This is a genomic window from Collinsella sp. TF12-2AT, from assembly GCF_003436735.1.
Taxonomy (GTDB): domain Bacteria; phylum Actinomycetota; class Coriobacteriia; order Coriobacteriales; family Coriobacteriaceae; genus Collinsella.
This window is the reverse complement of sequence record NZ_QSQK01000001.1, coordinates 173,014-228,828: the sequence shown is the minus strand read 5'-3', so window position 1 is coordinate 228,828 and position 55,815 is coordinate 173,014. Positions and strand designations below refer to the sequence as shown.

At 58.4% G+C, this 55,815-nt stretch carries 51 protein-coding genes (1 of these 51 only partly in view); 23 read left to right on the top strand and 28 right to left on the bottom strand.

The window, feature by feature from the left end; translation table 11 throughout:
* Together DXD24_RS00955 and DXD24_RS00950 are read right to left on the bottom strand one after the other, a co-directional pair.
* Positions 1-274: the 5' portion of a dihydropteridine reductase gene (locus DXD24_RS00955; RefSeq protein WP_117645885.1), read on the bottom strand. Its footprint begins 80 nt before the window's first position; 274 of the gene's 354 nt are visible here — the first part of the coding sequence; it begins with the start codon at positions 272-274; its stop codon lies beyond the left edge, outside the window.
* An 826-nt stretch (positions 275-1,100) separates the two neighbouring features.
* A complete protein-coding gene (locus tag DXD24_RS00950; protein ID WP_370446224.1) occupies positions 1,101-1,478 on the bottom strand; it encodes a winged helix-turn-helix transcriptional regulator in 378 nt (125 codons plus the stop codon).
* Between the two features lie 137 nt (positions 1,479-1,615).
* Between DXD24_RS00950 and DXD24_RS00945 the strand changes: the two genes are divergently transcribed.
* Complete coding sequence (locus DXD24_RS00945; RefSeq protein WP_199407957.1) at positions 1,616-2,251, top strand: NAD(P)-dependent oxidoreductase; 636 nt, start codon at positions 1,616-1,618, stop codon at positions 2,249-2,251.
* 137 nt (positions 2,252-2,388) lie between these two features.
* Here the strand turns inward: DXD24_RS00945 and DXD24_RS00940 are convergent, their stop codons facing one another.
* The gene (locus DXD24_RS00940; RefSeq protein WP_117645881.1) at positions 2,389-2,829 is read right to left on the bottom strand and encodes a MerR family transcriptional regulator; all 441 of its coding nucleotides are present in this window, start codon (positions 2,827-2,829) and stop codon (positions 2,389-2,391) included.
* 152 nt (positions 2,830-2,981) lie between these two features.
* On the opposite strand from DXD24_RS00940, the gene DXD24_RS00935 reads away from it, so the two are divergent.
* Positions 2,982-3,746 carry a carboxymuconolactone decarboxylase family protein gene (locus DXD24_RS00935; protein WP_117645879.1) on the top strand — a complete coding sequence of 255 codons (765 nt, stop codon included), beginning with the start codon at positions 2,982-2,984 and terminating at the stop codon, positions 3,744-3,746.
* Positions 3,747-3,757: 11 nt separating this feature from the next.
* On the opposite strand, the gene DXD24_RS00930 is transcribed toward DXD24_RS00935, so the two are convergent.
* The 4 genes from DXD24_RS00930 to DXD24_RS00915 all read right to left on the bottom strand — a co-directional run bounded on the left by DXD24_RS00930 (position 3,758) and on the right by DXD24_RS00915 (position 6,447).
* Entirely contained in the window at positions 3,758-4,465 is a 708-nt protein-coding gene (locus DXD24_RS00930; protein ID WP_117645877.1) for an NAD-dependent protein deacetylase, SIR2 family, read from the bottom strand.
* A gap of 199 nt (positions 4,466-4,664) precedes the next feature.
* Positions 4,665-5,573, bottom strand: a complete 909-nt coding sequence (locus DXD24_RS00925) for a radical SAM mobile pair protein B (protein ID WP_117645875.1) — start codon at positions 5,571-5,573, stop codon at positions 4,665-4,667.
* Complete coding sequence (locus DXD24_RS00920) at positions 5,561-6,250, bottom strand: radical SAM mobile pair protein A (RefSeq protein WP_117645873.1); 690 nt, start codon at positions 6,248-6,250, stop codon at positions 5,561-5,563. Before DXD24_RS00920 ends, DXD24_RS00925 begins: the two co-directional genes overlap by 13 nt.
* Entirely contained in the window at positions 6,247-6,447 is a 201-nt protein-coding gene (locus tag DXD24_RS00915) for a hypothetical protein (protein ID WP_089572807.1), read from the bottom strand. Before DXD24_RS00915 ends, DXD24_RS00920 begins: the two co-directional genes overlap by 4 nt.
* Positions 6,448-6,590: 143 nt before the next feature.
* Between DXD24_RS00915 and DXD24_RS00910 the strand changes: the two genes are divergently transcribed.
* Positions 6,591-7,151, top strand: coding sequence for a TetR/AcrR family transcriptional regulator (locus DXD24_RS00910; protein ID WP_158550111.1), 561 nt, complete (start codon positions 6,591-6,593; stop codon positions 7,149-7,151).
* A gap of 83 nt (positions 7,152-7,234) precedes the next feature.
* Here DXD24_RS00910 and DXD24_RS00905 read toward each other — a convergent pair whose 3' ends face one another.
* Genes DXD24_RS00905 through DXD24_RS00895 form a run of 3 tightly spaced genes read right to left on the bottom strand, consistent with a single transcriptional unit; the run spans position 7,235 to position 9,750 of the window.
* Positions 7,235-8,083, bottom strand: coding sequence for an NAD-dependent protein deacetylase, SIR2 family (locus DXD24_RS00905; RefSeq protein WP_117645869.1), 849 nt, complete (start codon positions 8,081-8,083; stop codon positions 7,235-7,237).
* Positions 8,071-8,769: a hypothetical protein gene (locus tag DXD24_RS00900; protein WP_117645867.1), complete on the bottom strand. Its 699-nt coding sequence runs from the start codon at positions 8,767-8,769 to the stop codon at positions 8,071-8,073. Before DXD24_RS00900 ends, DXD24_RS00905 begins: the two co-directional genes overlap by 13 nt.
* Positions 8,770-8,772: 3 nt before the next feature.
* Entirely contained in the window at positions 8,773-9,750 is a 978-nt protein-coding gene (locus DXD24_RS00895; protein ID WP_199407956.1) for a Sir2 silent information regulator family NAD-dependent deacetylase, read from the bottom strand.
* Positions 9,751-9,893: 143 nt separating this feature from the next.
* On the opposite strand from DXD24_RS00895, the gene DXD24_RS00890 reads away from it, so the two are divergent.
* Positions 9,894-10,454: a TetR/AcrR family transcriptional regulator gene (locus tag DXD24_RS00890; RefSeq protein ID WP_117645865.1), complete on the top strand. Its 561-nt coding sequence runs from the start codon at positions 9,894-9,896 to the stop codon at positions 10,452-10,454.
* Between the two features lie 417 nt (positions 10,455-10,871).
* Positions 10,872-12,161: an ATP-binding protein gene (locus tag DXD24_RS00885; protein ID WP_117645863.1), complete on the top strand. Its 1,290-nt coding sequence runs from the start codon at positions 10,872-10,874 to the stop codon at positions 12,159-12,161.
* 98 nt (positions 12,162-12,259) lie between these two features.
* Here DXD24_RS00885 and DXD24_RS00880 read toward each other — a convergent pair whose 3' ends face one another.
* Together DXD24_RS00880 and DXD24_RS00875 are read right to left on the bottom strand one after the other, a co-directional pair.
* On the bottom strand, positions 12,260-14,500 hold the full coding sequence (locus tag DXD24_RS00880) for a DNA gyrase subunit A (RefSeq protein WP_117645861.1): 2,241 nt from the start codon (positions 14,498-14,500) through the stop codon (positions 12,260-12,262).
* 45 nt (positions 14,501-14,545) lie between these two features.
* A complete protein-coding gene (locus DXD24_RS00875; protein ID WP_055252409.1) occupies positions 14,546-16,543 on the bottom strand; it encodes a type IIA DNA topoisomerase subunit B in 1,998 nt (665 codons plus the stop codon).
* A 234-nt stretch (positions 16,544-16,777) separates the two neighbouring features.
* On the opposite strand from DXD24_RS00875, the gene DXD24_RS00870 reads away from it, so the two are divergent.
* The 3 genes from DXD24_RS00870 to DXD24_RS00860 all read left to right on the top strand — a co-directional run bounded on the left by DXD24_RS00870 (position 16,778) and on the right by DXD24_RS00860 (position 18,433).
* Positions 16,778-17,338: a sugar O-acetyltransferase gene (locus tag DXD24_RS00870; protein ID WP_055252408.1), complete on the top strand. Its 561-nt coding sequence runs from the start codon at positions 16,778-16,780 to the stop codon at positions 17,336-17,338.
* Positions 17,339-17,608: 270 nt separating this feature from the next.
* On the top strand, positions 17,609-17,839 hold the full coding sequence (locus tag DXD24_RS00865; RefSeq protein ID WP_055252407.1) for a helix-turn-helix transcriptional regulator: 231 nt from the start codon (positions 17,609-17,611) through the stop codon (positions 17,837-17,839).
* A gap of 9 nt (positions 17,840-17,848) precedes the next feature.
* The gene (locus DXD24_RS00860) at positions 17,849-18,433 is read left to right on the top strand and encodes a hypothetical protein (RefSeq protein WP_117645859.1); all 585 of its coding nucleotides are present in this window, start codon (positions 17,849-17,851) and stop codon (positions 18,431-18,433) included.
* Positions 18,434-18,523: 90 nt separating this feature from the next.
* Here DXD24_RS00860 and DXD24_RS00855 read toward each other — a convergent pair whose 3' ends face one another.
* Positions 18,524-22,891, bottom strand: a complete 4,368-nt coding sequence (locus DXD24_RS00855) for a carboxypeptidase-like regulatory domain-containing protein (protein ID WP_117645857.1) — start codon at positions 22,889-22,891, stop codon at positions 18,524-18,526.
* 155 nt (positions 22,892-23,046) lie between these two features.
* The gene (locus tag DXD24_RS10145) at positions 23,047-24,051 is read right to left on the bottom strand and encodes a helix-turn-helix transcriptional regulator (protein ID WP_199407955.1); all 1,005 of its coding nucleotides are present in this window, start codon (positions 24,049-24,051) and stop codon (positions 23,047-23,049) included.
* A 297-nt stretch (positions 24,052-24,348) separates the two neighbouring features.
* Between DXD24_RS10145 and guaA the strand changes: the two genes are divergently transcribed.
* Complete coding sequence (gene guaA, locus DXD24_RS00845) at positions 24,349-25,329, top strand: glutamine-hydrolyzing GMP synthase (RefSeq protein ID WP_082435590.1); 981 nt, start codon at positions 24,349-24,351, stop codon at positions 25,327-25,329.
* Between the two features lie 116 nt (positions 25,330-25,445).
* On the opposite strand, the gene DXD24_RS00840 is transcribed toward guaA, so the two are convergent.
* Positions 25,446-26,594 carry a cell wall metabolism sensor histidine kinase WalK gene (locus DXD24_RS00840; protein WP_117645855.1) on the bottom strand — a complete coding sequence of 383 codons (1,149 nt, stop codon included), beginning with the start codon at positions 26,592-26,594 and terminating at the stop codon, positions 25,446-25,448.
* The gene (locus DXD24_RS00835; protein ID WP_117645853.1) at positions 26,591-27,265 is read right to left on the bottom strand and encodes a response regulator transcription factor; all 675 of its coding nucleotides are present in this window, start codon (positions 27,263-27,265) and stop codon (positions 26,591-26,593) included. The genes DXD24_RS00840 and DXD24_RS00835 overlap by 4 nt, the downstream gene beginning before the upstream one ends.
* Positions 27,266-27,354: 89 nt before the next feature.
* Between DXD24_RS00835 and DXD24_RS00830 the strand changes: the two genes are divergently transcribed.
* The 5 genes from DXD24_RS00830 to DXD24_RS00810 all read left to right on the top strand — a co-directional run bounded on the left by DXD24_RS00830 (position 27,355) and on the right by DXD24_RS00810 (position 34,797).
* Positions 27,355-27,501 (top strand): CD1871A family CXXC motif-containing protein, encoded by a 147-nt coding sequence (locus DXD24_RS00830; protein WP_197032826.1) that lies wholly within the window; start codon positions 27,355-27,357, stop codon positions 27,499-27,501.
* A complete protein-coding gene (locus DXD24_RS00825) occupies positions 27,446-28,405 on the top strand; it encodes a 4Fe-4S binding protein (protein ID WP_199407861.1) in 960 nt (319 codons plus the stop codon). The genes DXD24_RS00830 and DXD24_RS00825 overlap by 56 nt, the downstream gene beginning before the upstream one ends.
* A 35-nt stretch (positions 28,406-28,440) precedes the next feature.
* On the top strand, positions 28,441-29,403 hold the full coding sequence (locus DXD24_RS00820) for a redoxin domain-containing protein (protein ID WP_117645851.1): 963 nt from the start codon (positions 28,441-28,443) through the stop codon (positions 29,401-29,403).
* 226 nt (positions 29,404-29,629) lie between these two features.
* Positions 29,630-31,321 carry an FAD-dependent oxidoreductase gene (locus DXD24_RS00815; protein ID WP_117645849.1) on the top strand — a complete coding sequence of 564 codons (1,692 nt, stop codon included), beginning with the start codon at positions 29,630-29,632 and terminating at the stop codon, positions 31,319-31,321.
* A gap of 221 nt (positions 31,322-31,542) precedes the next feature.
* Positions 31,543-34,797, top strand: a complete 3,255-nt coding sequence (locus DXD24_RS00810) for an ABC transporter ATP-binding protein/permease (RefSeq protein ID WP_117645847.1) — start codon at positions 31,543-31,545, stop codon at positions 34,795-34,797.
* Between the two features lie 37 nt (positions 34,798-34,834).
* Here DXD24_RS00810 and DXD24_RS00805 read toward each other — a convergent pair whose 3' ends face one another.
* Positions 34,835-35,968 carry a hypothetical protein gene (locus DXD24_RS00805; protein ID WP_117645845.1) on the bottom strand — a complete coding sequence of 378 codons (1,134 nt, stop codon included), beginning with the start codon at positions 35,966-35,968 and terminating at the stop codon, positions 34,835-34,837.
* Positions 35,969-36,031: 63 nt separating this feature from the next.
* A complete protein-coding gene (locus tag DXD24_RS00800) occupies positions 36,032-36,559 on the bottom strand; it encodes a DUF3592 domain-containing protein (protein WP_117645844.1) in 528 nt (175 codons plus the stop codon).
* Between the two features lie 538 nt (positions 36,560-37,097).
* Between DXD24_RS00800 and DXD24_RS00790 the strand changes: the two genes are divergently transcribed.
* Positions 37,098-38,051 (top strand): tRNA-dihydrouridine synthase, encoded by a 954-nt coding sequence (locus tag DXD24_RS00790; RefSeq protein ID WP_117645842.1) that lies wholly within the window; start codon positions 37,098-37,100, stop codon positions 38,049-38,051.
* 144 nt (positions 38,052-38,195) lie between these two features.
* On the opposite strand, the gene DXD24_RS00785 is transcribed toward DXD24_RS00790, so the two are convergent.
* From DXD24_RS00785 to DXD24_RS10060, 3 genes are all read right to left on the bottom strand, one after another.
* Complete coding sequence (locus DXD24_RS00785; RefSeq protein WP_117645840.1) at positions 38,196-38,462, bottom strand: ribbon-helix-helix protein, CopG family; 267 nt, start codon at positions 38,460-38,462, stop codon at positions 38,196-38,198.
* Positions 38,463-38,790: 328 nt separating this feature from the next.
* Positions 38,791-39,036: a glutaredoxin gene (locus tag DXD24_RS00780; protein ID WP_117645838.1), complete on the bottom strand. Its 246-nt coding sequence runs from the start codon at positions 39,034-39,036 to the stop codon at positions 38,791-38,793.
* A 51-nt stretch (positions 39,037-39,087) separates the two neighbouring features.
* Entirely contained in the window at positions 39,088-39,915 is an 828-nt protein-coding gene (locus DXD24_RS10060) for a TipAS antibiotic-recognition domain-containing protein (protein ID WP_158550109.1), read from the bottom strand.
* Between the two features lie 140 nt (positions 39,916-40,055).
* Here DXD24_RS10060 and DXD24_RS00770 point away from each other — a divergent pair, with 140 nt between their 5' ends.
* Positions 40,056-40,793 carry a tRNA (N6-threonylcarbamoyladenosine(37)-N6)-methyltransferase TrmO gene (locus DXD24_RS00770; protein WP_233502280.1) on the top strand — a complete coding sequence of 246 codons (738 nt, stop codon included), beginning with the start codon at positions 40,056-40,058 and terminating at the stop codon, positions 40,791-40,793.
* Positions 40,794-40,905: 112 nt separating this feature from the next.
* Positions 40,906-42,117, top strand: coding sequence for a MalY/PatB family protein (locus tag DXD24_RS00765; protein ID WP_117645834.1), 1,212 nt, complete (start codon positions 40,906-40,908; stop codon positions 42,115-42,117).
* 97 nt (positions 42,118-42,214) lie between these two features.
* Here DXD24_RS00765 and DXD24_RS00760 read toward each other — a convergent pair whose 3' ends face one another.
* Positions 42,215-42,694, bottom strand: coding sequence for a pyridoxamine 5'-phosphate oxidase family protein (locus DXD24_RS00760; RefSeq protein ID WP_117630053.1), 480 nt, complete (start codon positions 42,692-42,694; stop codon positions 42,215-42,217).
* 42 nt (positions 42,695-42,736) lie between these two features.
* Positions 42,737-45,541, bottom strand: coding sequence for a transporter substrate-binding domain-containing protein (locus DXD24_RS00755; RefSeq protein ID WP_117645832.1), 2,805 nt, complete (start codon positions 45,539-45,541; stop codon positions 42,737-42,739).
* A 213-nt stretch (positions 45,542-45,754) separates the two neighbouring features.
* Between DXD24_RS00755 and DXD24_RS00750 the strand changes: the two genes are divergently transcribed.
* From DXD24_RS00750 to DXD24_RS00740, 3 genes are all read left to right on the top strand, one after another.
* Positions 45,755-46,180 carry a potassium channel family protein gene (locus DXD24_RS00750; protein ID WP_055252221.1) on the top strand — a complete coding sequence of 142 codons (426 nt, stop codon included), beginning with the start codon at positions 45,755-45,757 and terminating at the stop codon, positions 46,178-46,180.
* 36 nt (positions 46,181-46,216) lie between these two features.
* Positions 46,217-46,750, top strand: a complete 534-nt coding sequence (locus tag DXD24_RS00745; RefSeq protein WP_117635830.1) for a TIGR00730 family Rossman fold protein — start codon at positions 46,217-46,219, stop codon at positions 46,748-46,750.
* 125 nt (positions 46,751-46,875) lie between these two features.
* Positions 46,876-48,174, top strand: a complete 1,299-nt coding sequence (locus tag DXD24_RS00740) for a chloride channel protein (protein WP_117645830.1) — start codon at positions 46,876-46,878, stop codon at positions 48,172-48,174.
* A gap of 82 nt (positions 48,175-48,256) precedes the next feature.
* On the opposite strand, the gene DXD24_RS00735 is transcribed toward DXD24_RS00740, so the two are convergent.
* The 4 genes from DXD24_RS00735 to DXD24_RS00720 form a co-directional block, all read right to left on the bottom strand.
* Entirely contained in the window at positions 48,257-48,994 is a 738-nt protein-coding gene (locus DXD24_RS00735; protein WP_117645828.1) for a cyclopropane-fatty-acyl-phospholipid synthase family protein, read from the bottom strand.
* Positions 48,995-49,273: 279 nt separating this feature from the next.
* Entirely contained in the window at positions 49,274-49,972 is a 699-nt protein-coding gene (locus DXD24_RS00730) for an ABC-2 transporter permease (RefSeq protein WP_117645826.1), read from the bottom strand.
* A complete protein-coding gene (locus tag DXD24_RS00725) occupies positions 49,969-50,850 on the bottom strand; it encodes an ABC transporter ATP-binding protein (RefSeq protein WP_117645824.1) in 882 nt (293 codons plus the stop codon). The genes DXD24_RS00730 and DXD24_RS00725 overlap by 4 nt, the downstream gene beginning before the upstream one ends.
* A gap of 23 nt (positions 50,851-50,873) precedes the next feature.
* Positions 50,874-51,254 carry a GntR family transcriptional regulator gene (locus DXD24_RS00720; protein WP_117645822.1) on the bottom strand — a complete coding sequence of 127 codons (381 nt, stop codon included), beginning with the start codon at positions 51,252-51,254 and terminating at the stop codon, positions 50,874-50,876.
* Between the two features lie 559 nt (positions 51,255-51,813).
* Here DXD24_RS00720 and DXD24_RS00715 point away from each other — a divergent pair.
* From DXD24_RS00715 to DXD24_RS00705, 3 genes are all read left to right on the top strand, one after another.
* Positions 51,814-53,427 carry a peptide chain release factor 3 gene (locus DXD24_RS00715; RefSeq protein ID WP_117645820.1) on the top strand — a complete coding sequence of 538 codons (1,614 nt, stop codon included), beginning with the start codon at positions 51,814-51,816 and terminating at the stop codon, positions 53,425-53,427.
* Positions 53,428-53,583: 156 nt separating this feature from the next.
* On the top strand, positions 53,584-54,306 hold the full coding sequence (locus DXD24_RS00710; protein ID WP_233502279.1) for a VUT family protein: 723 nt from the start codon (positions 53,584-53,586) through the stop codon (positions 54,304-54,306).
* A gap of 9 nt (positions 54,307-54,315) precedes the next feature.
* Positions 54,316-54,996, top strand: coding sequence for an SDR family NAD(P)-dependent oxidoreductase (locus tag DXD24_RS00705; protein WP_117645818.1), 681 nt, complete (start codon positions 54,316-54,318; stop codon positions 54,994-54,996).
* A 50-nt stretch (positions 54,997-55,046) separates the two neighbouring features.
* Here the strand turns inward: DXD24_RS00705 and DXD24_RS00700 are convergent, their stop codons facing one another.
* Positions 55,047-55,772 carry a uracil-DNA glycosylase gene (locus DXD24_RS00700; RefSeq protein WP_117645816.1) on the bottom strand — a complete coding sequence of 242 codons (726 nt, stop codon included), beginning with the start codon at positions 55,770-55,772 and terminating at the stop codon, positions 55,047-55,049.
* Positions 55,773-55,815 lie beyond the last annotated feature (43 nt).

Below are 55,815 nucleotides of genomic sequence, written 5' to 3'. Positions count from 1 at the left end.
TGTACAGCGGGTAGTTGACGGAGACCATCGCGATCCCCAGCAGCCCGATGACGATGCCTCCCGCCATCGCCGCGGTGCCCGAGGCGAGCACGCCCATGGCGAGGCACATACCCGTTCCCAAGACGAGCGAGCCCACAATGCCCAGACTGAATGCGGTCACAATGGCGGGGCGCTTCGCCATAGCATCGAGCTTCTTGAGGGAGGCAGCCTTCGACGTGTTCTTCAGAGTGTACTCGTTAATGAGGGACTCTGCGTAGATCTTGTCTGCGTTCATTTGGAAATTCTCCTTTCGGTGTTTTGTCCGTCCACTTTATTGAACGATGCGGGAAAGGGAATTTGAATGACACTCGAAGGCCCTTGTGTCCATTTCTGAACGCATGGAAGATGCCCTGAATTTGAAAATGTTATTGAAGTTGCCCCAGCTTTTGTCCCCGAAGCTGACGAAGCACGACAACGCCGCGGCTTTTAGAGTACGCTTACGTATACGTTTAACCTCCGTGGGCGACGGGGTGCCGCAAGGCGTAGAGTATCGCCCACCTGTAGGGGCCTTCCGCGATGCGGGCCCCACTCCGCCGTCGACATCGACCGCATCGTGGGTCTTTTGGAGGGCGAGAAGTAGGGTTTCTCGGCGTCATCCGCGTTCCCGACGTTCACGAGCCCCGTTGCCCCCACGTCGCCCGCGCCAGGGACAACGCCGCCTGCGTTCGCAATCGCGAGTAAACTTCTTAAACTGGCGATTCACAGGCAGCCAGCTATCCTCCGACGATTTTTACGCGCCCCTCTCTACGGGGCTTCGCCTGCGGGTATGGCCCCTCGCGGTATCCCAATGCAAGGAAAGCGCGGCAAATGTAATTGTCGGGGACGCTGAAGGCGAAATCCTTTTGGCAGAACGCGCCGACGGCAGTCGGCGCGCCATAGAAGCCGTTCTTGATGGAGGGGTCATCGATGACACATTTCACTTAATGGTGCATGCAAAAGCGAGTGCGTACTTATTTTAACTGCGTACCTTTTTGCGAAACCGGTGCGATCAAGGAGGAGGGTTTCCCGTGATGGCGATAGGACGGAGGGGTTTCTGTAGGCGTGTAACCAGTAGGAGCTACTTATCGAAGCCCGCCGCCGCGGAGCTGCTCCTTGTAGTTCTCGCCCCAAGCTCTCATTGCGTCAAGAACGGGTCTGAGTGTCTGTCCCAGGTCGGTGAGCGAGTACTCCACCCGTGGGGGCACCTCTGCGAACGCTTCACGATGAACGAGCCCCGTTTCCTCCATGGTTCGTAGGTTGCTGGTCAGAACTTTCTGCGAAATCTTGCCGATCGAGCGTTGCAGCTCCTTAAAGCGCATTGTGCCTTTGAGCGAGAGTTCGCGCAGGATGAGCACCTGCCACTTGTTGCCGATGAGCAAAAGCGTTGTCTCCACTGGGCAGGCAGGCAGGTTCTCCAAAGTCGGTGTTGTCATATTCGTGAAACCTCCGTCTGCAATCATGCACGTCATTTACATTAGTTTCCTTTTGGTGCTTACAGCACTTTTATGTGCCTACTTTCCATTATATACCTTTGACGCGTATCGTATGAGCTGCAAGGAAAGCGGCGGCGAGTGCCGCAGGTCGAAAGGAAAGTATGATGACCAAGAAAATCGCAGTTGTAGCAGCGAACGGCAGGGCCGGCAGCCTCATCGTTGAGGAGGCCGTGCGTCGCGGATTCGACGTGACCGCCATCGTACGCGGCGAGAATAGGACCGCCGCTCAGAACTCCGTCATCAAGGACGCACTCGAGCTCACGACGGAAGACCTCGAAGGATTCGATGCCGTGGTGGACGCCGTGGGTGGCTGGACGCCCGAAACCATCCCCGGTATCACCGACGCGGGCATCCACTTGGCTGATGTGCTGGTTGGCACCGATGTGCGCCTGCTCATCGTGGGTGGCGCGGGCTCGCTGTTCGTCAACCCTGAGCATACGGTCACCGTCGATATGGGCCCGAACTTCCCCGATGACTGGAAGCCGCTGTCCGCCGCGGCCGGCAAAGTCCTTGCTCACCTTCGCGAAACGGACGGCCTCAAGTGGACCTTCATTTCCCCTGCTGCTGACTTCCGGGCCGACGGCGAGCGCACCGGTGAGTATATCTTGGCGGGCGAGGAGTTCACGCTCAACAGCCGCGGCGAGTCAACGCTCTCGTACGCTGACTATGCGATTGCCATGGTCGATGAGATCGAGTCCGGTAACCACGTCGCCCAGCGCATCTCGGTTGTGAGCAAGTAGCTTTATGCCGTTTGGGAAATGGGAGGGTCGATGCCAGCCGCGTCGACCCTCCCGTTGCGTACCGGGGCAACCAGTCTTGTTGCCTAAGTTGTGACATCTTAAACAATGGTTGAGTTTCAGAAGGGACGTTTTTGGCACTATCGAGCGTGAGCGTTTTCGTAGGCCTCTTTGATGTCTTCTGGCAAGCCGTCGGGAATCAGTGCCTTCAGCTCAGCCTCGTTGTTGCTCTGATTCAGCTGCTCGTAGTACCAGCATTTGTACTTCAGCATGTCCAGCGCGCGGTTCATGTTCGCGATCTCTAGCTCCATGTGGGCCTTCCGCTCCTCGAACATGGCCTTGCGTTTGGGGTATGTCGATGGACCCTCCGCGCACCATTCCATGAACAGCCGAATGTCCTTGATCTCCATTCCCGCTTTCTTGAGGCATTCGATGACCCGAAGCGCCTCGAGTTCCGTATCGCCGAATTGCCGAATGCCGGACGTCCGCTCCAATGCCGGGAACAATCCCTGCTTGTCGTAATAGCGCAGCGTTGAGGCGGGCAAGCCGAACATCTCCGACACCTGTCCGATTGTGTACATGGCTCCTCCGAATCAATCTCGAATTCATTCCTTGACCTAAAGTCAGGTTTAGGTATTACCTTCATTCTCGTCATTAGAACAGGGATTGCAAAGGGTGTTCCGTAATGCGGAAACAGATTTGCACCTAAACCATCGACAGGGGGAGATCGATCATGGCAATTAGACAGACGGCAGGCAGAGATGCCCTAGGGGACTTTGCCCCCAAATTCGCACAGCTCAATGATGATGTGCTGTTTGGCGAGGTGTGGAGCCGAGAGGGCGAGCTTTCCCTTCGAGACCGCAGCGTGGTGACGGTGGTGGCGCTGATGGCGCAGGGACTGACGGATTCCTCGTTCCAATACCATCTGATGTCCGCAAAGAATAACGGTGTAACCAGGGCGGAGATAGCGGAAATCCTTACCCACGCCGCGTTTTACGCGGGGTGGCCCAAGGCATGGGCGGCCTTCCGCATGGCAAAGGAGGTCTGGGCGGATGACGATGCCGCTGATGCAAAAGCCGAGCACCAAAACGAGATGGCCTTTCCCATCGGTGCCCCCAACGACGCATTCGCGAAGTACTTTATCGGGCAAAGCTACCTCGCGCCTCTATCAACCGAGCAGGTTGGCGTCTACAACGTGACGTTCGAGCCCGGCTGCCGCAACAACTGGCACGTGCACCACGCCAAAAACGGCGGCGGACAGATTCTCATCTGCGTGGCTGGTCGAGGGTTTTACCAGGAATGGGGTAAGCCGGCGCAGAAACTGCACCCTGGCGACGTGGTCAACATTGCCCCAGGGGTGAAGCACTGGCACGGAGCCGCGCCCGACAGCTGGTTCTCCCATCTGGCGCTGGAGGTTCCAGGCGAGGAGATCTCCAACGAGTGGTTGGAGCCTGTGAACGACGAGGAATATCTCAAAGCAACTAACAAGGAAGCATAAACCTCGTCGCACTACTCGTCGCCTTGCTGTGCCACCGAGAGCAGGGCGCCCAAATCGGCCTGGATCGCTCCTGCCTTGCTTCCAAGCTGCAGCGGAGCCGAGCCGCCCGAGATGTTTACGCTCAGCAGGTGCGCATCCGGCAGCTTTGCGGTCATGCTCCAGAACGGGAGCGTGATGATGCCCGGGGTCATCTCGCCCACGCCGAGCTCCAGCAACAGCACGCGGCAATCGCTGCGCTCGCGCACGAAGCGCTCGTATCGTCCGAGGCTCTCGCGCCAGGCCGCACCCTGCAGAAACGTGTCGTCGCGCACCCACGGCACAAGCTGCCAGCCGCAATGCGGGCATCGGGGGATATCCTCGCTGAGGACCTCGAACCCCGCCATGCCCGCGAGCATGCGTTCGACGTAGGGGCTCGCGTCGAAGAGCTCGTCGCAGCATGGCTGCTTGCATTGAAGGTGCGCGAAGCTTCCCTGATAGTTGCAGATCCTCTCGGTGGGAAGCGTCTTCTCGACTTGGGTGTCTACATTGGTGCTCAGGATGAAGTAGTCCTTATGGCCGATGAGGGACCGTAGGTCGAGATAGGGCTGCGAGGTCGGCTCGCGCAGCATGAAATCGATATATCGCGCATAGTATGCCCATTGCTGCTCGAGGCTGGGGTAGAGGTGGTAGAAGCCGTCGAAAAGGCTCTTGACTACTTTCGATTGATGCTCAGTGCCCATTGTATTCGCTACGATTAAACTCGGCACAGGGGATACTGGTTTTCCGTGCGAAAACGCTCATGCCGCTAAATTGAGCGACCGCCTGTACTGCAGCGGGATCATCCGCCCGAGCGATCCCTTAATCCGTCGCCCGTTGCGCCAATCGGCAGAAGCCACGCGTGGACGCTAATCGCTCGAGCGAATCGTCGTCGGTTTCCGTTTAACGATTTCTTTTTCCGCTATTATCTGACCTTCGGACTTCCTCGTGATAGAAGTAGTCCACGATCACCGGATGCCCCTGGGGGACTCTGCCATAAGGCATTTCGTTGTCCACAAAGGGGCAATCGTACTTCTTGGCCATTTCCTCGGCTTTTACTTCAAGCGCTTCAAAATAGCTACGGTTGCGCTTGTTATAGATCTCATCGTAAAGCGGTACGAGATTGGGATGTTTCTCGGCGATATAATCCAGGATCGCTTTTTTGAAACCACCCCGAAGATTGAGATTTTCGAGCCAAAACAAATCGCACCGATCCTTTACTCGCTCAAAAATCATCTCAAAATCCGTGATGCCGGGAAATACCGGGGACACGAAGCAGACCGTACGGATACCTTCGTCATACACCTGCTTCATAGCAGCGATACGACGCTCGATGCTCGACGCGGAGTCCATATCGTTCTTGAAGTTCTCATCCAGCGTGTTGATCGACCATGAAACGGTCACTCGTCCAAGCCTCTTCAGCAGATCGATATCCCGTACCACAAGATCGGACTTTGTGCAGATCAGAATATCTGCATCGCTGCTAATCAGCTGCTCCAGGAGTTTCCTGGTATTCCCGAATCGCTCCTCCTGTGGATTGTAGCCATCCGTCACAGAACCGATAACCACCCGCTGTCCAGCGTATTTCTTCGGATTCTTGATTTCCGGCCAATGCTTCACATCAAGAAAGGTGCCCCATCCCTCCTTGTGTCCGGTAAAGCGCTTCATAAAGGAGGCATAGCAATACTTGCAGGCATGCGTGCAGCCTACATAGGGATTGACCGAGTAGCCGCCTACCGGCAGGCTGGACTTGGTCATGATGTTCTTTGCTTCCACCTCATTGATGAGGATTCCATCGATCACTTCCGCCATGTTCTCTGCACCTCCAGCACTCTTTCGAATTCTTCCGGCAATTCCTGAATCATGTTTTCGTCCCCTATGACAGAGACGAGGTCTTCCTTCATAAACATTGGAATGCCAAGCGCGTGCGCCTGGTCCGTCAAAGACCATGCCCACTCCGGTTCCGTATGAACCTTCCTGCTCTGCGTCCCGGTCATGGTACCGACGACGATCCAGTTGATTCCGGAAAGGTCGACCGTACCGGGATCGTCGAATAGCGGCTCAAAAGTAACGAAGAAGTGATTTGCTTTGACGTTTTTCCGAAGGGCGTCGATACGCCACAGCTCCGCTTTCCTCGTCACCGTAACGCCGAACCATGCGTTTTCCAGGTCGGTATCTAAATCCAGCAAATCGGGTCTCTTGGTCAGGAACAGGAACTGATGCTGTGGATTCTCATGGATCTTTGCAAATACCTCGTCTCGCCATTCCAGCTTCCACCCGGAGAGATCGCTCATGCCGGTAAGGAGAAAGTTCTGCGGGCGTTTCTTTTCCATCATCTTGAGCTTGCTCGGGAAGAACGCAGGATCAGCGAAGTCGTCAATCATATGCCAACGTTTCACATTGTTACGGGCATAGCAATATGGACACCCCACCGTGCAGCCGATGACGATATTCATATTCTGAATCTGATTTTTGATGCAGATGCTCATAACGCCTGCCTACCCGCCTCTCCCGTAAACACGCAATCAGCCTCCCCCACCTTGCGGGCAAAAGCCTCGATATCTTGCTTGCAAGCAGCAGGCTCGCAATCGCTCAAATCGTATGACGTGCCGCCGTTTCGATAGACGGCCCGATGGGAAAACGATCGGCTGACAAGCCCGATGCCGAGCTTCTCGCACAGGGTCATCCGTGCTCCCTTTCAGCTATAAAAAACAGATGTCTATAAACAGTATCCTTGTTGATTTTCGCAGGGGCAATGAACAAACGCGTGCACCTGTCGATAAACGAACAGCTACTGGACATTGTCAAACGACTCAGATTGGAGAGGCGATGGGAGAAACCAAGATCGACCGCCGGCGGCGCTACACCCTCTCGGTCATACGGGAGGCGTTCTTCGCGCTGCTGGCCGAGGTCGGCTTCGCGAAGATGACGGTGGCGGACATCTGCCGCCGCGCCGAGATCAACCGGGGAACGTTCTATCTGCATTACGAGGATAAGTACGCGCTGCTCGATGCGCTTATCGACGAGGCATTGGCAGCGGCTCCCCCGCTTGAGGGGGTTGAATCGGCAACGCTTTGCCAGCGTCCGCCGGCAGACGACGATTATCGCCTGCTTTATTCGGACAGCGACGCATACGCTCGCGTAGCCCAGCGCGTCATAGAACGCGGAGCGGAGCAGATGGTTCCCTGGGTCATGGTGAAAACAGGGCTTTCACGCGAAGACGCCTTCCTGCTCTTCGTCCACAACGTCCAGGGCAATCTGGCCGTCAACCGCCTGCTCGGCTGGAGACGAGGCCCCGAGTTCGCCCATGCCCAGGAGCTGCTCAACGCCTATTCCGAAGGGGGCTTACTGGCGGTATCCGCTCTTCGCGATTCCGATAACCCATCGTGACCTGCGATTCAGGAATACCAGCCTCCGAGCCCTCTCGTTCGGAGGCTGCGGCTAAAACCTCATTGCGCGTCTACCGCTCCGCGTTACTCGCCACCTGCCCGCGCCGCCGAGAGCAGGGCGCCCAAATCGGCTTGGATCGCCCCTGCCTTGCTTCCAAGCTGCAGCGGCGCCGAGTCGCCCGAGATGTTTACGCTTAACAGATGCGCATCCGGTAGCTTCGCGGTCATGCTCCAGAACGGGAGCGTGATGATGCCGGGGGTCATCTCGCCCACGCCGAGCTCCAACAACAGCACGCGGTGATCGCTGTGCTCGCACACAAAGCGCTCGTATCGTCCGAGGCTCTCGCGCCAGGCCGCACCCTGCAGAAACGTGTCGTCGCGCACCCACGGCACAAGCTGCCAGCCGCAATGCGGGCATCGGGGGATATCCTCGCTGAGGACCTCGAACCCCGCCATGCCCGCGAGCATGCGTTCGACGTAGGGGCTCGCGTCGAAGAGCTCGTCGCAGCATGGCTGCTTGCACTGAAGGTGCGCGAAGCTTCCCTGATAGTTACAGGTTCTCTCGTCGGGAAACGTCTTCTCGGCCTGGGTGTCCACATTGGTGCTCAGGATGAAGTAGTCCTTATGGCCGATGAGGGACCGTAGGTCGAGATAGGGCTGCGAGGCCAGCTCGCGCAGCATGAAGTCGATGTATCGCGCATAGTATGCCCACTGCTGCTCGAGGCTGGGGTAGAGGTGGTAGAAGCCGTCGAAAAGGCTCTTGAAGCCAAAGGCTTGCTGCCAGTCCGTCATTCCGGCGCGCGCCATGCCTGCGCGGTTGTAATGGTTGAACCCGGCGGCGCTTGACATGCCCGAGCCGATGCCGACGATGATGGCGTCGGCATCGTCGATAAGGCTTCGAAGCCTATACGCTTCCCTCTCTAGAGACGGCATTGGGCAATCTCCTCGAAAGCCGGGGTCATATCGCCGTCAACGAGAATCGTCTCGCACGAGGCGTCGGGCGCCATGGCCTGGCTGTAGTTGAACACGATGTAGGTGGCGTGCTCGCAGACGTTCGCGATCTGGGCGAGCATGTGCTTTATGATGCCGTTGCGCAGTCCCACGCCAAGTTCGAGGATGGCGACCCTGCCGTTGCGATGGGCTTGCACAAGGCGCTCGAGCTCCTCGAGCTGGGCCGTGGCGAGGGCGTCTGGATGGGCGAGACGCCGCTCGTCGATCGACGTGCGTATGCCCCCCTCCGTCTCGAGCACGCGGTTCTCGTCGAACCCGGCGCGCGCGAAGTGCCCGTCGATGTTGCATGTGACCACGAAGGTGTCGGCGTGCTCCGTAAGACGCCGCAGCCCGTTCATGAGCGAGCCGGGCTCATATTCGAGATACTCCTTTTGATGGAACCGCTCGGCCCATCGGCGTCGCACGCTGGCATCCGGGGAAGCGAGCCCCTGCAGTATGCAGCCGATGCCGTCTGCCTGGGCGAGGTCCCCGTACGCCTCTTGGAAATGAGCATCGGCGCAGAAAAGGTTGAGCCCCTCCGCCATGTCGAGTCCGTTGCTAGCGCCGATGATGACAAGATCCGCTTCGGCTAGCGCCCTGCCTATGCGAACTGCTTTCGCCGTCTCCATGCGCTACCTCCCCAGCGTCTTGCGCACGTCGGCAAGCACGTCGGCAAGCACGTCGGCGATGTCGGCGCGAACGGCGAGCCCCCGATCCTCGATCGCGCGGGGGAGAAACTGCGTCTTGTTGTTTACGGCGATGTAGCTGGCCTGCGGTAACTGCGCCGTGAGGGCCCAGAACGGCTCCTGGATAAACGCGGGCGTCATGCGGCCCACACCCAGCTCGAGGAAGAGGATCCTCTGCCGTGCGTGCGCGTCGAGCCATTCGGACACCTTGCGGTACTGCTCCTCGTAGAGTTCGCCCTGCAGGAAGTTGCCGTAGCCGCGAACCCAGGGGAACGCCTCTGCCCCGCAGTGCGGGCAGCGCGGCACGAGCTCTGTCGGAACCTCAAGGCCGTCTCCCATGGCCTCTACCATGTTGGAGACCGGCTCGACCGCATCCCACACCGCGTCGGTGCAACAGCGGGAGCACTGAAAGAAGCGGTGGTCGCCTTGGATCTCTGCCACTTTCTCCCAGGGATAGAGCTTCACAAACTGCGTGTCCTGGTTGGTGGTGAGCACGAAGAAATCCTTCTCGGCGAGAATGGCGTCGAGGTCCCTGTAGGGCTTGCGCAGCGGGGCGTTGAGCGTGGTGTCGAGGAAGGTGGCGAGGTATCCCCAGCGCGCCTCGGCGGTGGGCCAGCGGTAGAACGACCCCTCGAAAGCGCCCTTGAAACCGTAGCGCTCGGCGAATTTGCCGAAATGCTTGCGATAGGTCGCGTTGTCCTCGTAGTAGAAGTCGCCGCCGCCCGCCGCGGAGAGCCCGGAGGCCCCGCCCACCAGCACGCAATCGGCTTCTTCGATCATACGGGCGAAGTCCTCGATTTGCTGGTCGTAGGGCTCGGGCTCGCGGTCACTCAGCTCATAGGGCGTGCTGCCGCTGCGGTAGGCGGCATGAAGGGAAAACGATCGGTTGGTGAGCTCGATAACGAGCTGCTCGTACAGGGTCACTGGATACCTTCTTTCAGCTATTATAAACAGGTGTCTATAAAAAGTATCCATGTCGATTTGCTTAAGAGCAATGAACAGCTTCGGCCTGCTGTCGATAAACGAGCGTTTGCCGGGCATTGTCGAGCGTTGCAATTGGAGGGGTAATGGAAGCGGGGAAGATCGATCGTCGCCGACGCTATACACTCTCGGTCATACGGGAGGCGTTCTTCGCGCTGCTGGCCGAGGTCGGCTTCGCGAAGATGACGGTAGCGGATATCTGCCGCCGCGCCGATATCAACCGTGGCACGTTCTATCTGCACTACGAGGACAAGTTCGCCCTGCTCGACGCGCTTATCGACGAGGCCTTGGCGGCGGTGCCGCCGCTCGAGGGAACGGAGGCGGGTGCCCTCTGCCAGCGTCCGCCGGCAAACGATGACTATTATCTGCTCTACTCGGATGACGACGCGTACGCCCGGGTGGCACAGCGCGTCGTCGAGCGCGGCGCCGAGCAGATGGTTCCCTCGATCATGGAGGAGACTGGGCTTTCGCGCGAGGAGGCCTATCTGCTCTTCGTCCACAACGTCCAGGGAAATCTCGCGGTCAACCGCCTGCTCGGTTGGAGGCGAGGGCCCGAGTTTGCCCACGCTCAGGAGCTGCTCAGCGCCTATTCCGAAGGAGGCTTGCAAGCGGTTACGACTCGCCATGATTCCTGCAGTTCATCTTGACTGCGGGTCATTTCAGGCAGGCGGCGCAGCTATGAACAAGAAGATCGCATGGCAATCGGTGTTGGTGGAAATGCTTGCTGCCCTTACCAAGAGGAGTGCTGATTGCCATGCGTTGATGCTCCCGCGGACAATTCCGTCAGCCACCGCTTGCATCCATTTTGGCTAGCTCTGCATACCGAACATGGCGTTGAAGAGCGTGTTCTGCTCCGGGGTGAGCTGTGCAATGACGTTTTTATCGTTCTGCATTGGGCCCCTTCGCTGGCGTCTCGTGCAATCGAATGTAGCGCGAGTATATGAATAGGGGCGCATTCCCTCAAGTGCTGTATAGAACAATTTTTAAACGCAGAAAAATAACTGAAAACAAATTAATCCGCGTTAAAATATTGTCAAACAGAAGTTCATGAGGGAAGGTTGCGCATGCGTCGCAAGGCAGACGAGCTCCTTAGGGAATGGCGAGACAGAGCCGATAGAAAACCTTTGCTGGTCAAAGGCGTGCGCCAGTGTGGCAAGACCTATTTGCTCAGAACGTACGCCCAGGATCTTTTCGAATCGGTTGTCTACGTTAATCTTGAGAACGACCGGTCGGCGCGAGCGGATTTTTCGGGCGGTCTTGACCCTCATTCGATTGTACGCGCGATCGAGGCTCGTACGGGACAGCGTATCGTGCCTGGCAAAACCTTACTGTTCATTGATGAGATCCAGGTATGCGAGGAAGCGCTCACTTCCCTTAAATACTTTTGCGAAGATGCTCCCGAGTATTACGTTGCGGCTGCTGGGTCGCTTCTTGGGGTTGCCATTAACCATCAGTCGTATTCGTTCCCCGTCGGAAAGACCGACTTGATTGAGATGGCTCCACTCGATTTCGAGGAGTTTCTCTGGGCGATGGGGCACGATCAGCTGGTCGACGAGATACGCTCATCATTCGAGTTTATGGGTCCTCTTGCGCCAAGCCTTCATGAAAAGGCGCTTGGGCTCTATCGGCAGTATCTTGTTGTTGGCGGAATGCCCGAGGCGGTCCAAACGTACATCGATGATCAGTCAATCATTGATGTGGCCGAAAAGCATCGGATTATTCTCGACGGATACTCCGCCGACACTAATAAATATGCTGATGAGCGCTTGAGCGCAAAGACGCGTGCGTGCTTCGATTCCATTCCACAGCAGCTTGCCAAAGAGAATCGTAAATTTCAATACAAGGTAGTGCGAGCGGGGGGCAATGCGTCTCTCTTTGGAGATGCTCTCGACTGGCTTGTATTGTCGGGTACGGTGGCGCGCTGCAGCCTAGTCGGGCAGATCGAAAGCCCTTTAGAGGCCTTCGTTAACCCTTCTGCTTTTAAAATCTATCAGGCGGATACAGGGCTGCTCGTCTCCAAGGCCGGTGCTCAACGCGCCGATATTCTTGCCGGCATCGGCGGCACATTCATGGGTGCACTTACCGAAAACTACGTCGCCCAACAGCTTTCAGCCATGGGCTATCCGCTGTATTATTGGGCGCGAGATAATCGTGCGGAAATCGACTTTGTAGTAGAGAAGCAGGGATGCTTGTCTGCGATTGAAGTCAAGGCGGGAGAGAACACAAGATCTCGAAGCCTGTCCTCACTTAAAAAGACCCATCCGGGCGTGCGCCGAATCAGGCTATCGACTAAGCCCTTCGGAATGAATGATGGGCTGATGTCTGTTCCACTTTATGCGGCATTTTGTCTATAGGGATGATGCTGCTGTAATGCATGGGGCCCGGAGTGCGATGTTGCTGCGCTCCGGGCCCCGCTGCTTAGTTAAACCATGACGGTTTGGTCGCCGTTGTTTTAGTCAAACAAGCTCGGCATGTCGTTTTCCTTCATGAGCGCACCGGCAGAGGGGAGGCTCTGTGCGGTGAACTTCTCGGCCGAGACACCGGCGCCAAGAATCTCCTCGGTCGTGCCGACGGTGGTGACCGAGCGGCCTTTCTTGGCCGTGAAAGCCTGGACGCCCTGCGTGTTGGTGGTCGTCTTGGTCTTGAGCAGCGACGTGTTGAAGTTCATCAGGCGGTAGTCGCTCGAGACCAGCGCGAGGTCGCGGTCTTCCTTGAGCACCTGCGCATACAGCAGCTTGCTGCCGCCGTAGATGGCGTTCTTGAGGCGCTTGCGGTTGGTCTTGGTGACGTATCCGGAAAGTGCGACGCGCACCACGCGGCCGTTCTCAAAGACGAACAGCACATCGGCCTTGTAATCCTCGGGGTCGATGACCCAGATGACGCTCTCGTCGGGTTCCATCTCAAGATCGGTCGGCAGGTACGAGCCCAGCTGGGCCGACTTGGTGTCCTCAAACGCCGCAACCTTGCACTTGTACACCTGGCTCTTATTGGTAAAGACCAGCAGCTCGTGGGTGTTGGAGGACGGGAACTCGATAAAGGGTTTGTCGCCGTCCTTGTACTTGAGCGTGGTCGCCTTCTTGAGCACGCGGTCCGTCATCTTCTTAAGATAGCCATCGCGCGAGAGCATGATGGTGACCGGGTACTCCTCGACCTCGGGCTCCAGGCTCACCTCGATAACCTCATGGGGCTCGATCCTGCCCGTGCGGCGCGGCATCACGTACTTCTTGTTGACCGCTGCCAGCTCGTCGCTGATGACTTTCTTGATGTTCTCCTCGCTGGAGAGGATCTCCTCAAGCTCGGCAATCTCGCCCTCAAGCTTGGCAATGTCCTTGGTGCGGTTGAGGATGTACTCCTCGTTGATGTTGCGGAGCTTGAGCTCGGCAACAAACTCGGCCTGGGTCTCGTCGATGTCGAAACCCTTCATAAGGTTGGGCACGACCTCGGCCTCGAGCTTGGTGCCGCGGATGATGGCGATCGCCTTGTCGATGTCGAGCAGAATTGCCTCGAGGCCGTGCAGCAGGTGCAGACGCTCGGACTTTTTGCCCAGGTCAAAGTTAATGCGGCGACGCGTGGACTCAATACGCCACTTGACCCACTCGTGCAGGATCTGGCGCACACCCATAACGCGAGGGTAACCATCGGCCAGCACATTGAAGTTGCACGAGAACGAATCCTGCAGCGTGGTCGAGCGATAGAGCTTGGCCATGAGCTTGTCGGGGTCGACGCCGCGCTTAAGATCGATGGCGATACGCAGGCCCGAAAGGTCGGTCTCGTCACGGATGTCGGCGATCTCTTTGACCTTGCCCTCCTTGGAGAGCTTGACGATGCGCTCGATGATGACATCGGTTTTGGTGGTGTAGGGGATCTCGTAGACCTCGATGATGCGCTCTTCGGGAATCCAGCGCCAGCGGGAGCGGATCTGGAAGCTGCCAAGGCCGGTCTCGATTATCTTTTCCATCTCCTCGCGGCGGTAGATAATTTCGCCGCCGGTCGAGAAGTCGGGCATGGGCATGTACTCGAGCAGGTCGCAGTCGGGATCCTGCAGGTAGTGCATCGTGGCGGTGCAGACCTCGTTGAGGTTGAAACCGCAGATGTCGGACGCCATGGCGACGCCGATGCCCTTATTGGCCGAGACAAGGATGTTGGGGAACGTGGTGGGCAGCAGGCGCGGCTCCTTCATGGCGCCGTCGTAGCTGTCGACGAAGTCGACCGGGTCCTTGTCGATGTCCTTGAAGATCTCGGCGCTAATGGGGGAGAGCTTTGCCTCGGTATAGCGCGAGGCGGCGTAGCTCAGGTCGCCCGAATAGTACTTGCCAAAGTTGCCCTTCGACTCCACGAAGGGGGCGAGCAACGCCTCGTTGCCGGTGGCCAGGCGCACCATCGTCTCGTAGATCGCGGCGTCGCCGTGCGGGTTGAGCTTCATGGTCTGGCCCACGATGTTGGCGCTCTTCTGGCGCTCGCCCTTGAGCAGACCCATCTTGTACATGGTGTAGAGCAGCTTGCGGTGCGAGGGCTTAAAGCCGTCAATCTCGGGGAACGCACGCGAGACGTTGACGCTCATAGCGTAGGGCATGTAGTTGACCTCGAGCGTCTGCGTGATCGGCTGATCGGTGACCTCGGAGTGCAGGCCGATGACGTTCTCGGCGTTGACCTGCTTTTTCTTGGGCTGGTTCTTCGTCTTCTTCTTTGCCACGATTTCCTCTTGAACTTCTTATGGGCCGTCGTTATCGATTTGCTGCTACTGCAGGTCCAGCTGGTCCAGGTATTCCTTGCCGTGCTCGGAGATGTGACGCTTGCGGCCCGTCTCGTCGTTGCCCAGCAACAGGTTGAACATGGTCTCCATCTTGGTGACGTCCTCGGGTTCTACCTTGATCAGGCGGCGCGTCTCGGGGTTCATGGTGGTGAGCCACATCATGTCCGGATCGTTCTCACCAAGACCCTTGGAGCGGTTGATGGAGCACTTCTGGTCGCCAATCTCCTTGAGGATCCCGTTCTTCTCGAGCTCGGTGTAGGCAAAGTAGGTCTTCTCTTTGCAGTTAATCTCGTAGAGCGGCGACTCGGCGATATAGACGTAGCCCTCGTCGATAAGCGTGGGCACCAGGCGATAGAGCATGGTGAGCACAAGCGTGCGGATGTGATAACCGTCGACGTCGGCGTCCGTACAGATGATGACCTTGTTCCAGTTGAGGTTGTCCAGGTCGAAGGCACCGAGGTTCTTGATGCGCTTGTCCTTGATCTCTACGCCGCAGCCCAGCACGCGCATGAGGTCCATGATGATGTCGGACTTAAAGATGCGCGGATAATCTTCCTTTAGGCAGTTGAGGATCTTGCCGCGGACGGGCATGACACCCTGGAACTCGGCATCGCGCGACGTGCGAATGGCGCCTGCTGCCGAGTCGCCCTCTACGATGTAGATCTCGCGGCGGCTCTTGTCCTTGGAGCGGCAATCGATGAACTTTTGCACGCGGTTGGCCATGTCGGTCTTCTGTTGCAGATTGGTCTTGATGCTCTGGCGCGTCTTCTCGGCGTTCTCGCGCGAGCGCTTGTTGATGAGCACCTGCTCCATGATCTTGTTGGCGGCGTCTTTGTTCTCGATCAGATAGGTCGAGAGGCGCTCCTTAAAGAATGCCGTCATCGCCTGCTGGATAAAGCGGTTATTGATGGCCTTCTTAGTCTGGTTTTCGTAGGACGTCTGGGTGGAGAAGCAGTTGGTCACCAGCACCAGACAGTCCTGGACGTCCTGCCACTTAATGCCGCTCTCGTTTTTGTTGTACTTGCCCTGTTGCTTGATGTAGGCATCGATGGCGCTGGTCAGAGCACTACGGGCGGCCTTTTCGGGCGAACCGCCGTTCTCGAGCCATGATGAGTTGTGGTAGTACTCCTGCATCATGAAGGTGCGCGAGAAGCACATGCACGCGGTGATCTTGACGTTGTAATCGGGCAGGTCCTCGCGGTCGCGACCGCGACGGTCAGCCTCGATAAAGAAGGGCTCGGTAAGGTAGTCGGTACCGACCTTCTCGAGCACGTAGTCCTCGATGCCCTTGGGATAGCAAAAATCCTCTTCGGAAAACTCGCCATCGTCGCCCTCAATGCGCAGGCGGAAGGTCACGTTGGCGTTGACCACGGCCTGGCGGCGCATGGTCTCGCGATACCAGTCGTGGGGAATGCTGATCGAGGTAAAGACCTCAAGATCGGGGCGCCACTTGATGGTGGTGCCGGTGCGGTCCTCGTCGCTGGGCTCGATCTCAAGCGCTTTCTTTTTGGCGCCAACGACCTTGCCTTTCTTAAAGTGCAGGGAGTACTTGTTGCCGTCGCGCCAAACCGTGACGTCCATGTACTCGGATGCGTACTGGGTCGCGCACGAGCCCAGGCCGTTGGTACCGAGCGAGAAGTCGTAGTCGCCGCCCTGGTTGTTGTTGTATTTGCCACCTGCGTAGAGCTCGCAAAAGACGAGCTCCCAGTTAAAGCGCTTCTCGGAGGGGTTCCAGTCGAGCGGGCAGCCGCGGCCGTTGTCCTCTACCTGAATGGAACCATCGCGAAAGGCGGTAAGGGTGATGAGCTTGCCGTAGCCCTGGCGCGCCTCGTCAACGGCGTTGGACAGGATCTCGAAGGCGGCATGCGCGCAGCCGTCGAGTCCGTCCGAGCCAAAGATAACGGCGGGGCGCAGGCGTACGCGCTCCTCGTCCTTGAGCTGACGAATACTGTCGTTACCATAGTTTGCGGTGTTTTTTGCCATGCTCGCTCTCTCGATGCTCCTTTGCTGCGTTGTAGTCATATAGATAGTCAAGGTAGCATAGCCCAGGCCTCGGACGATTCCAACTAACACGAATTCCATCGAACGCGCGTTCGGAGTCGGTGACCTTTAGCTTCTGCGGTCATTCCCTGCGCGGCGTGGTGCTCGTGTTAAAACCGTGGCTTATCGGCTGGTAGAATTGCCGCATCAAGACTGCATGTTGTTTGAGGGGGCGCAATGACTGAGAAAGAGAAGATGGAGCGCGGGGAGTGGCATGATGCCAACTTTGACGAGGAGCTCCTGGCGCAACGCGCAAAGGCGGAGGCGCTCTGCTATGACTTTAATATGGCAAAACCCGGAAGCGACGCGCAGCTTGACGCTTTGAAATCCTTGCTCGATACCGATCTTCCGCAAGGGCTGACGGTCCTTTCGCCTGCCTACTTTGACTACGGGAGCAAGACGAGCTTTGGTGAGGGCTGCTTTGTAAACCATGGCTGCTACTTTATGGACGGCGGCTCTATCACCTTTGGTGGCAACGTGTTTATCGGGCCGTTTTGCGGCTTCTACACCGCTTCGCACCCCCTAAAGGCAAAGGACCGCAACTTGGGTCTCGAGAAGGCTCTGCCTATTGTTGTAGGCGATAACTGCTGGTTTGGCGCGAACGTATCCGTGTTGCAGGGGGTTACCATCGGCAGCGGTTGCGTAATTGCCGCGGGCAGCGTCGTGACGGAAGACCTTCCGGACAACGTGGTGGCGGCAGGCGTTCCCGCGGTCGTCAAGAAGATCATCGAACAATAACGGAGCTATTAAACGATGGGGCACGCATGGTTCCGGCAAATCCGGTTATTGGCGTGCGCGTTGGCCATGCTGATAAGTTCCACTTACTCGGGTCCTTCCGACTCGGTTTTGTCCGAGTAAGATTGAATAGCGAATCGAAATTGTTATGTCCACATGGCGATGGCGGACATGGTTTCCATAATGACAGATATAGTTGACATCTTGTGAAGGATGCAATATATTTCTGTCATGTTGCAACGGATATCTGTCCATTACTACGAAAGGAACTCCATGCCGGGCAAAAAGAACCTACGCATGAAGGCGGCACGCGCGGCGGCTGGCCTTTCGCAAGCTGACTTAGCCCAAGCCGTGGGCGTTACGCGCCAAACCATCGGCCTTATCGAGGCGGGCGGCTACAACCCCACGCTCAATTTGTGCGTGGCAATCTGTAAGGCGCTGCGCGTTACGTTGAACGACTTGTTTTGGGAAGACGAAACCGACGCCGACCCTAATGCTCTTTAGGAGTTCACTATGAAATATGAAGATCTGAAAATCGTGCAAAAGTGGCGTGAATATGCCGGCCCAAAGGATGAACGCCTGGAGGCTGAGAACGCGAAGATCTACAAGATTGGTTTCGTGCTGCTTTCGTTTGGCATGTTGATGATCTTTTTCTACCAGTTTATAGCTCGACAGGTTGCGTGGGTTCACAGCGACGCCAGTGAAATGCCGCATGGCTTTGCAACGCCGTTCGAGGCAGCCATGTATTTGTGGCTCATTCTCGTGATGTTGATTTGCGCAGGACTGCAAACGCGGAAGGGCTATGTCGATACCAATCGTTTTGGGCAAACCGAGCATCTACCTGTTGGATATTTCCTGCTTGTCAGCGGTCTTAGCGGCACCGCGTTCGCGCTTGTTATTGCCGCAATGCGCTGTGTCGCTGAGGCGCAGATCGTACCGCTCGAAAGCGTCTTTTGGTTGGCGAACCTGGCCACGGGCGTGTTCTGCGGTGCGACGATTTTCGCGGCCACGTTTGCTGTCCTGTGCGCAACGTTTTTCACGGCGAAAAGACGCCGTGCCAAGCTCGAGGCAGAACTCGACTCCTCAGACGACATTTAATGTGCAATGGGCTGGCTCTGGGTATCCAGAACCAGCCCATTTTGATGTTCGATGAGCCGATTCAGCGTCTCTCACAAAAGTAAGTAGGAGCTAGCGAGGCCTATCCAAATTGACCTCATTGGCGGTGTCGGTTTCGACCGCCGTGCGGCGGGCGCTGTAGGCGACGAGGCCGGCGCCTGCCGCGGCGAGTGCTGCGGCGGCTGCTGTAAGGGGGACGTTGACATCGCCCGTGCCCGCAAGCGCGCCCGCTTTTCCGGAGCGCTTGTTATTGCCGTGATCCTTGCCGCCGCCAGAGCCACTGCCGCCACCGGAGCTGCTTCCGCCGGAGCCACCTCCACTCGAGCCGCCATCGCCATCAATCGTCATCGGGGCGTCGTGAAGTCCTGTCGTATCCGCGCTGTCGCATACGCCGACCTGAACTTCTGAGCGCTCGCATGCCGCGTCGGGCACATGAAGCTCGTGCAGTACGGCACCCAGCACCGAGTTTGCGCCCGGTCGAATTTCCTCGAGCGTTACGGGATCGAGCGCCACCAGATTACGCGCCTTCGCATATAGCGTTACGCGTTTGCCCACCTCGTCGCTCCAGCTCTCGGGGATGGCGAAGCTCATGCGGAACTGTGCCGTGCAACCCGGTGCCAGCACGGCGTTGCCGTTGTCGGCTACCAGCGGGTGCGTTGCAAAACATGCGCCCAGCGTCTCGAGCGCGTACTTCACGTGTGCCATGTCGTTGGCCGAAGCGTCTTCGGCAAGCTCTGGATCGTGGATCGAAGCCATGCGTGCGTTCGCTCCGAATCCGATGGATGCGCTGGAGAACGGCTGGCTGGAGCCCTCTCGGTACAGATCGATCGTGCCGGCGGTCAGCAAAGTGTTGCCGTCGTTTCGCACCGTGACCATGAAGGACTCGCCTGCTGCTCCGGGCACCACCGCGCCCGAGGTAGCGACCGCGCCCGTCGGAGTGGCACACGCCACCAAGGGCACTTCGATGCCGTGCAGCTCCGCCTTGCTCTGCTCCGCGCTCACAATGTGCGTGGCGAGCGCGGAGAGCATGCCTCCCGACGTCAAAAATGTCGTTATCTGATCGACGGGATGGTCCAGTTCGCGCATCACGAACGGCTCCGTGAACAGATCGCCTGCCAAGGTGCTGGCGAAGATGCGGAAGTGCTTGCCCATCACTGCTACCGGGTTGCCTTCTTCGTCGTAGGTTTGTCCCACCTTGCCGTCGGTGTTCTCTACATAGAGTACACACCTGCCGTTGTTGCTTACGCTAAACGATGCCGGGCCACAGCCTGCGGCACCCACGGGCTGCGTTGCAAATGCCGATGCGCCTCGCGTCCAAGTAATATGCTGCAGTTGCTCGTTGACGGTGGCCAAAAAGCCCGAATGTTGTGGCCACGGCACCGCACGGGGTACCGTGGCGTCTGGTGACATAACGCCCCAGCCCGCAATGGACTGGCCGATCACGGCGTACGATGCGCAGCCGCAACCGTCTGCGGTCTCGTACGCAACGGGCACCACCATTTTGCCGTTGATGTTTTCGGGCTCGCCCAGCTCGATACTCGAAGGTGCCTGCGGAAAGCGGAGAACTTGGCGGAACGTCAGGCTGTCGCCCGAAACGTCCGACCACAGGGTAAAGCACTCCAGCGCAACCTCAGCCCCGTTGCCGAGCGCCTTTTCTGCGGTGGTTCCGCGGCGGTGGAGGTAGGCACCCGACAGGCGCCCGTCGACCAGCGTCTTGCCCACCGTGATACGCGGGCACTGCAGGCAATGGTAGCCATCCTCTTGCAGGCGGCCGTGCGAGATGCTGCGCCATGACGTATGCGACACCACGCGGATTTCGTCATTACTTATGCGCAGGCGTACAACGGACAGTATGCCGGCTGTGCTTGCCGTATCGAAAAGGGTGTTGTCGCCGGCGGGGCGCTCGCCCGAGACCAGCAGCACGTAGGCGTCCCGGTTTCCTCTACCGTCCGTATATTCCACCACGTCGAAGTCGTAATCGTATATGCTGTCGCGCTCCACGTCGTTCTCGCCAAACCCAAGGGGAAAGTCCACGGGCATGGGAGCGGACCACGTGCCGTTTGCCTTTGTGTGCACCACCAGGCGCGAGCGGCCATTGTCGCCGTAGCGCACCGAGGCGATACGGAACAGGCATTCTGCGCCGGCAATCATTGCCAGCTTCATGTGAGCTTCGCTGAGCACGCCGGAAAACAGCACACTGTCGCTCGATGGTTTGATACCGCCACGCTCGTCCTCCGATACACCAGCAGAATTGGCGTTGGGGTCCGCAACGGCGTTCGTCGCCTGCCCGATATAGGTGTACTTATACATTGGCGCGGCGTTTTCGTCGTTCTCTATCAGTGCATGGACGAAATGCTCGATCTGTCCCGTGTCGTCGCTTTCTGCATTCGCCTCGAGCTCAATGCGCGTGACCGCTTGATCCCAATCGCGCACGACAGGCGCGGCGTTTACGGCAGTGGCCTTAACCTCGGCGCGTGCGAGCAGCTCGGCGTTAGTGACGATGGTGGCCGATGCGATAAATTGCGGCACACCACCTGCCTCGGCGTTGCCGCCCGAGCCGAAGCAGGCGTTCAGCGTATAAGGCGTATCTCCACCCAAGGCCAGCTCAGAGCGCTGGAGTACATACTGGTCGCCGTTGTTCACCGACATATTCCACGAATCGGCGAGTGTGGGCCACGATCCCGACCAAGCCTTGGTGGTCCACTTGAACATAACGAACTGGAGTATCACATCGACATCGACGTCTGCACCTACGCGCAGTCGCGGAAGCGGGTGTCCATCTGCCTTCTCGTACCCAATGAACAGCGTGAGGGATGCGGCGCCGCGCACGGCAGACGAGGCGACGCCCGCAACGCCGGCTCCAAAGGTAACGGCAAGCCCGATCTGGATGGTGAACGAGCCCGACGTGTTTGACCAATCGAGCGAAATGTTTTTAAAAAACGCCGCGCCGCTACCGTGCGTGTGGGCGCCCACGGCGAGCGCCAGTTTTGCCAGCACCCAGGGGTTGACGTTTAGGAAAAACGGTACCGGTCCTAGGGTAAACTGCTCAGTCCAATTGAGGTCGGTTCTTACCTGGAAGAGGGCCTTAATATTGCCGTATGCGGGGTCGTTGTTGTTGCCCCAGGTTTTGCCCGCCCAATCGTAGGCGAGCGAGCCGTACAGCTGTGTGGCGATATCCATCGTGAACAGCAGCGTGCAATGGTGGCAAAGGAGCTTGGTGTTTCTTGGATCGGTGCCCGAACCGGCACTCATGCTCTTGTACTGATTCCACTTCCCTTCCATTTCGTCGAGGTAGCGGCTTGCCTGCTTGGCGCCCGACTCACGCGGCGATTTCTTCCAGTATTCCGGATCAGGATTGCCCGAATCGTTCATATAGCTGGCTGGTTTGTATCCTCCGCCAAACAGCACGTATCCAGCAAACGAGAAATCGAAGAGGATCGGAAATGTGGGCATCCAACACGTGAACTTATTACCACCGATGCCGGGAAACGATGCGGGGAAATCAAACGGAGTGACCTCTTGGTCCATGGTGGTGGGAATGATGGTGGTCGAGCCCGATTCCGCCTTTGCGGTCGGCGCGGTGACAACGGCCATGGGGGAGGAGAGCGTGTAGGTTTTGCCCTGATAGTCGAGGACAAAGCGCAGCTTGCACCCTTCTTCCAGAAGGCCCGATGCCGCGTCGAGAAACATGTCTTCGAGTGTGAACGTCGCCAGATTATCCGCGCCCGATGCGCTGGCCTTGATCTGACCGATCTGCGTGACGGTTTCGGGTGAGCTGCCCGCGGCAGACGTCACTTTGTTGATGCGCAGCGTTGCCTGTCCGCCCTGTGGCAGATGTGCCTGAACGGTAAAGGCGTGCGTATCGGGCTGCTCGTTTGCCGTGTCGTCTTTCGGCAATGCCATAAACGTGGCTTCAGCGTACTGGATGTCCCATTCGTCGAATGTGAGCTGGCGGAAGTACGGCTCGCCGTCGGAAAGCGGACGCGTGGGCGCGGTTATGGCGGTGCCGCCCTGAATGCGCGCAAGGGGAATCTCGACATCACGGTAGCCCGCCATACTAATGGAGATGCCGCCGTTAAAGTCGTACGCGTCAAGGAGCGTTGCCTCGTCCACGTAGCCTTCCGAAAGCGGCGCGACCTCAAAGATGGCCGTGCCTTCGTCGTCGGTCGTGGCGGTGAGCTGCTTGCCTGCGGCATAGCGTGATGTGAGCGTGACCTGGGCACCTGCGATGGGCGCATTCTTGTTGGCGACGTCGACCACGACCACACCAAACATGGTGCGCGAGAGAACGAGCACCTTAAAGGGACCTTCTTCGTCGGCATAGGCCGCGGTGGGCGCGAACGGCAGCAGGAAGGCATTTTCGCTTCCCGGCATGCGAGGCAACATAATGCTCGCTAGCGAGGACGCTCCGGCAACAAGTAACGAACGGCGATCAAGCATCTTGGACTCCCATCCCGCAAATATCGGTGGAAATAATCCAATTTTGCGAGAAGGCGCTTCGTGGCGGTAGTGCCGTTCGATGGCCAAAATGTCCAAATTGATCGAGCGAAGCGCCGGGTTCCGGAACGCGTTCGATGCGCTTGGCGGCCCGGTCGCTAACGCAACATATGCGCGACCAGCTCGGCGCGTGTGCCGATGCCAAGCTTTGCGTATACGCCGGATAGGCGGTTTTTGACGGTGCCCGGCGATACTCCCATATGGCGTGCGATTTCGGCGTTGGTCCATCCGCGGCAGGCGAGCATGGCCATGGTGAACTCTGTGGTCGTTAAATCGTCGGCAACGTCCTCGCCCGAATCGGGGTTGTGGATGCGCCGCCAGCCGTAGCTGAAGCGGTACGTGATCTCGATGATGCGCGCGAAATCGTCAGGGTATTGCGTTTTTAGGCACGCCTCGATGAGCCCCTGTAAAAGGCCGTGGTGCTCGCCGATGAGCTCGATGAGGCCGTCGGGGCGCGCAATGTCCCAAGCGGCGCCAAAATGCGCTTTTGCGGCGTCGACGTCTTTGATACTCATGTATGCCATGGAAGCTGCCAGGTGCAGGAACAGTTCCGAGATGGGATAGCTTCCCTGTTTCATAATTAGGGCGTTTTCCGCCATGCCCAGACTGCGGCCATATTCGCCGCGCAGGTACAGGGCATGCGCCATCACGTAGCTGGCGAACAAGCGCAGGCCTTCGGGCAGATGCGCCGCAAGCGGATAAAACTCTTCGGCAGAATACGGGGAAGGCAAGTGCAGCAGGACGCTCGCGGCCGAGGCGAACAGGATATGCGTGGCGTGGACGGCGGGCGATTCCTCGTCAGTTGGCGTATCGAGGATGCCCGCAAGGCACCGGCGGGCGTCGGCGATACGGTTGAGCGACAGACTGGCGTATCCGCAGATAAAGCATGCGGAATAGCGCAGTGCGGGATCGGTGGCGTCAAGATAGGGGCGCGCCGTCTTGGCAGCAAGGGTGGCCTGTCCGCGAAAGTACAGCGCTTCTGCCGTGGCAATGGCGCGCGAATCGGGGTCGGAAATGCCTGCAACCGCAGCGTCCATCTGCCCCGGCACAAAGGCAGTGCACATCAACGGCATGGGAACGCATGGGTAGCCATCGCAGTCCATCTTCCATCTCCCGACAGCTGGCAACAATAGCAGCAATTGTACTCCTGTTGCTCGGGACTTGAATTTGTGGGTATCGCCTACGATTGTGCCGAACGTATAAAGGAAGAGTCTATTGGCGATGCTCCCAAGGTGGCTACCGAAGCCTAGCTGACCTCGACATTAGGAAAAAATACCACCCCTGTAAAAAGCTCTGTCGCAGCGATGGGAAACGCATCTCGTTCTGCATATAATGAGGTCATGTGACGGTGCGTTTGCATACGTGTAACGCATTCCCATCGAACCGAAAAGGAGCTCTGCATGGATCCCAACAAGCGTCCCGACGACATGGTGCGTATCACCACTCCCGAACTTGCCCAGGCGTTCATCGAAGAGCAGGTCGCTGCAATCCGCGAGCAGATCGGCGACAAGAAGGTCCTGCTGGCCCTTTCGGGCGGCGTTGACAGCTCCGTTGTCGCGGCCCTGCTCATCAAGGCCATCGGCAAGCAACTCATCTGCGTGCACGTGAACCACGGCCTGATGCGCAAGGGCGAGAGCGAGCAGGTCGTCGACGTCTTCAAGAACCAGATGGACGCCAACCTGGTCTATGTTGACGCGACTGATCGCTTCCTGGATAAGCTCGTGGACGTCGAGGAGCCCGAGGCCAAGCGTAAGATTATCGGCGCCGAGTTCATTCGCGTGTTCGAGGAGGAGGCCCGCAAGGTTGGCGACGAGGTTAGCTTCCTCGCCCAGGGCACCATCTATCCCGACATCCTGGAGTCCCAGGATGGCGTGAAGGCTCACCACAACGTGGGCGGCCTGCCCGATGACCTGCAGTTTGAGCTCTGCGAGCCCGTCAAGCTGCTGTACAAGGACGAGGTGCGCGTCGTGGGCCGCGAGCTCGGCCTGCCCGAGAACATGGTTGAGCGTCAGCCGTTCCCCGGTCCTGGCTTGGGCGTCCGCTGCCTTGGCGCCATCACCCGCGACCGTCTTGAGGCGCTGCGCGAGGCCGATGCCATCGTGCGCGAAGAGATCGACAAGGCCGGCCTGACCATCTGGCAGTATTTTGCCGTCGTGCCCGACTTCCGCGCCACCGGCGTGCGCGAGGGTAAACGCGCCTACGACTGGCCCTGCATTATTCGCTGCATCAACACCGTCGACGTCATGACCGCCGAGGTGCCCGAGCTCGACTGGGCGCTGCTCAAGCGCATTACCGCTCGCGTGACCGCCGAGGTCCCCGGTATTTGCCGCGTTTGCTACGACCTCACGCCGAAGCCCGTCGGCACGGTCGAGTGGGAGTAAGCTAACTCAGCTGGTAGGCGACGAGAACTAGCAGATGTGACAAAGGGACAGTCCCTTTGTCACATCCTCGATATTATGTGCGGGATGGTACGCCACGCGGCGTGCCATCCCGTTCGTTATTTTAATGAGCCGAGTGCGCGAGTGGGAAGAGTCACGAGCATGGTCGTTCCGCGCTCCGAGCTCTCTTCGACCTCGATGGAGCCGCCGTGGAGCGCGGCAATCTCCCAGACCAGCGCAAGTCCCAGCCCCACGCCGCCGTATGCCCTGCTGCGCGATTTGTCGACGCGAAAGAAGGGCTGAAAGATGCTCGTCTGGTATTGCTCGGGAATGCCCGGCCCCTGGTCGCGCACGCGTAGCAGCACACGGTCGCCTTCGGCGCAGGCGTTGATTTGCACGGTCGAGTTGGGCGCGCTGTAACGTATGGCGTTTTCGGCCAAGTTGAACAGCAGCCGATAGATTAGCGTATCGCTGCCGATCGTTTGCGCGTCGCCCTCACTTGCGAGCGCGATGCCCTTTTGCTCGGCAAGGGGCGCCAGGTCCGTGAGTACTTCTTCGATCATCGGCGCCAGGTCAATCGCATCGTTGCAAGGGACACTGCGCAGCTCGCTCATCTCGAGCAGGGTCTTTGTCATGTGCGTCATCCGCTCGGTCTGCTCCTGCAGCAGCCCGAGCAGGCTCGCTGTATCGGCGTCGGCGTCGGGGTGCTCGGCGCAAAAAAGCTCAACCTGGGCCTGCATGAGCGCAAGTGGCGTGCGCAGCTCGTGCGCCGCATTGCCCGTAAACTGTCTTTGTGCGGAAAATCCCTCGTCAAGGCGGGCAATCATGTCGTTAAACGACGCGCTGCAGCGCCTGAGTTCAGAGGGCACGTCCTCGCTGATTTTTGTGTCAGCGAGGTTGTCGGGCCGCACGCTCTCGACTTGCGTCGCAAAGAAGCGCAGCGGTCGCAGTGCGCGCCCGCTTACAAAGTAGGCCAGCACGCCGCCGAGCAGCGTCACCGCCGCAGTTATATACCAGCTCGTCGCGCCAAACGATTCTTGGGCGTCGTTCACGACGATGGTCAGCGCGTCGTCGAGCTCTTTGTTTGTCGGGTCAAATGAGCTGGGCGAGGCCGCCTCCACCTTGCTGTGCGCCGATAGTTCATTGCCGATCGAGTCCATGTAGCGCATGCCGGAGTAGCCAACCAGGCAATTCATAAGTACGCAGGTTGAACATATCAGCAGTGCCGTCATCAACGTGATGCGCCACTGCAGCGACAGCCGCTTCATTTGCCGTCCTCCATAACGTAGCCTTCGCCGATTCGGTTGCGGATGGGGTCGTGCCCCAACGCACCGCGCAGCTTTTTTCGCAGCGACGAGATATGCACGCGGGTCGCGTTGCTAAAGCTGTTGACGCTGCTGTCCCATACATGCTCGATAAGCTCTTCCTGGCTCACCGGCCGCCCCTGGTTAAGCATCAGGTATTCCAAGATGCCGGTCTCCTTGCGCGTGAGGGATAGGGTCTCGCCGCCCACGGAGGCGAGGCGCGCCTTGGTGTCAAAGCTCAACAATCCACAGGTTAGAACAACGTCGTTTTGCGTAAAGCGCCTGAGCGTGAGACTGCGTATGCGTGCCGCCAGCTCGTCAAGATGGAACGGCTTGGTGAGGTAGTCGTTGGCGCCCGCATCGAGCCCCGCTACCTTGTCGGAGACCTCGCCACGTGCCGAGAGCACAAGCACCTTGGTCTCACAATCAGTTGTCCTGAGTTGCCTGAGCACGGTCATGCCGTCGACATGGGGGAGATTGAGGTCGAGCACGACAAGATCAAAGGTCTCGACATCGAGTAGATCGAGGGCCTGCTGCCCGTCGTAGCAGCAGTCGACGCTATAGGCCAAGTTGCGCAGGCTGCGTGCGATCGCATCGCACAGCGCCCGCTCGTCCTCGACGACCAAGATGCGCATAACGTTCTCCTTGCATAGTCATTCACGCTTAACACGGATTTTATAGTCGGTATGGTCCAATGGGTCGCGAAACGAAAGGAGTGGTCAGATTGTTCAAAGCGATTAAGCCTGTGGCGCAGGTGGCTTTGCTGATCGTTGGGGTAGCCATGGTTGGCTTTGGAATTATGCGCGGCGAGGCAGATGCCGTGCTGGCCAAGGCAATCAGGCTGTGCTTGGAGTGTATCGGAATTGGATAAAAGAAAAAACACTGCATCGCATCTTTTAGCGCGATTTCGTGGATTGATTCAGGCGGCGGCGACGCTTGCGACCAATATTCACCTGCCTAACTTTGCCAAGGGCGGTATCTACCAGGGAGCCGGCAAAGCCGTCTGCGTGCCGGGGCTTAACTGCTACTCGTGTCCAGCGGCCTCGGGTGCGTGCCCCATCGGGTCGTTTCAGTCGGTGGTGGGATCGTCTAAGTTCAGCTTTTCGTATTACGTCACCGGAACGCTCATTCTGATCGGCGTGCTACTGGGACGTTTTGTATGCGGCTTTTTGTGTCCGTTTGGATGGCTGCAAGAGCTTCTGCATAAGATTCCCAGCAAAAAGCTCTCCACGAAAAAGCTCAAGCCGCTCACGTACATCAAGTATGCCGTGCTACTGTTTGCCGTGGTGCTGCTGCCCGTCTTGGTGGTTAACGATGTGGGTATGGGCGACCCGTTCTTTTGCAAGTACATCTGCCCGCAGGGTGTGCTCGAGGGCGCGATTCCGCTGTCCATCATGAACGTGGGAATCCGCTCCGCGCTGGGAAAGCTCTTTACCTGGAAGCTCGCGATCCTCATTGCGGTTGCGGTGCTGAGCGTGCTGTTCTACCGCCCCTTCTGCAAATGGATTTGCCCCCTCGGTGCGTTTTATGCGCTCATGAACAAGGTGTCTTTGCTGGGGATCCAGGTTGACCAGTGCAAATGCGTCTCGTGCGGCAAGTGCGCCAAGGTGTGTCAAATGGACGTGGACGTTACGCGTACGCCCAACCATGCCGAATGCATTCGTTGCGGCAAATGCGTGGGCGCGTGCCCCGTCGATGCTATTAGCTTCCGCTATGGGCTGGGTGTGACGGGCGACAAACCCGCGCAGTCCACGCAAGCCTGCGAAAACAAATAGGTACCTATATAAGTTTCGATATAAACGGAGGAACCATGAAACTGTCAAAAATTGCGGCTCTGTTGATGCTGCCCGTGCTGGCGCTGACTCTCGCGGCGTGCTCTGCCCCCAAGGGCGACGCGAAGGATGCTACGAGCGGCGATGCGCAGATTGCCGAGCTCATAGCGCAAAAGCCGTCGAGCGCCGAGGAGGCGGCCAAGCTGTATCAGCAGCTGCTGCAAAAGGAAAACGAGATCTTTGCGAGCGATAACGCCCTATGGGAAAAGGTGTTCCTTGCGGCCAACAAAGACACTCCCATGATTGAGGACGGCAAGAACTACGGTGACTTCTTGCTCGATACCATCGAGGGCGCCAAGGATCAGTTTGCGGCTGACGAGCTTAAGACGCTTAAGGCCGGCGCGCAGCAGGTCAAGGAGATCGAGGACAAGCTCATGGCGCTGGAGAAGGAGTTCCCCGGATGTGGCAGCACGCCCGGCGAGGGGGAGAGTGTTGATGCCTCGACCGCGGGCGTGACCAACGGCGAGAGCGGGGAGACGAAGTTCCCCAGCTTTAAGGGCAAGGACTTGGACGGCAACGATGTAAACAGCGACGAGCTGTTCTCCAAGAACAAGGTCACCGTCATGAACTTCTGGTTTACCACCTGCAAGCCGTGCGTGGGAGAGCTGGGCGATCTGGAGAAGCTCAACAAGGAGCTTGCCGAGAAGGGCGGCCAGGTCGTGGGCGTTAATTCCTTTACGCTCGGTGGCAACAAAGACGAGGTGGCCGATGCCAAGGACGTGCTTTCCAAGAAGGGCGTGACGTATAAGAACATCTGGTTTAAGTCGGACAGCGAGGCCGGAAAGTTCACCTCCAACCTGTACTCGTTCCCGACCACCTACGTGATCGACCAGAACGGTAACATTGTGGGAGAGCCGATCATGGGCGGCATCAACTCCGCTGAGCAGCGCGAGGCGCTCAACAAACTGATCGATCAGGCACTCGCGAAGAGCGAACAGTAAGTCCGTGGGACAGACAACTGAAGGGGAGTCGCTGGAAACAGCGACTCTTTTTTCTGCTTCGGGGTAGCATCATGGGTATACGTCGAAAGGGCACGCAGCTTTTCGTGCATTGCCTGAGCGGTGCGCGAAGCAACCAAGCTGTGAGTTTTCTTAAGCGTTCTGGGTATGGCAGTGTCAAGAATATCGGCGGCATAAGCGGCTACACGGGAAAGGTGGTGCGTTAGCTATGAAGGTGGTTATCGTTGGAGGCGTCGCGGGCGGCGCATCGGCGGCGGCACGTTTGCGCAGACTCGACGAACAGGCCCAAATTGTCATCTTTGAGCGCACGGGTTTTGTATCGTATGCCAACTGTGGGCTTCCGTACTACATTGGCGGCGTGATAGAAGAAGAGAGCGCATTGACGCTGCAGTCTCCCAAGGGCTTTTGGGATCGCTTTCGCATTGCGGTCAAGACGAGTCACGAGGTGTTTGCCATCCATCCCGATTCGCATACGGTCGAGGTTCGCAATATGCTGACGGGCGAGGAATTTGTCGAGACGTATGACAAGCTCATCCTGTCGCCGGGTGCAAAGCCGATTCGCCCTGCGTTGCCGGGCATCGACTCGGATAAAATCTTTAGCCTACGCACCGTTGAGGACACGCTGCGTATTCACAGCTATGTTCGAGAGCGGCGACCGAGCAGTGCCGTCGTGATCGGCGGCGGCTTCATTGGCGTCGAGACGGCGGAGAATCTGTGCGAGCTGGGGCTCCAGGTGACCCTTCTGCAGCGTCCCGTCCAGCTTATGAACAACCTGGATTACGACATGGCGACCCTTTTGCATACCGAGGTGCGTGAGCACGGTATCGATCTGCGCCTCAAGGCCGATGTGACAGGTTTTGAGGAAGTTGATGGCCGCGTTGTCACCCATGTTGCGGGCGATGACCCTATCGGAGCCGATATGGTGCTGCTTGCCATTGGCGTGGCACCTGAGAGCCATCTGGCGCAAGAGGCGGGGCTCGAACTGGGCATCAAGGGGGCTATTGTGGTCAACGACCGCATGGAGACCTCTGCTGCCGACGTGTATGCCGTGGGCGATGCCGTGCAGGTCACGCATCAGGTGACCGGCGAGGACGCGGTCATTTCGCTCGCCGGCCCCGCCAACAAGCAGGGACGTGTCGTCGCCGATGTCATAGCCGGCATGGACAGCTGCTACCGCGGATCGTTGGGCTCATCGGTTATCAAGGTATTCGACTTGACGGCGGCAAGCACGGGACTATCCGAAAAGGCAGCACGCGCGGCGGGAATTGACTGCGACAGCGTGGTCCTGTCGCCCGGTTCGCATGCGGGTTATTATCCGGGTGCAACGCCCATGACCATGAAGGTTGTCTTCGAGAAGCAGGGATTGCGCCTGCTGGGTGCGCAAATCGTGGGCATCGATGGTGTGGACAAGCGTATCGACGTTCTGGCGACTGCCATCCAGGCAGGCATGCGCGGCGATAGGCTTAAGGATTTGGACCTAGCATACGCGCCGCCGTATTCATCGGCGAAGGATCCCGTCAATATGGCGGGCTTTATGATCGAGAACCTCAATCGCGGCATACTGGCGCAGTGGCATTGGGAGGATGAGCCCAACTTGCCACGCGATGGCAGCGTGCAGCTGCTCGATGTTCGTACGGAAGGGGAGTATGAGCGCGGGCATATCGATGGTTTCGTAAACATTCCCGTCGATGATCTGCGCAATCGCCTGGGCGAGCTCGACCGGGCCAAGCCGGTCTACGTGATTTGCCAGAGCGGCATTCGCAGCTACATTGCTTGCCGCATTTTGGCGCAGCATGGCTTTGAGTGCTTTAACTTCTCGGGCGGCTATCGCTTCTTTGCAGCCGTGACTGAGGCTCGTCGCGGCAGCGCTAACGTTATGCCGTGCGGGTTCGAAAAGTAGCGCGCATTGGAATGTGACAAAGTGACAGCCTCTTTGTCGCATCGGGGATGTTATATGCGGGATGGTGCGCCATGCGGCGTGCTGTCCCGTTCGTTTTTTGGCGCGGTTCGTTACATTCCTCACTGGTATCGGCCAAAAATGAGGATAGAGTAGGACAAACGCGCCGAACGTGAACGGCGGGGGAGCGGGCGAGCGCGCCCGCGCGAGAGAGGTTGCCGTCCATGCTGGATCTCAGAGTTATTTGCAAAAGGTACGTTACGCAGTCGTTTACGCAGGTAGCGCTCGACAGCGTAAGCCTGTCTTTTCGCGATAACGAGTTCGTAGCCGTTCTGGGTCCCTCGGGTTCGGGTAAAACTACGATGCTCAACGTCATCGGTGGACTCGATCATTTCGATTCGGGCGATCTGCTGATCGACGGCATCTCGACCAAGGACTTCAACGACCGCGATTGGGATGCCTATCGCAATAATCGCATCGGCTTTGTGTTCCAGAGCTATAACCTCATTCCGCATCAGAGCATTTTTGAAAACGTGGAGTTGGCGCTTACGCTCACGGGCGTGGGGCATGCCGAGCGCCGCCAACGTGCGCGCAAGGCGCTCGAGGCAGTCGGTCTGGGCGAGCACGTTGACAAGCGCCCGAGCCAGCTTTCGGGCGGGCAGATGCAGCGCGTGGCCATTGCCCGCGCCCTGATCAATGACCCCGAGATTGTGCTGGCTGACGAGCCGACCGGCGCCTTGGACTCAACGACATCCGTACAGGTCATGGATTTGCTCAAGGATGTTGCGCGCGATCGTTTGGTCATCATGGTCACGCACAATCCCGAGTTGGCATACAGGTACGCCACGCGCATCGTCACCCTGGCGGACGGCAAGATCACCGACGATTCCGACCCCTTTGATGCTGCCGAGGCCGCGCGTCGCGAGGCCAAGCCCACGCGCAAAACCTCGATGAGCTTTGTGACAGCGCTGGGGCTTTCGGCGCGAAACCTTTTGACCAAGAAGGGCCGTACGGCTATGACGGCCTTTGCTGGTTCGATCGGCATTATCGGCATTGCGGCGATTCTGGCGCTCTCCAACGGCGTAAACGGCTACATCAAAAAGGTCGAGGAGGATACGCTCTCGAGCTACCCGCTCACCATTTCCAAACAAGATTATGACCTGTCGTCCATGATGGGCGGGCATGGAGCTACGGATGAGGAGGCGTCCGAGGACAAGGACGCGTCCGACGGCGCCACCGGCGGCAAGGCTCAGGGGACCGATAAGATCCCTGTGGTCACGGCCGTAAAGGATATGTTCGCAAGCGTTAAGTCCAACGACATGACGAGCTTTAAGGCATGGCTCGATGCCGGTGGCGACGGCATCGATAAAGAGGTCAACGCCATTCAGTACGGCTACGGTGTATCGCCGGTTGTCTATCGTGCCGGCAAGGGCGATGAGAAGCCTGTCCGGCTGGTGCCCAACGCTATGACTGAGGCCATGAGCGGAGGTGCGAGCTCGGCGGCAACGGTGAGCATGGAATCCATGGGAACGTCGGTCTTCAACGAGATGATTGACGACCAGAGCCTGCTCGACAGCCAGTACGATGTTGTTGCCGGCCATTGGCCTACGTCAGCCAACGAGGCCGTGATGGTGCTTTCGAGCCGCGGAACAGTGGGCGACTACACGCTCTACAGCATCGGTGCGCTGGATATCGATGAACTCAACGACCTGGTTAACAGCGCCATGACGGCCGACGGCAAGGTCGAGGCGCCCAAGACCGGCGCCGACTTTACCTACGACGATGCACTGTCCACGACGTTTAAGGTGTTGTCGCCGGCAGATGCCTATCGCAAAAACGAAGAGACCGGCATGTGGACTGACATGGCTGGCGATGCCGACTATATGGCGGCCAAGGTTGCCGACGGTATTGACGTGCGCATTGTGGGCGTGGTGCGACCCAACGAGACGGCCAACGCGAGCGCATTATCCCCGGGCATTGCCTATACGCATGCGCTGACTCGCCAGCTTATGCAGCGTGCTGCCGATTCGCAGATTGTGCAGGAACAGCTTACCCACCCCGAGACGGATGTCTTTACGGGCAAAACCTTCGACGAGCTGCAGGGAGAAGCCAAGCAAGGCGTGGATCTGGGCAGTATGTTCAGTGTGGACGAGGCGGCGCTGAAGAGCGCGTTCTCGTTTGATACGTCTGCGCTCTCGGGCGCGGCCGGCGGTATGGACCTTTCTGGTATCGACTTGTCCGGGCTGGACATTGACCTTTCGGGTGTTGGGAAGGACATCGACTTTAGTGACATCATGGCCAAAGCGCCGGCCCCAGATTTCTCGGGCATCTTTGATGGTCTTGAGCTCACGCCTGAGCAAATGCAGCAGGTGGGAGCACTTGCCAACCAGCTGTTTGAGGGCTTTATGCGCTCTGATCAGTTTAAGGCACTGTCACCCGAAGATCTTAAGGATGCGTCAAAGCTTGCTGCCGCATTCTCGGCGTACCTTGAGAATGATGTCGCAGCCCAGCAATACCTGGCTCAGCTCAGGGCGCTCGGCGGCGATGCCCTGGCCGAGCGTCTGCAGCAGGTGATGGGCGACTATGTGCAAAAGCAGCTGGCTCCGTATTTGCAGCAGTCTATGGATCAGGTGATGAAGGCGGTCAGCGAGCAGATTGCGACGACGGTATCAACCCAGCTCAAGGCGGGTGCGGCAGGGCTCATGGGCCAAATGGCGACGCAGATGTCTTCGAGTTTTGCCAACCTGGCGAGCGCCATGCGCGTGGATGCGGGCGCCTTTGCTCGTGCCATCCACTTCAACATGGACGCCGAGGACCTGAGCTCGCTCATGATGAGCTATGCCAAGGCGTCGAAGCTCACCTACGACAACAATCTGACCACGTTGGGCTATGCGGACGAGGCGGACCCCATTTCGGTCAAGATTTTCCCGCGCGACTTTGAGGCCAAGGAGCGCGTGCTCGATTACATCGATGCGTACAACAAGCAGGTCAAAGCTGCTGGCCACGATGAGCAGGCAATCTCGTATACCGACTACATGGGCATCATCATGGGCTCGGTGACCGACATCGTGAATACTATCAGCTTGGTGCTCATCGCATTCGTGAGTATCAGTTTGGTGGTGAGCTCCATCATGATCGGCATCATCACCTACATCAGCGTGCTGGAGCGCAAAAAGGAGATTGGCATCCTGCGCGCGATCGGCGCGTCAAAGCGCAACGTGGCCAACGTATTTAATGCCGAGACCTTTATCGAAGGCCTCATTGCCGGCGTCTTTGCCATTGTCGTCGTGGTGGCCGTGAGCTTTCCGGTTAATGCCTGGGCGCTTGCGGCCAAGCAGGTGCCCAACCTGATGAGCCTGCCCGTTCAAGACGCGCTGATGCTCATTGTAATTTCGGTGCTGCTGACGGTCGTTGCCGGCCTGCTGCCGGCTCGCAGCGCATCCAAGAAAGACCCTGTGGAAGCCCTACGCTCCGAATAATGTGACAAAGGGACAGTCCCTTTGTCACATTGGGTGGCTAGCTCGTTTTGCCCATCAATGTGATACGGATGCTTGGATGGGTGTACTCGTCAAATTCATCCTCGGGATCCGTGTCAAACGAATAGTACGTTTTGATGGGGTTGCCACTCGTCCTGATGGAGATTCTCTCGTAGAGCGAACCGTTCAAAAAAGCCTGCCTAAACTCTTCGGGGAGCTTTTGCGGTGCTAGGAGCTCGGGACTCACGGTCTTGACGTCTACGGTTTGGACGACAGAGGAAAGTTCGTCCAAGTCGAGCTCGATGCGGGCGAGGTTGTCCTCAAGGCTCGCGTCGGGGTCGATCTCTGCTATGTAACTCACTTCCTTGAGCGTTCCCTTGTTGTCGAAATCCAGGTACGTATAGGTCTTCTGGGTATCGGAGTCGCCGTCGTGAAGGTAGCCGCGGACGTGATAGCCGTAATCTTGATATCGCTCGTAAGGGTCATCGGCGGATACGTACTCGCATGCGGGCTCTAGCGTCTTGCGGGCGATGGCGATCTGCTCGGCCGCGGCCGCGGCGTTCTGTTGCATCTCGATGTTTCCCTGCGCCAGCTGCGGGATATAGGCACCGCACACGATTGCGAGGGGCAGTGCCACAAGCGCGACGATCCACTTTTTTGCACGGGGGATAGGCACGCCACAGGCCTCTGCCATGGCCTTTGCGTTGGCAAAGCTTTCGGCAAGCACGTCTGCCGCGGTGGCGACGGCGCCTACGGCAGCGGCGACTTCTGCCGCACCGCCCAGGTTGCGTGCGGTCTCATTGTCGCTGTTCTTGAGCAGACGCGCGGCGGCCTGCGTGCCAACAACGCCTGCAATTTGTGCCGAGCGGTCTTTTTCGCTCTGCTCGACGGCGAGCCGGTGCTGCATTTCCCTCCACTGCTTGCCGCGCATGCCAAAGCGCGGCGCGAGCGCGCAATAGCAGAAGATGATGAGCTCGACGGCGGTGAGCGCCAAGGCGGTCATCATGCCCGTCTCCTGGAAGCTTTCATGATGGAAGACGATATCGTCAATCATTTCGAAGGGAATGATCAAAAAAGGCAGCACAAACGCCATGGCAAGCGCCGCGCCGGCAACCTTGGGACAGATGCAGTATCGCTGGATGCGCTTGCGTTCTTGTTCGGAAAGTGTAGCCATAGCTGCTCCTTGGTGTCGTGGCGGTCGTTGCGGCGCATGGGGTGCGGGGCGCATCAGTTTGAGCTAGCGCTGGATAAGAACATAGAGCAAGATGCTCATCGCGATGAGCAAGAAGCCCGCGATGTTAAACATCAGTGTGGCAAAGTTGCCCACGATGGGGCGTTCGACATAGCTTTTGTCTGGGTTGCTGGGGTTGTAGTACACGGTCATTTGGCTACCGAGGGGCCAAAGCTGCTCCGCGAGGGTGCCTAGGCGGGCGATGGGGCCTGTCTGCACGTGCAGCCAGCCCTTGGCGTCTTCGTAGGCGGTGGCTTGCGTGCGGATGGGGAGTCCCGACAAGCTTTTGGTCTTTATGCCACGGAATTGTTTTTTCGCGCGGTATTGCGTGCCGTCGACGGCGTATTCCAAAACGGGATACATCCTGCCTTCGCCCATAAAGCGATGGTCGATGACCGTTCCCATGGTCACGGCGGTACAGGCCTTGGCTTTCTTGCGGGCGGCGGCCTTCATGAGCATGCTCGCTCCGATAAACAGGATGCCGATGCCTCCAACCGAGATGAGCGCGAGCAGAGATATCTGCGAGGTGGTCACGGCGTTCTCCTTTGGCGCGATACCGTCATATGTGACCCAGTATAGAGAATCCCGCCATCGATGAGCTATTGCGGGGGGGGGTCAATTCTGAATGTGACAAATGGACTGTTCCTTTGTCACATCGGGGACTGCGGAATTGAGGTCTAATACTTTTCCCGAGAAGTGAACGAGTGAAAACGGACTCCCGAAGCATCGACACTTTTGGCGTGCAATTTCCTGCGGTTTTGCCAGTCAAATCCTGCGGTTTTGACGCCTAAAAATGTCAATGCTTCGGGGGTCCAAATACAGCCGTTCACTTCTCGGGAAAAGTATTAGACCTCGAAATATGGGCGGCGTTCGCGAACGGCAACTAGCTTGCGTCCGGTAGCCGGCACTTGGGGCAAAGGGACTGCCCTTTTGCCCCTTCACCATTGCATCGTATCTGGTGTGGAAAAAATATCGCCTGCGTTCTCGCGCCTGCGAAGAGTTCCTGAACCGCTTGAATGGGATGTGACAAAGGGACAGTCCCTTTGTCACATTGATTTGAGAATGGATGTTGATGTATTTATCGCTGGCCCCTATGGAGGGGATTACCGGGCATGTGTTCCGTCGCGTGCATGCGGAGTGCTTCGGCGCGCTCGATTGTTATTACACGCCGTTTTTGCCGCCGCCGCGGGTGGGCAATCGCTTTGGCGGCAAGGCGTTTAAAGAGGTCGATCCTGCCAACAACCAGGGACTTAACGTGGTGCCCCAGCTGATGTCCAAGAATGCGGACGAGTTTGTGTGGGCGGCGCAGGTGCTTGCCGATATGGGTTACCGCGAGGTCAACCTCAACCTTGGCTGCCCTTCGGGTACGGTGGTCGCGAAGGGCAAGGGTTCGGGCTTTCTGCGCAATTTGGATGAGCTCGAGGTGTTCTTGAGCGACGTGTGCGAACGCTCGCCCTTGCCGGTGTCGGTCAAGACCAGACTGGGGCTCGAATGCGATGACGAGTACGAGCGCGTGCTCGACCTCTATTGCCGAATGCCGCTGGCGGAGTTGATCGTGCATCCGCGCGTGCAAAAGGACCGTTATACGGGCTCACCGCGCAAAGAGTTTTACGGCGAGACGCTGGAACGGGCGCCGTTCCCCGTGGCCTATAACGGCGACATCTTTGATCTTGAGGACATGGATGCGCTGGTGAAGGCCTATCCCGGAACACGCCACGTAATGTTGGGGCGCGGCTTGCTTGCGAATCCCGCGCTGGCTCGCATGGTTAAGGGCGGCCCTGCCGCCACGGCTGCCGACTTGCAGCGCTTCCATGACACGCTGTTTGCGGCCTATGCGGACGAGATTGGAGGCAACGCGGTCTTTCGCATGAAGGAGTGGTGGTTCTACGCCAAATGCGCCTTCGCCGATCCCGCTACCGTGCACAAGCTCGTGCGCAAGACCAAAAAGGTCGATGAATATCGTGCCGCCGTCGAGCGTGTCTTTCGTGAACAGCCGCTTGCGCCTACCGCGCGCTTTTGCGGCTAGTTAGTCATCGGGGACGTTCTTTAACGACTACTCATTTAAGTGCGTCCCCAACGACTATGTTGCAAAAGCTGTACGTCAGCACCCAAAGATGTCGAAAAAAGTCGACTTTGGATGCTGACATACACGTTTGGGTTCGGCGGGGGACTAGGCAATCCTTGCGTCAAGGGTAATGAGCTCCCTGAGCCGCTCTGCGCGTGTCTGCCCATGACGCTTTGCCTTTGCGTCAAATGCTTCAAGAACCGATTCACCCACACGTGCCGATAAAACAACGCTTGGTTCATCGGAAATCGGCGGCCTTCCCAACTTGACGGTGTGGCCCTTTGGCCACTCATCTTTTTCGTATGCCGCTGCGGCTTTTTCTAGCTCACCGGGAGCAAACCCCATCATCTTTTCGAGCTGCTTGGCGTCCATAGTGCCTCCTATCGATCGATTCCGATTTCCCTGAGCACCTTGCGCGTAGGAGGGACAAGGGCGTGGTAAATGATGTAGCCATCCCGATCGGGGCAACATCGAGCGATGAGCTCCATGAGGCGGCTTCTCTTTTTGTATACAATTTTGTAGACAAAAATACAAGTAACTAGTCATTTAAGAACGTCCCCAATGACTACCTGTGGTGGGCCCATGCAAAAAGCTGTACGTCAGCATCCAAAGATGTCGAAAAATGTCGACTTTGGATGCTGACGTACATGTTTGTGCCGTATGGGTTTGTGCGTTGGGGCCGGCCGACCGCAATAGAACGCTAGAGCAGGTTCTTCTGTATCCACGCGATGATGTCGTTCGATTCGTAGAGTGGCGCGCCGTCAATGAACAGGCAGGGAACCTGGCGTTTTCCGCCGACGGCGATGAGTGTCCGCTCGGCATCGGAATCGGTCGAGATATTACGCTCGGGGATGGTCACGCCGTTATCGGCCAGGAAGCGCTTGACCTTTATGCAATACGGGCAGCCGGTCATAACGTAGAGCGCGAGCTCGTGATCAGTAGCCATAGGTCTCCAATCGGTTGAGGTTTCGATTGAAATACCCAAAGCCGCCGCGGTCTATGCACGCGTCAACGACGACTCGATTGCCTGTACCAGAAACGCCGTGGCTCCGGTGCCGCAGGGCTTGTCGTAGTAGTCAACAAAGCGCTGGTCGGCAAGATAACCATTGGCGAGGCCCAGGTATGCTTCGTCCTGGGGCTCGTGTCCCCAGTTAAGGCCAATCCATCGGCGGTGCATTGCGACAAGCTTGCGGGCTTCGCTACTCTTTGGATCGCCGTCGCCCATGGCAATCGAGAGCTGGCCCAGAATAGCGCGTTCAAGTTCCTTCATGTCGTTCCATGTCTCGGGATCCATGTCCAGCAACGCCTCGCTTGCCGCATCGATTGCCTCATCGCCATAGCGCGCCCGGGCCTCGGTACCGTAGCGCTCCTCGTTTTCGTGCACGGAGCGCCAGCGCTCCAGTTGCGGCAGCACGGCGCCCATGAGCGAAACGGCCTCGTCGAGTGACATACCGGTGTTTTGCGCCAGACGCGGGGCGCAATCCTCGATCATCGCCTCCATCGTAGTCTCGTAGGTGTACTTGCCGCGGTCGTAGCACCACTTGCAGTAATGGTCGGTCGTGGCGCCCGCGGCATCGGTGCCGCAGTCGTCGGGCGTGAGTATCATGCCGCAGCTCTGGCAATAGTGCTCGGGCATTTCGAGCAGACGAGACAGAGGCTCGCCGGTCACGGCGGCAATGAGCTTCATCATGTCGATGCCCGGTGTGACCTCGCCGCGTTCCCAACGGCTGACGGCTTGGCGTGTGACGAAGAGCTTGGCGGCGAGTTGCTCTTGGGTGAGATTGTTGTCGCGGCGGATGGCGATGAGCTTTTCTGCAAAGGCCATGACGGCTCCTTTCTGCTGTTTGTTGCTTTAAGCATACGCGGCGGCCGGCACCCTTCCAAGCAACCGTTGGTTGCACGACGGGGACCGCGGCGAAGAATTGCGCGCAACACCCCACGCCTCCATGCCGTACAATGACCGGCATGGAACCTATTGCACACATACATACCGACCTGCCGCAGAAGTTCGGCATCCCACGCAACAGCTTTTTGGCGCCCCATCTGCAGGGACGCATCGTCTTTGAGCCGGAATTTGCCTCCAACGCTGCAGTTGAGGGTCTGGACTCCTTCTCTCACCTATGGCTGCTATGGTGCTTCGAAAACGGAACGCCCGGCGGCACGGCTAAGGACATAGCCGCCGATGCCAAAACGCAGGACAGGTCCGGCACCAACGCAAAATGGTCGAAAACCGTGCGCCCACCGCGTCTGGGTGGAGCCGAACGCGTGGGCGTGTTTGCCACGCGCAGTCCGTTTCGCCCTAATCCCATCGGGCTCACCTGCGTCAAGCTCGATCGTGTCGAGCTCACCGACGATGGTCCCATCATTCATGTGCTGGGGGCCGACCTGCGCGACGGCACGCCCATCTACGACATTAAGCCCTACATTCCGTTTGCGGACTGCCACCCGGATGCGACGGGCGGCTGGATTGAGGACGCGCCGTGGCAAGAGCTCGATGTTGAGTTCCCGCAAGCGCTGAAAGATACGGTCCCGCCTGCAAAGCTCCCCGGCTTGGTCGAGGTCCTTCGCCAGGATCCGCGCCGCGCGGGTAGCAAGCACGAGCCAAACCGCGTTTACCATTTGGCTTACGCTGGGCTTGACATATCGTTTACGGTCGACGGAACCAGGTTGACGATAACCGCCATCAACGACGCGCGAGACTAACCAGCCATTCGTCCGCACCCGTCAAATTAAGCGCCAAACTCCGCTCCAAAACCGCCCACGCTGGTGGACAATAACGCCTACCGAAACAATCCGCTTTGCACGGGAGCTCAGCATGAAATACGACTTTACCTCGCTTATCGACCGCCACGGTATGGACGCCATCGCCGTTGACTCCTGGGGAGAAATTCCCGACATGGCTCCGAACGCACCCGACGAGGGCTTCGACCGCATCCCCATGTGGGTGGCGGATATGAATTTTGCCACGGTGCCCACGGTTCAGGAACACATCATTCAGCGCGCCCAGCATCCCATGTTTGGCTATTTCAATCCGCGTGACGAGTACTTCGACCGCATCATCGAATGGCAAAGCCGTCGCAACGGCGTTGAGGGCTTGGCGCCGGAGCATATCGGCTACGAAAACGGCGTGCTGGGCGGTGTCGTGTCGACGCTGCGCGCATATGTCCAGCCGGGCGATGCGGTACTGGTCCACAGTCCCACCTACATCGGCTTTACCAAGTCTATCGAAGCCGCGGGCTATCGCATTGTCCACAGCCCGCTTAAGCTCGACGATCGGGGCGTGTGGCGCATGGACTTTGAGGACATGGAGCGAAAGCTCGCCCAAAACCACATCCATGCCGCGGTGTTCTGCTCGCCGCACAATCCCTGCGGCCGCGTATGGGGGCGCGACGAGATCGAGCGCGCCATGGACATCTATCGTCAGCACGATTGCGTGGTGATCTCGGATGAGATTTGGTCCGATATCATCCTGTCGGGTCACAAGCATATCCCGACGCAGTCGGTGAGCGAGGACGCCCACATGCGCACGGTTGCCCTCTACGCGCCCAGCAAGACGTTTAACCTGGCGGGCCTGGTCGGCAGCTACCACATCATCTATAACGAGACGCTGCGCGACCGCGTGTGCGCCGTGTCCAACAAGACCCACTACAACGAGATGAACGTCCTTTCGATGCACGCGCTTATCGGTGCCTACCAGCCGCAAGGCTACGAGTGGGTTGATGAGCTCAATGAGGTCATCGAGGGCAACGTCGACTACTTCTGCAATTACGTGGACAAGCATTTTGCGGGCGTGTCCTATTCGCGTCCGCAGGGCACCTACATGGTGTTTCTGGACTGCACCGAGTGGTGCCGCGAGCATGGCCGCGATATTCAGTGGCTGCTCGACGAGGGCGCTCGTGTGGGCGTGGGGTATCAGGACGGCCGCCCGTTCCACGGGCCCTGCCACATTCGCGTGAATCTGGCACTGCCCCTTTCGCGGGTAAAGGAGGCGTGTGAGCGCCTGGACCGCTACGTTTTTGGGGTATAGGGGGGCGCTCGATTCGAGTGTTGCCCCATGCGCCCACGCCGTCAAAATGCGTGGGCGCATGGGGCGCAGAGGGTAGCGAGCGCGTTTTTCGCATTCGCTACTTTTCCTGAATCTGCTTGCCGCAAAGATGCTCAATTGAAATCTCGTAGAGTTGGACGCCCTTGATGTCTTTGGCGATTTCTTCCTCGACTTCTTCGGCAGAAGGGTAGTACTTAAGCGCGAGCTGGCGGACTTTGTCCTCGATAAACGCAGGCGCTTCATCTACCAGGCGGCAACGGCCAAAGACCACAGTGCTCATGACGTAAGGAGCCCAGTCGCCGTCCTTGTACCACTCGTTGCCGTAAACGGTAAAGCAGACTTTATCGTCACGCCTGAGCGAATCGACCTTGTGGCCGGCCTTGGCGCCATGGAAATAAATCTTGTCGTGCTCGGCGTCAAAGAAGTAGTTGACGGGAATGGCATAGGGGTAGCCATCATCGCCGTTGACGGCAAAGACGCCGCGCTTACAGGTGGCGAGCAACTCGCGCGCTTCCTCGTCAGTGATGGCGCGTTTCTTTCGACGTAAGGGCCTAAACATCGTTGGCTTCCTTTCTGGCTGTGCATGGTGGTTGAGCACAAACTATAGCGAAACGGATCCGTATTTCTTGATGCGGGCGAGTATGTTTTTGAGCTTGTTAAAGTCGAGCGGTTTGGGCAGATGGGCGTTCATACCGGCATCGTGTGCCGCCTTGGCGTCTTCGGCAAAGGCGTTGGCGGTGAGCGCGATGATGGGGATGTCGGCCGCATCGGCCTTTTCGCTCAGGCGGATCGCGCGGGTTGCCTCGTAGCCGTCCATGCCCGGCATCATGATGTCCATTAGAATCGCATCGAAGCTACCCGCGGGACGGCCAACGTATAGGTCGACCGCTTCGTTGCCGTCGGCGGCGCGAGTTACGACGATGCCCTCGCTTTCGAGCAGAGCCTGGGCAATCTCGGCATTGAGCTCGTTATCTTCTGCCAAAAGAACGTTCATGTCTGCAAGCGAGCAACTGTATGCCTGCTCGTCCGTACGTTCTTTTGCCTGAGGGTTCTTGTCGATCTCGAGCGGAATCTGGACGTTAAACGTACTTCCCACGCCAACTTCACTCGAAATCTCAATCGTGCCGCCCATCATATCGATGAGCGATTTGACGATCGGCATGCCCATGCCAGTTCCCTGAAATTTACTGCGGGCATCGTTGCCCTCTTGGGCAAACGGTTCGTAGATGTGCTTAAGAAATTCGGGCGACATGCCGATGCCGGTATCCGAGACGCTAAAGCAAAACACGGCGTGCTCGTCGTCGACCGGTTTGATGGTCGATGAGAACGTGACGGTGCCTCCGTGCTTGTTGTACTTGATGCTGTTGTCGAGCAGGTTGACAAGGATCTGCCGAATATGAGTGGGGCTGCCGATCATATATTGGTCGACAGCGTAGGGCTCGCTGGTGTCGAGCATGGTTATGCCGCGGTCCGATGCGCGGAGCTTGCACAGTACGAGCGCATTGTCGCACAGCTCTTTAAGGTTGAATGATTCGTGCTCGAGCGTCACTTTGCGCTCCTCGATCCTGCCCATCTCGAGGATGTCGTTAATCAGTGACAGCAGGTGATTGGCGGCAACGCGCGCCTTGGCGCGGCTTTCGCGGGCGACCTGCATGTCGCCTTCTCTCAATTCCTCAATTTCGATAAGGCCCAGGATGCCGTTGAGCGGCGTGCGGATGTCGTGGCTCATGCGCGTGAGGAAAGCGGTTTTGGCGGCGTTGGCGGCATCGGCTTTCTGCCGTTCCTCCTGTGCGCGGTAAAGCGACCAGACAAGGATGGCGATGCTGGTGAGCAAGATGCAGATGATAACAGTCGCAATGGCGGTGCGGTTACGATAGAAAAACTGGAACGTGTCCGATTCTTGCGCCGAGTACGATGTGGGGAAATAGCTGTTTGCAGAGAGCGATTCACCTGCATTGACGATGCCCTTATTGATGATTCCCAGCAGCTCGGGCTTGCCGCGCGAAATTAAACACGATAGCTGCGCCGTGTTGGTGAGTTCCTGTGTTTCGAAATCCTCGATGTCGTAGGTGTCGCGGAGAGTTTCCAGGCGCGTGCTGGGGACAATGATGCAACGTGCCTTCCCCTCATTGAGGGCTTTGAGCACCTCGCCGTCATTCGAGTACTCGGTTACTGTTGCGTTCGGGAAGAGACTTTCGAGCTCAAAACGGTTAACGATTGTGCTCTTTGTACAAGCGATGTTCTTAAGGTCGCTGTTCAGGTTTTTGCCACTGTGAATGGCGGTCAGCGAAACCGTTCCCATCGAGTTTGACTGGATGACTCCTGTCTGCTCGGCGAGCCAGTAGTCGCGAAACAATGGCAGGGCGACATCGATGGTTCCGTTGGAAAGGGCTTTGATCATTTGCCTGTTGTTCGAGAGTGCGATTGTTTTGACCGTAATACCAAACTTGTCGTGCAACGTCGTTGCAAGCGAGGCGAGCGATCCTTCCATCTCGCCGTCGTCATTTTGCGTGCAGTAGGGAAGTTGGTTTTTAAGATAGCCGAGCGTGATGGTATTGCCGTTTGCTTTGAGCCAGGTGGTCTCGGGGCCGGTGAGCGATGACGAGCCACTGTTTTGGGTCGAGTAACTCGATTTGACTTCCTCGTTATAGCGCGGGTTATCGCGGGCGATGGTCGTCATGGCGGCGTTGATGTCGTTCATCAGATCGGGGCGGCTTTTGGGAACGGCAAAATAGTAGTCGCTCGAGCCTACGTAGAACATGGGTGACGCATCGGGCGACGAAATGGTATCGTTCATGATGACGGCGTCGACCTCGCCGTCTGCAAGCGCCTCAAAGAGGGCGCTGCCGGTGTCGATTTCTTTATAGGTGCAGGTGACGCCTTCGTCGGCGAGCCACTGCTGGCCGACGATAGTTTGCATAACGCCAGAGTTGCAGCCGATGGTGAGGCCTTGGAGCGCCTGGGGGTCACCCTTGGCCAGATCGTCGCGGTCGGGCCTGGCGTAGATGTAGTAGCGCTCGGTGCCCTCGGGGTTCGAGGAAAAGAGCAGCTTCTGCTCGCGTTCTGCCGAATACGAGATGTTGGGCATGAGGTCGATTTCGCCTGCTTCGAGCATGTCCATAAGCTCGGAGAAGGTGCCGCTAACGTATTCGTATTGCCAGCCCTTTGTGTAATACGAGAGGGTCTGGAGGTACTCGTAGCCCCACCCCGAGAGTCGCTCGCCCGGCATGCCTTCCTGGAAGCCTTTGTTGTTGACGAGCCAGCCAACGCGGACCGTCTTGACCTGCTGGTCGGAGTCGGCGGCAAAGGCGGGGGCGGGCATGACGGCGCTCAGTATGGCGAGCGCGGCAAGCGCGACGGCCAGGGTGCGATATAGAGCCAAGCGAAGGACGGCGGAAGGTTTCACATGAAATCCTATCGAGTTGAGACAGTTTCACATAAGGATACCAGCTCAGCCTGCCCATTCAGCCGCCGCACCGCTAAACGGTTAGGTAGTCATTGGGGACGTTCTTAACTGACTAGTCGTTTAAGAACGTCCCCAATGACTAGTTCCGTTTGCGGGGGAGGCGTGGGACAATACCGAGCGAATGTGATTGGGCGTCTGGGAAAAGGGGTCGCGATGAACAAGTTGAGGACGCTTGCCGACGTGTTGCGCCAGGCTGGCTTTGCGCGCATCACGGGCCTGTTTCTCGTCTTCTATCTGCTGTGCTCGACGGCCGTCTGGCTGTCCGAGCCCACGACCCTTACGTTTGGCGACGGCCTCTGGTTTAGCTTTGAGACCGTATCGACGATCGGCTTCGGTGATATCCCGGCCGAGACGCCGGTTGCCCGCGCTATCACCGTCGTTTTGAGCGTCATCAGCATCTTCTACATCGCCATGCTCACGGGCGTGGCGGTGAACTACTGCAACACGCTCATCAAGATGCGCCAAAAGGACACCATGGCGCGCTTTATGGATGATCTGGAGCATTTGGAAGAGCTCGATCGTGACGAGCTTGCCGACCTATCGCGCCGTGTGCGCGAATATCGCCGACGCCAACGCTAGAACGGGCGCCGCGCGTCACGACGAGGGGGACTGAATATGAATATCACGGTATACCTGGGTGCCAGCGTCGGCAATGACCCGGCGTTTCTGCCCGCGGTGCAGGAGCTGGGCGACTGGATTGGCGCTAACGGACACGCGTTGGTATACGGCGGGTCCAAGTCGGGTCTGATGGGTGCGCTCGCCGATAGCGTACTCGAGGCAGGTGGACACGTGACGGGTGTTGAACCGAGCTTTTTTATCGAGGCCGAGTTTCAACATGACGGTATCGACGACCTTATCGTGACGAGTGACATGGCCGAACGCAAGGCCAAGATGATTGAACTCGGTGACGCGTTCATCGCCTTTCCCGGTGGGACGGGTACGCTCGAGGAGATTGCCGAGGTCATGTCCGCCGTGTCGTTGGGGCATCTCGATGCGCCGTGCATTCTGTACAACCTTGGGGGCTACTACAACGATCTTAAGGCGTTGCTCGAGCACATGATTGATAAAGGGCTTTCGAGCCCGAGGCGCCAGCACGGCATCTACTTTGCCGACGATTTGCGCGAGATTGCCTCGATTATCAACGGATAAGTCTTGAGCCTGCCCCACTATGACTCCCAATGGTGCCGTTTGCGGCGCAGACGGTTGGCTCGTTCGGGCAACGCTCGCTCTACAATAAAACGTATCTTTGCCGAATTCGACCACGGGAGGTCCCGATGGATAGTCTTGCAAAACCCAAAAACCGTGCGCTGTTTTTAGTTAGCGTTGCCGTGACCGGTGCGTTCGCAGGCGCCGCGGTCTGGCTGTTCTTTTTTGCGATGGAGCACGGTGTCGACTATCTGTGGACCGAGATTCCGCACGCGCTGGGCGTCGCTTCGCCTGAGCTCGCGAGCGGCCCGTTCGGTTTTCTGCCGTACCCGTTTTTTGTCTGCTTGCTGGGCGGCCTGCTGATCGGTCTGTACGAAAAGATTACGGGCACCAAGACCGATGACCTCAACCAGGTGATGGCCAAGGTTAAACAAGACGGTCGCTACCCGTACGACAACCTCGGCAAGCTTTCGCTTGCGGCATTGCTGCCGCTGCTGTTTGGCGGAAGTATTGGACCGGAGGCCGGCCTGACCGGAGTTATCGCGGGTCTGTGCAGCTGGGTCGGCGACCGCATGCGTCGCTTTGGCGCCGAGTTTAGGGAGCTCACGCTGCTGGGCACCCAGGCTGCCCTGACGGCGCTCTTTACCGCGCCCGTGTTTGGCTTTGTGGCGCCGCTCGCCGGTAGCGCCGACGGCCAGGGCGCTGGCGAGGACTCCGCGTCCGATGAGATCACCATCAAGCTGCCCAAGGCGCAAAAGACCGTGGTCTACGGCATCGCGATTGCCGGCGGTCTGGGCACCTATCTGCTGCTCGGCCAGCTTATGGGTGGCGGCATGGGCATGCCGAGGTTCGAGGCTGCCGAGGTGGGCAACCTGGAACTTGTCTGGCTCATTCCGCTGGCGTTGGTCGGCACCGTATGCGGTTGGCTGTACTTTGTCTCCGAGCATGCAAGTGAGGCGCTGTCCCATGCAATAGGGGAGCGCCCCGTCGTCAAGGCCATGCTGGCTGGCCTGGCGCTCGCCATCTGCGGCACAGTTCTGCCTTATACCATGTTTGCCGGTGAGACCCAGGCCGACGTACTTATGGAGACCTACCTCACCATCCCCGCCGGTGTGCTCATCGCGACCGGTCTTGTTAAGGCCATGCTGACCCCCGCCCTCATCAACCTTGGTTGGCGCGGCGGCCACTTCTTCCCGGTTATCTTCTCGGGCGTGAGCCTGGGCTACGGCCTTGCCATCCTCACCGGCGCAGATCCGGTCTTTTGCGTCGCCGTCTGCACGGCATCGACGATGGGCGCCGTTATGCGCCAGCCTGTTATGGTTGTGGGCCTGCTGCTCATGTGCTTCCCACTCAAGGGTATCGTTTGCATGATTATCGCTGCAGCCATCGCCGCCGGCATTCCGCTGCCCAAGCCGCTGCGCAAGTAGCGTATTGCGCTTTACGGTTGTTCAGAACTTGTTTTAAAGAAGCCGCGTGAGGCCGTTTGTTTACGGCTCGCGCGGCTATTGTTTAGAACTTTCTCAGCACGATGGCGATGGTGTTGAGGTATTCGAGCGCGCCGGCTTCAACGGCAGCGCGGTCGCCTGCTGCGTACTCGTTGTCGCAGGCGAGCCAGTCTTCCCACGCTTCGTCCGTGCAGAGCATAGGCTGCATCGAGACAATCTCGACGCCGGGGGTCGGCTCGATCATGGCGCGCCACCAGGCTATGTCGTGCATATAGTCGAGCTGCTCGGGTGCCCAGGATTTGAGCAGGCAGGCGGGCAGGTTGTCGTGGCAGTCGCGAACCATGCCGGGGATGCTTAAGTAGAGCATCCCGCCTTGCTTTACGTAGGGGAGCAGGCGCTCGCCCAGATAGTGCGGGTCGCGACCGTAGTAGTTGTACGAGTCGATGCTCACGACTGCATCAAAAAAGTCGTGCTCAAACGGCAGCCCTTGTGAGGCGTCCGCCTTAACAGGGTGAATAGTGTCGCGGGGGATGCCGAGCGAATCGAAGAACGCGCGGTTTTCCTGTGGGTCGCTCCACAGATCGACAGCGTACGTGTCCAACCCGTATTCGTGGGCAAGCAGGGCGCTGGTGATACCGGTGCCCGATCCAAGGTCGCAGACGCGGACGCCGCGGGGGATGCTTGCGCCGCGAAGCAGCTCTTCGCAGAGCTTGAGGGGGTTCGGCCCCATAATCTTAGAACGTACAAGTGCCGCGTCGAAGCTGGTGGCTTTTGGGAAGGATTGAGATTTCGCAGAGTTCATTGTTCTTTCCTATCAGGTGCATATGTGGCAGATGACGGAGGCGGAACGGCGCAACAAACCACGGCCGCAAGACGGCCGTTTTCAATTTGTATGCGATTGACCGTTCCCTAAAGAACAATGACCAAAAAGACATCCCCTTGGATGATCGAAATTGGGCTGAGGCCCGTGACGTTTTTATTATAGAACGTCACACACGGGCCGGGGACATGCCATTTGTCACGGATTGGCGGATGGGCGATTACGACCGATTGTGGCCAGCATGGGTCAAGTTTCGCGTGGCTACAGATCGCGTACTCGATAAACCTTGGTGCTGACGATGCAGCTAAGTGCACATAGCACGAGGGTCAATACCGCGATTCCTGCGCACAGACAGCCAAGAACAGCAGGGTCGGGATTCGCCCCGGCAATCGACATGAGCCAGTTGCTGATGGGGTTGGAGGAGCTCAGCGCTGCCATGGCAAGGCACCCGAGCGGGGCAAACAGGCCGACGGAAAGGCGCAGCGCCTCCATGTGTCCAAATCGAAAGAACAGCGGCTGTGCCAAAAACACCATCATGAGGGAGATGAGCATCGATGCGGCGGAGGCTATTGTGGTCTCAAAGACGGTCTGTCCCGTCGAGGGAATACCCGCGCTGTTGAAGAGCGGGATGGAGACGATGCTCAAAAGCGCGGCGGCGCACGCCATGACGGCCGAGAAGACAATGATGCTCAGGTAGCGTGCACAGATGATGTCTTTGCGCGAGATGGGCAGCGTTGCCCGATAGCGCTCCCATCCGTTTTGATTGTCGTAGCCGGCCAGCGAGTTCATGACCACGATGGGCGACATGGCGCTGACCGCGCAGGCGCCGGCACTCATGCCAGAGTCACCGTCCGATGCGTTGGCGAGGGTCAGTACGACGAAGATGAACAGGCCGACGCCCGCGATGCTCGGGACAAGCGTGCGGACGATGGCGAGCTCAGACATAAAGGCGCGTTTCATTTCGAAGCCCCTTTCAGCGTGAGGCGAAGATAGTCATCAATGGTTGCCCGGTCGCAGGGAATCTCGGGGAAGGCCTCGAGCACATCGCGACGGTTGGGCACGAGCACGTCCACGCTATAGGCGTGGTGGGCGGCACGGGCGCCTTCGACGCAAGCCATAAGCTCTGCGGCCTGTGCTTGGGTGCAGTGGGCGATGCCGGCTCGGTCGGTAATGTCCTCGCGCGGCAGGTCAAACACAATCGAACCGTTATCGATGCAGATGACGCGGTCGGCGGCGCGATCGAGGTCGGACGTAATGTGGCTCGAGAGCAGCACGCTGTGCTGGCCGTCGGCGACAAAGGCAAGCAACTCGTCGAGCAGTTCCTCGCGCGCCATGGGATCGAGGCCCGCGGTGGCTTCGTCCAAAACGAGCAGCTTGGCATTGTGGCTGAGCGCACAGGCGAGCTGCAGCTTCATGCCCATGCCGCGGGAGAGGTCCTTGACCTTCGTCTTGGGGTCGAGGCCAAATCGGTCGATGAATCCGGCGAACGTTTCGCAGCTCCACGTGGGGTATGCCGGGCCTACGAGCTTCTCGACCTGGCCCACCTTGAGCATGGAGGGGAAGGGACACGTGTCCAGGGCAAGCCCGATGCGGGAGCGCAGGTGGCGCTGCGTCTCGTCGGGCGCGTTGGCGTCGCAGCGCTGTCCAAGCAGATGCACCTCGCCGGCATCGGGCTTTATAAGCCCAAGCGCGGCGCGAATGGTCGTCGTCTTGCCGGCGCCATTTGCGCCCACAAAGCCAACGATCTGGCCGGGCTCCACGGCAAGCGTGACGTCGCGCAGTGAAAAGCGGTCGCTCACGCGGCGCGATACACCTTTGAGTTCTAGCAACTTTTGCATGGTATAGCCTTTCTTGCAGATGGCTACTGCATGGTTTCGGGGGCCACAAGGTCGAGCATCTCGTGCAATTTGTCGCGCGTGACGCCCAGGGTTTCGGCCTGCGTAGCGGCCTGCGCAAGCAACTCTTCGATATGGCAGAGCTGGTTTTCGCGCAAGAGTTCCTGGTTTCCCTCGGCGACAAAGCAGCCCTTGCCCTGCACGGTGCAGATAAAGCCGAGCTGTTCCAGGTCGGCATAGGCGCGCTTGGTGGTGATGACGCTCACACCCAGGTCGCTCGCGAGTGCACGGATGCTGGGGAGTTTGGCTCCCGCAGCGAGTGTGCCCGAAAGGATCTGAGCTTTGACCTGCGAGGATATCTGCTCGTAGATGGGCTTGTCGCTCGAATTGGATAGGATAATGTCCACAGCGGCTCCTTAGCTGTTGGGCTACACGTGTATATAACCGGTAAGCACAGTATATATACACTATGTACAGTTACGCAAGAGCTAAATGTGGAATAGTCCGCCAGTGCCGCGCTTGCCCCAAAACAATCTCAATCTGTAACACCTAGGTCCGTTTTGGGTCGCCTGCTGTTACAGATCGAGATCTTATTTGCCCGCCTGCTTATTTGTCTCAATCTGTAACAGTAAGAGTCGATTTGCGCGGCTAGATGTTACAGATTGAGACATTGGCTCCCTGCCTTCCTGTTTATCTCGATTTGTAACAGTTAGACCTGATTTGGGCGGCTAGATGTTACAGATTGAGATTGTGCCGGCGGGCCTGCCAGTTTGTCTCGATCTGTAACAGGTAGGGGCTCAAAACCCGTCTTGCTGTTACAGATCGAGACAGTTCTTGAGGCGGCTGCCCGGTGCGCAGCGAGCTCAGCTGATGAATTTGTCCTGATAGGTGCCCTGTGGCGGGATTTCGCGGCTACAATAGTACGGTTTCAACGACGTAATGCACTCAATGCAAGAAAGGATCCGCATGGCAAGCCTGTCGGATGAAATCTCGTCGCGCCGCACGTTCGCGATTATCAGCCACCCGGACGCCGGTAAGACCACGCTTACCGAGAAGCTGCTGCTCTATACCGGCAGCATCCAGACTGCCGGCTCGGTCAAGGGCAAGAGCTCGGCCAAGCATGCCGTCTCGGACTGGATGGACATCGAGAAGGAGCGCGGTATTTCCGTTACCTCCTCGGTGCTGCAGTTCACCTACAACGGCGCCTGCGTCAACATCCTCGATACCCCCGGCCACCAGGATTTCTCGGAGGATACCTACCGTACCCTTATGGCCGCCGACGCCGCAGTCATGGTCATCGACGGCGCTAAGGGCGTCGAGGCCCAGACCAAAAAGCTCTTTAAGGTCTGTACGCTGCGCCATATTCCCATCTTTACCTTTGTGAACAAGCTCGACCACGAGGCTCGCGATCCGTTTGAGCTCATGGAAGAGATCGAGAACGTCCTGGGTATCAATACGTATCCCATGAACTGGCCGATCGGCAGCGGGCGCAACTTCCGCGGCGTGTTCGATCGTCAGACCCGTCGCGTCATTGCCTTTGAGGGCGACGGCCACGCCAACGCCACCAAGAAGGTCGCCGAGGTCGAGGCCGAGCTGGGCGATCCGGCCATGGACGAGCTTATTGGCGAGGAGAACCACAAGAACCTGATGGACGACATCGAGCTGCTCGATGGCGCCGGTGACGAGCTCGACCTGGATGCCGTGGCCTGCGGCAAGCTGAGCCCGGCGTTCTTTGGCTCGGCACTCACCAACTTTGGTGTGGAGCCCTTCCTTAAAGAGTTCCTGCGTCTGGCCCCGACGCCGCGCGCCTATACCGATACACTCACCAGCGAGCCGGTCGATCCCTGCCGCGATGACTTTAGCGGCTTTGTGTTTAAGATCCAGGCCAATATGGACAAGAACCATCGCGATCGCATTGCCTTTGTGCGCATTTGCTCGGGCAAGTTCGAGCGCGGCATGGATGCCTTCCATGTGCAGGGTAACCGCAAGCTCAAGCTGGCTACGGGCACCTCGATGATGGCCGACGATCGCGCCATCGTGGACGAGGCGTACGCCGGCGACATCGTGGGCCTGTTCGATCCCGGTATCTTTAGCATCGGCGACACCGTGTGCTCCGGCAAGCGCCACGTGCAGTATCCGCAGATCCCGACGTTTGCCCCCGAGATGTTTGCCCGCATCACGCAGGTCGACACGCTCAAGCGCAAGCAGTTCGTAAAGGGCATGGAGGAGCTTGCCCAGGAGGGCGCCATCCAGATCTTCCGTGAGCTGGGTGCCGGCATGGAGAGCGTCATCGTAGGCGTGGTCGGCGTGCTGCAGTTTGAGGTGCTCGAGCGCCGCCTTAAGGCCGAGTACCGTGTTGAGGTTCGTCGCCAGCCGTTGCCCTATACGGACATCCGCTGGATCCAGAACGACCCCGACACTATCGATATCCCGGGCCTTTCGCTCACGCGCGACACGCTGCGTGTCGAGGACATGCGCGGCGGTAAGCTGCTGCTGTTCACGAGTCCGTGGAACGTGGACTGGGCAACCGACCACAACCCCGACCTTATCCTGTCGGAGTTTGGCAACGTAACGTTTTAGTGCACCGGCGCGGTGGCCTTGCGGGGCTGCCGCGCCGTTTGCTTGCCTGCCGCCGCGTGAGCGGCTATCATACCCACCGTCGCCTCAAGACCGTGGCGGCCGAGCAGTTCGGGTCCGATATCCTGCTCGTTAAACCTAAAACCAAAGGAGTACATAATGATCAAGAAGGTCATGGAGGACTACAAGGTCCTGTTGCGGAGCATTCCCGCGGCAACGGTTTCGCTGTTTTTCGTGAGCGTCATCATGATGAACCTGCTGGCCAACAAAGAGCTTATCAGCCTGCCGTATCTGGCGCTCGATTGCGGCTTTGTGGTGAGCTGGGTTTCGTTTTTGTGCCAGGACATGATCTGCAAGCGCTTTGGCGCCAAGGCATCCATCAAAATCTCTATCCTCGCGCTGCTGGTCAACCTGGCCGTGAGCCTGTGCTTTTGGGCATGCTCGCTCACGCCCGGCATGTGGGGTGCCTACTACGACACGGGTATGATCGAGGTCAACGCCGCCCTTAACGCCACTATCGGCGGCACCTGGTACGTGGTGCTGGGCTCTTCGCTGGCAATGCTCGTTTCTGCCGTGGTTAACTCCACGCTCAACCAGTCGCTCGGCCGCATGCTCAAAAAGAATAACTTTGCGAGCTTTGCCTTCCGCTCCTATGTGTCTACGGGCATCGGTCAGTTTGTCGACAACCTGGTCTTTGCCATTGTGGTGAGCCACACGTTCTTTGGTTGGACTTGGGTGCAGGTCATTATGTGCTCGCTGACGGGCGCCGTCGCCGAGCTGCTGTGCGAGGTCTTCCTGAGCCCCGTGGGCTACAAGGTTGTGCGTGGCTGGGAGCGCGAGAACGTGGGCGCCGAGTACCTCGAGCGCCACGCAACCGCCTAAGGAGCAAGTATGCGGGTTTTGATCACGGGCGCTTCGGGCGGTATCGGAGCCGCGTGCGTGCAGCGCTTTTTGGACGAGGGTCACGAGGTCGTGGGCTTTGATCTGCTGCTGGCGGCGATCGAACACGAGCGCTACCGCCATCTGATCGTTGATGTCCGCGAGCCGGACTCGTTTCCGGGCAACCTTGAGCCTCAGGTAATCGTGAACGTTGCCGGTACGCAGGATTCGGCCGATGACATCGCCGCCAACCTGCGTGGCACCATCAACGTGACCGAGCGCTACGCCTTTGTGGGGGAGGGGCTTGCCGCCAAGCCGACGCCGGCTATCAAATCCGTGGTCAATGTGGGGTCGGCGAGCGGACATACGGGATCGGAGTTTCCTGCCTATGCTGCCAGCAAGGGCGGCGTTATCGCCTACACCAAAAACCTTGCAAACCGCCTGGCGCCGCAGGCCATCGCCAACAGTGTGGACCCGGGCGGCGTTATCACGCCGCTCAACCGTTGCGTGATGGAAGACGAATACCTGTGGAACCAGATTATGGAGCTCACGCCGCTTAAACGCTGGGCCACCGCCCAAGAGATCGCCGAGTGGATCTACTTTGCGGGCGTGACCAACCGGTTTATGACCGGGCAGAGCCTGCTGATCGATGGCGGCGAGGCCGGCCGCACACAATTTATTTGGCCCGAATAGGAAACGCGCCCGATGGAAATCCGTCGGGCGCGTTTTTGATGTATTGATTTTTAGCCGAGGCAAGTCCAGTTGACGGGGGTCGAGCCGTGCTGTTCGAGTAGCCGATTGGCTGCCGAGAAGGGGCGCGACCCTATAAAGGCGGGGAGTTCTGCCGTGGCGCGGTTGGCCGAAAGCGGCGAGGGGTGCGTAGAAGCTAGGCAGAACTTGCCGGTTGCCTTGCCCGCGCCGATCGCGTCGAGCTTGCCCTCAACCATTTGCTGGGCAAAGCGGCCCCATGCCAAAAAGACGACCGGCTGGGGCAGCTGACAGCAGCGTTCGATAACGTAGTCGGTGAGCGTGCTCCAGCCCAGCTTGGCGTGCGAATTGGCGGCATGCTCGCGCACGGTGAGCGTAGTGTTGAGGAGCAGGACGCCCTGTTGTGCCCATGGGGTTAGGTCTCCCGTGGCAGGAAAGGGGCAGTCCAGATCGGCATTGAGCTCCTTATAGATGTTGCGCAGGCTCGGTGGCAACTTGGTTTGCGTCGCGGGGACCGAGAACGATAACCCCATGGCCTGGTTGGGTCCGTGATAGGGATCTTGACCCAAGATGACAACCTTGACCTGGTCGGCCGGCGTGTAGGCGAGGGCATTGAGGATGTCGTCTTGTGCCGGGTAGATGGTCTGCTCGGCACGCAAAAGGGCGATGCGCTCGAGCAGCTGGTTCGTAGTGTCACGTACCGGCTGCGGCGCATCGCCCAACCAGGTTGCTATGTTGCGGTCGCGAGTTGCGGTGTCCATGGGGCTCCTTTATGGCAGATACTCTGTTGGTATCTATTGTAAA

What these genes read in the sequence shown, in the direction of transcription:
- DXD24_RS00950 (WP_370446224.1), bottom strand. Translation starts at nt 1,478, where the DNA reads ATGATTGCAGACGGAGGTTTCACGAATATGACAACACCGACTTTGGAG.
- DXD24_RS00945 (WP_199407957.1), top strand. Translation starts at nt 1,616, where the DNA reads ATGACCAAGAAAATCGCAGTTGTAGCAGCGAACGGCAGGGCCGGCAGC.
- DXD24_RS00940 (WP_117645881.1), bottom strand. Translation starts at nt 2,829, where the DNA reads ATGTACACAATCGGACAGGTGTCGGAGATGTTCGGCTTGCCCGCCTCA.
- DXD24_RS00935 (WP_117645879.1), top strand. Translation starts at nt 2,982, where the DNA reads ATGGCAATTAGACAGACGGCAGGCAGAGATGCCCTAGGGGACTTTGCC.
- DXD24_RS00930 (WP_117645877.1), bottom strand. Translation starts at nt 4,465, where the DNA reads ATGGGCACTGAGCATCAATCGAAAGTAGTCAAGAGCCTTTTCGACGGC.
- DXD24_RS00925 (WP_117645875.1), bottom strand. Translation starts at nt 5,573, where the DNA reads ATGGCGGAAGTGATCGATGGAATCCTCATCAATGAGGTGGAAGCAAAG.
- DXD24_RS00920 (WP_117645873.1), bottom strand. Translation starts at nt 6,250, where the DNA reads ATGAGCATCTGCATCAAAAATCAGATTCAGAATATGAATATCGTCATC.
- DXD24_RS00915 (WP_089572807.1), bottom strand. Translation starts at nt 6,447, where the DNA reads ATGACCCTGTGCGAGAAGCTCGGCATCGGGCTTGTCAGCCGATCGTTT.
- DXD24_RS00910 (WP_158550111.1), top strand. Translation starts at nt 6,591, where the DNA reads ATGGGAGAAACCAAGATCGACCGCCGGCGGCGCTACACCCTCTCGGTC.
- DXD24_RS00905 (WP_117645869.1), bottom strand. Translation starts at nt 8,083, where the DNA reads ATGCCGTCTCTAGAGAGGGAAGCGTATAGGCTTCGAAGCCTTATCGAC.
- DXD24_RS00900 (WP_117645867.1), bottom strand. Translation starts at nt 8,769, where the DNA reads ATGGAGACGGCGAAAGCAGTTCGCATAGGCAGGGCGCTAGCCGAAGCG.
- DXD24_RS00890 (WP_117645865.1), top strand. Translation starts at nt 9,894, where the DNA reads ATGGAAGCGGGGAAGATCGATCGTCGCCGACGCTATACACTCTCGGTC.
- DXD24_RS00885 (WP_117645863.1), top strand. Translation starts at nt 10,872, where the DNA reads ATGCGTCGCAAGGCAGACGAGCTCCTTAGGGAATGGCGAGACAGAGCC.
- DXD24_RS00875 (WP_055252409.1), bottom strand. Translation starts at nt 16,543, where the DNA reads ATGGCAAAAAACACCGCAAACTATGGTAACGACAGTATTCGTCAGCTC.
- DXD24_RS00870 (WP_055252408.1), top strand. Translation starts at nt 16,778, where the DNA reads ATGACTGAGAAAGAGAAGATGGAGCGCGGGGAGTGGCATGATGCCAAC.
- DXD24_RS00865 (WP_055252407.1), top strand. Translation starts at nt 17,609, where the DNA reads ATGCCGGGCAAAAAGAACCTACGCATGAAGGCGGCACGCGCGGCGGCT.
- DXD24_RS00860 (WP_117645859.1), top strand. Translation starts at nt 17,849, where the DNA reads ATGAAATATGAAGATCTGAAAATCGTGCAAAAGTGGCGTGAATATGCC.
- DXD24_RS00855 (WP_117645857.1), bottom strand. Translation starts at nt 22,891, where the DNA reads ATGCTTGATCGCCGTTCGTTACTTGTTGCCGGAGCGTCCTCGCTAGCG.
- DXD24_RS10145 (WP_199407955.1), bottom strand. Translation starts at nt 24,051, where the DNA reads ATGGACTGCGATGGCTACCCATGCGTTCCCATGCCGTTGATGTGCACT.
- guaA (WP_082435590.1), top strand. Translation starts at nt 24,349, where the DNA reads ATGGATCCCAACAAGCGTCCCGACGACATGGTGCGTATCACCACTCCC.
- DXD24_RS00840 (WP_117645855.1), bottom strand. Translation starts at nt 26,594, where the DNA reads ATGAAGCGGCTGTCGCTGCAGTGGCGCATCACGTTGATGACGGCACTG.
- DXD24_RS00835 (WP_117645853.1), bottom strand. Translation starts at nt 27,265, where the DNA reads ATGCGCATCTTGGTCGTCGAGGACGAGCGGGCGCTGTGCGATGCGATC.
- DXD24_RS00825 (WP_199407861.1), top strand. Translation starts at nt 27,446, where the DNA reads ATGCCGTGCTGGCCAAGGCAATCAGGCTGTGCTTGGAGTGTATCGGAA.
- DXD24_RS00820 (WP_117645851.1), top strand. Translation starts at nt 28,441, where the DNA reads ATGAAACTGTCAAAAATTGCGGCTCTGTTGATGCTGCCCGTGCTGGCG.
- DXD24_RS00815 (WP_117645849.1), top strand. Translation starts at nt 29,630, where the DNA reads ATGAAGGTGGTTATCGTTGGAGGCGTCGCGGGCGGCGCATCGGCGGCG.
- DXD24_RS00810 (WP_117645847.1), top strand. Translation starts at nt 31,543, where the DNA reads ATGCTGGATCTCAGAGTTATTTGCAAAAGGTACGTTACGCAGTCGTTT.
- DXD24_RS00805 (WP_117645845.1), bottom strand. Translation starts at nt 35,968, where the DNA reads ATGGCTACACTTTCCGAACAAGAACGCAAGCGCATCCAGCGATACTGC.
- DXD24_RS00790 (WP_117645842.1), top strand. Translation starts at nt 37,098, where the DNA reads ATGTATTTATCGCTGGCCCCTATGGAGGGGATTACCGGGCATGTGTTC.
- DXD24_RS00785 (WP_117645840.1), bottom strand. Translation starts at nt 38,462, where the DNA reads ATGGACGCCAAGCAGCTCGAAAAGATGATGGGGTTTGCTCCCGGTGAG.
- DXD24_RS00780 (WP_117645838.1), bottom strand. Translation starts at nt 39,036, where the DNA reads ATGGCTACTGATCACGAGCTCGCGCTCTACGTTATGACCGGCTGCCCG.
- DXD24_RS10060 (WP_158550109.1), bottom strand. Translation starts at nt 39,915, where the DNA reads ATGGCCTTTGCAGAAAAGCTCATCGCCATCCGCCGCGACAACAATCTC.
- DXD24_RS00770 (WP_233502280.1), top strand. Translation starts at nt 40,056, where the DNA reads ATGGAACCTATTGCACACATACATACCGACCTGCCGCAGAAGTTCGGC.
- DXD24_RS00765 (WP_117645834.1), top strand. Translation starts at nt 40,906, where the DNA reads ATGAAATACGACTTTACCTCGCTTATCGACCGCCACGGTATGGACGCC.
- DXD24_RS00760 (WP_117630053.1), bottom strand. Translation starts at nt 42,694, where the DNA reads ATGTTTAGGCCCTTACGTCGAAAGAAACGCGCCATCACTGACGAGGAA.
- DXD24_RS00750 (WP_055252221.1), top strand. Translation starts at nt 45,755, where the DNA reads ATGAACAAGTTGAGGACGCTTGCCGACGTGTTGCGCCAGGCTGGCTTT.
- DXD24_RS00745 (WP_117635830.1), top strand. Translation starts at nt 46,217, where the DNA reads ATGAATATCACGGTATACCTGGGTGCCAGCGTCGGCAATGACCCGGCG.
- DXD24_RS00740 (WP_117645830.1), top strand. Translation starts at nt 46,876, where the DNA reads ATGGATAGTCTTGCAAAACCCAAAAACCGTGCGCTGTTTTTAGTTAGC.
- DXD24_RS00735 (WP_117645828.1), bottom strand. Translation starts at nt 48,994, where the DNA reads ATGAACTCTGCGAAATCTCAATCCTTCCCAAAAGCCACCAGCTTCGAC.
- DXD24_RS00730 (WP_117645826.1), bottom strand. Translation starts at nt 49,972, where the DNA reads ATGAAACGCGCCTTTATGTCTGAGCTCGCCATCGTCCGCACGCTTGTC.
- DXD24_RS00725 (WP_117645824.1), bottom strand. Translation starts at nt 50,850, where the DNA reads ATGCAAAAGTTGCTAGAACTCAAAGGTGTATCGCGCCGCGTGAGCGAC.
- DXD24_RS00715 (WP_117645820.1), top strand. Translation starts at nt 51,814, where the DNA reads ATGGCAAGCCTGTCGGATGAAATCTCGTCGCGCCGCACGTTCGCGATT.
- DXD24_RS00710 (WP_233502279.1), top strand. Translation starts at nt 53,584, where the DNA reads ATGATCAAGAAGGTCATGGAGGACTACAAGGTCCTGTTGCGGAGCATT.
- DXD24_RS00705 (WP_117645818.1), top strand. Translation starts at nt 54,316, where the DNA reads ATGCGGGTTTTGATCACGGGCGCTTCGGGCGGTATCGGAGCCGCGTGC.
- DXD24_RS00700 (WP_117645816.1), bottom strand. Translation starts at nt 55,772, where the DNA reads ATGGACACCGCAACTCGCGACCGCAACATAGCAACCTGGTTGGGCGAT.